Annotated in this window: 39 protein-coding genes; 20 read left to right on the top strand and 19 right to left on the bottom strand. The window is 73.8% G+C overall.

Going from position 1 to position 41,219, the window contains the following annotated elements; translation table 11 throughout:
* Nucleotides 1-39 precede the first annotated feature (39 nt).
* Together Asi03nite_RS04555 and Asi03nite_RS38765 are read right to left on the bottom strand one after the other, a co-directional pair.
* A complete protein-coding gene (locus tag Asi03nite_RS04555) occupies nucleotides 40-405 on the bottom strand; it encodes a DUF2203 domain-containing protein (RefSeq protein WP_203677135.1) in 366 nt (121 codons plus the stop codon).
* 276 nt (nucleotides 406-681) lie between these two features.
* Entirely contained in the window at nucleotides 682-966 is a 285-nt protein-coding gene (locus Asi03nite_RS38765) for a helix-turn-helix transcriptional regulator (RefSeq protein ID WP_307833988.1), read from the bottom strand.
* A gap of 643 nt (nucleotides 967-1,609) precedes the next feature.
* Between Asi03nite_RS38765 and Asi03nite_RS04565 the strand changes: the two genes are divergently transcribed.
* The 4 genes from Asi03nite_RS04565 to Asi03nite_RS04580 all read left to right on the top strand — a co-directional run bounded on the left by Asi03nite_RS04565 (nucleotide 1,610) and on the right by Asi03nite_RS04580 (nucleotide 5,846).
* The gene (locus Asi03nite_RS04565) at nucleotides 1,610-2,410 is read left to right on the top strand and encodes a nucleotidyltransferase domain-containing protein (protein ID WP_203677136.1); all 801 of its coding nucleotides are present in this window, start codon (nucleotides 1,610-1,612) and stop codon (nucleotides 2,408-2,410) included.
* A 23-nt stretch (nucleotides 2,411-2,433) separates the two neighbouring features.
* A complete protein-coding gene (locus Asi03nite_RS04570; protein WP_203677137.1) occupies nucleotides 2,434-3,030 on the top strand; it encodes a hypothetical protein in 597 nt (198 codons plus the stop codon).
* A 59-nt stretch (nucleotides 3,031-3,089) separates the two neighbouring features.
* The gene (locus Asi03nite_RS04575) at nucleotides 3,090-4,073 is read left to right on the top strand and encodes a hypothetical protein (RefSeq protein WP_203677138.1); all 984 of its coding nucleotides are present in this window, start codon (nucleotides 3,090-3,092) and stop codon (nucleotides 4,071-4,073) included.
* Nucleotides 4,074-4,490: 417 nt separating this feature from the next.
* Nucleotides 4,491-5,846 (top strand): FAD/NAD(P)-binding protein, encoded by a 1,356-nt coding sequence (locus Asi03nite_RS04580; protein ID WP_203677139.1) that lies wholly within the window; start codon nucleotides 4,491-4,493, stop codon nucleotides 5,844-5,846.
* A 202-nt stretch (nucleotides 5,847-6,048) separates the two neighbouring features.
* Here Asi03nite_RS04580 and murJ read toward each other — a convergent pair whose 3' ends face one another.
* On the bottom strand, nucleotides 6,049-7,554 hold the full coding sequence (gene murJ / locus Asi03nite_RS04585) for a murein biosynthesis integral membrane protein MurJ (RefSeq protein ID WP_203677166.1): 1,506 nt from the start codon (nucleotides 7,552-7,554) through the stop codon (nucleotides 6,049-6,051).
* Between the two features lie 8 nt (nucleotides 7,555-7,562).
* Nucleotides 7,563-8,117, bottom strand: a complete 555-nt coding sequence (locus tag Asi03nite_RS04590) for a CGNR zinc finger domain-containing protein (protein WP_203677140.1) — start codon at nucleotides 8,115-8,117, stop codon at nucleotides 7,563-7,565.
* Nucleotides 8,118-8,160: 43 nt separating this feature from the next.
* Between Asi03nite_RS04590 and Asi03nite_RS04595 the strand changes: the two genes are divergently transcribed.
* Together Asi03nite_RS04595 and Asi03nite_RS04600 are read left to right on the top strand one after the other, a co-directional pair.
* Nucleotides 8,161-8,682: a hypothetical protein gene (locus tag Asi03nite_RS04595; RefSeq protein ID WP_203677141.1), complete on the top strand. Its 522-nt coding sequence runs from the start codon at nucleotides 8,161-8,163 to the stop codon at nucleotides 8,680-8,682.
* Nucleotides 8,683-8,691: 9 nt separating this feature from the next.
* The gene (locus tag Asi03nite_RS04600; RefSeq protein ID WP_203677142.1) at nucleotides 8,692-9,564 is read left to right on the top strand and encodes an SIMPL domain-containing protein; all 873 of its coding nucleotides are present in this window, start codon (nucleotides 8,692-8,694) and stop codon (nucleotides 9,562-9,564) included.
* 9 nt (nucleotides 9,565-9,573) lie between these two features.
* On the opposite strand, the gene Asi03nite_RS04605 is transcribed toward Asi03nite_RS04600, so the two are convergent.
* Entirely contained in the window at nucleotides 9,574-10,809 is a 1,236-nt protein-coding gene (locus Asi03nite_RS04605; protein WP_203677143.1) for a beta-ketoacyl-[acyl-carrier-protein] synthase family protein, read from the bottom strand.
* A gap of 171 nt (nucleotides 10,810-10,980) precedes the next feature.
* Here Asi03nite_RS04605 and Asi03nite_RS04610 point away from each other — a divergent pair, with 171 nt between their 5' ends.
* The gene (locus Asi03nite_RS04610; RefSeq protein ID WP_275409322.1) at nucleotides 10,981-12,510 is read left to right on the top strand and encodes a D-alanyl-D-alanine carboxypeptidase family protein; all 1,530 of its coding nucleotides are present in this window, start codon (nucleotides 10,981-10,983) and stop codon (nucleotides 12,508-12,510) included.
* Here Asi03nite_RS04610 and Asi03nite_RS04615 read toward each other — a convergent pair.
* Nucleotides 12,423-13,400, bottom strand: a complete 978-nt coding sequence (locus Asi03nite_RS04615; protein ID WP_203677144.1) for a DMT family transporter — start codon at nucleotides 13,398-13,400, stop codon at nucleotides 12,423-12,425. The two genes, Asi03nite_RS04610 and Asi03nite_RS04615, sit on opposite strands and share 88 nt — an antisense overlap.
* Here Asi03nite_RS04615 and Asi03nite_RS04620 point away from each other — a divergent pair.
* Nucleotides 13,399-14,799: an aminotransferase-like domain-containing protein gene (locus Asi03nite_RS04620; RefSeq protein WP_203677145.1), complete on the top strand. Its 1,401-nt coding sequence runs from the start codon at nucleotides 13,399-13,401 to the stop codon at nucleotides 14,797-14,799. The two genes, Asi03nite_RS04615 and Asi03nite_RS04620, sit on opposite strands and share 2 nt — an antisense overlap.
* 66 nt (nucleotides 14,800-14,865) lie before the next feature.
* On the opposite strand, the gene Asi03nite_RS04625 is transcribed toward Asi03nite_RS04620, so the two are convergent.
* Nucleotides 14,866-15,591 carry a Crp/Fnr family transcriptional regulator gene (locus tag Asi03nite_RS04625; protein WP_239102380.1) on the bottom strand — a complete coding sequence of 242 codons (726 nt, stop codon included), beginning with the start codon at nucleotides 15,589-15,591 and terminating at the stop codon, nucleotides 14,866-14,868.
* Nucleotides 15,592-15,635: 44 nt separating this feature from the next.
* Here Asi03nite_RS04625 and Asi03nite_RS04630 point away from each other — a divergent pair, with 44 nt between their 5' ends.
* Entirely contained in the window at nucleotides 15,636-16,169 is a 534-nt protein-coding gene (locus Asi03nite_RS04630; RefSeq protein ID WP_203677146.1) for a Pycsar system effector family protein, read from the top strand.
* 27 nt (nucleotides 16,170-16,196) lie between these two features.
* Here the strand turns inward: Asi03nite_RS04630 and Asi03nite_RS04635 are convergent, their stop codons facing one another.
* The 3 genes from Asi03nite_RS04635 to Asi03nite_RS04645 form a co-directional block, all read right to left on the bottom strand.
* Entirely contained in the window at nucleotides 16,197-16,820 is a 624-nt protein-coding gene (locus tag Asi03nite_RS04635; protein ID WP_239102381.1) for a hypothetical protein, read from the bottom strand.
* 66 nt (nucleotides 16,821-16,886) lie between these two features.
* Nucleotides 16,887-18,425 (bottom strand): FAD-dependent monooxygenase, encoded by a 1,539-nt coding sequence (locus Asi03nite_RS04640; RefSeq protein WP_203677147.1) that lies wholly within the window; start codon nucleotides 18,423-18,425, stop codon nucleotides 16,887-16,889.
* Nucleotides 18,426-18,502: 77 nt separating this feature from the next.
* A complete protein-coding gene (locus tag Asi03nite_RS04645; protein ID WP_203677148.1) occupies nucleotides 18,503-21,190 on the bottom strand; it encodes an ATP-binding protein in 2,688 nt (895 codons plus the stop codon).
* Nucleotides 21,191-21,394: 204 nt separating this feature from the next.
* On the opposite strand from Asi03nite_RS04645, the gene Asi03nite_RS04650 reads away from it, so the two are divergent.
* The 4 genes from Asi03nite_RS04650 to Asi03nite_RS04665 are packed head-to-tail and all read left to right on the top strand — an operon-like array spanning nucleotide 21,395 to nucleotide 25,631.
* Nucleotides 21,395-22,186, top strand: coding sequence for a 2-amino-3,7-dideoxy-D-threo-hept-6-ulosonate synthase (locus Asi03nite_RS04650; RefSeq protein WP_203677149.1), 792 nt, complete (start codon nucleotides 21,395-21,397; stop codon nucleotides 22,184-22,186).
* Entirely contained in the window at nucleotides 22,183-23,304 is a 1,122-nt protein-coding gene (locus Asi03nite_RS04655) for a 3-dehydroquinate synthase II family protein (RefSeq protein ID WP_239102382.1), read from the top strand. Before Asi03nite_RS04650 ends, Asi03nite_RS04655 begins: the two co-directional genes overlap by 4 nt.
* Complete coding sequence (locus tag Asi03nite_RS04660; protein ID WP_239102383.1) at nucleotides 23,289-24,575, top strand: AMP-binding protein; 1,287 nt, start codon at nucleotides 23,289-23,291, stop codon at nucleotides 24,573-24,575. The genes Asi03nite_RS04655 and Asi03nite_RS04660 overlap by 16 nt, the downstream gene beginning before the upstream one ends.
* Nucleotides 24,576-24,587: 12 nt before the next feature.
* Nucleotides 24,588-25,631 carry an FAD-dependent monooxygenase gene (locus Asi03nite_RS04665; RefSeq protein ID WP_203677150.1) on the top strand — a complete coding sequence of 348 codons (1,044 nt, stop codon included), beginning with the start codon at nucleotides 24,588-24,590 and terminating at the stop codon, nucleotides 25,629-25,631.
* Here the strand turns inward: Asi03nite_RS04665 and Asi03nite_RS04670 are convergent.
* The 3 genes from Asi03nite_RS04670 to Asi03nite_RS04680 form a co-directional block, all read right to left on the bottom strand.
* Nucleotides 25,602-26,672: a helix-turn-helix transcriptional regulator gene (locus tag Asi03nite_RS04670; RefSeq protein WP_203677151.1), complete on the bottom strand. Its 1,071-nt coding sequence runs from the start codon at nucleotides 26,670-26,672 to the stop codon at nucleotides 25,602-25,604. The two genes, Asi03nite_RS04665 and Asi03nite_RS04670, sit on opposite strands and share 30 nt — an antisense overlap.
* Nucleotides 26,673-26,837: 165 nt before the next feature.
* Nucleotides 26,838-28,055, bottom strand: a complete 1,218-nt coding sequence (locus Asi03nite_RS04675; protein WP_203677152.1) for a cytochrome P450 — start codon at nucleotides 28,053-28,055, stop codon at nucleotides 26,838-26,840.
* A gap of 231 nt (nucleotides 28,056-28,286) precedes the next feature.
* Nucleotides 28,287-29,246 carry a pectate lyase family protein gene (locus Asi03nite_RS04680; protein ID WP_203677153.1) on the bottom strand — a complete coding sequence of 320 codons (960 nt, stop codon included), beginning with the start codon at nucleotides 29,244-29,246 and terminating at the stop codon, nucleotides 28,287-28,289.
* Nucleotides 29,247-29,434: 188 nt separating this feature from the next.
* On the opposite strand from Asi03nite_RS04680, the gene Asi03nite_RS04685 reads away from it, so the two are divergent.
* Both Asi03nite_RS04685 and Asi03nite_RS04690 read left to right on the top strand, forming a co-directional pair.
* Nucleotides 29,435-30,334 carry a nucleoside hydrolase gene (locus Asi03nite_RS04685; RefSeq protein ID WP_239102384.1) on the top strand — a complete coding sequence of 300 codons (900 nt, stop codon included), beginning with the start codon at nucleotides 29,435-29,437 and terminating at the stop codon, nucleotides 30,332-30,334.
* A gap of 107 nt (nucleotides 30,335-30,441) precedes the next feature.
* Entirely contained in the window at nucleotides 30,442-30,894 is a 453-nt protein-coding gene (locus Asi03nite_RS04690; RefSeq protein ID WP_203677154.1) for a lamin tail domain-containing protein, read from the top strand.
* Between the two features lie 58 nt (nucleotides 30,895-30,952).
* Here Asi03nite_RS04690 and Asi03nite_RS04695 read toward each other — a convergent pair whose 3' ends face one another.
* Entirely contained in the window at nucleotides 30,953-32,086 is a 1,134-nt protein-coding gene (locus tag Asi03nite_RS04695; protein WP_203677155.1) for a PEP/pyruvate-binding domain-containing protein, read from the bottom strand.
* 106 nt (nucleotides 32,087-32,192) lie between these two features.
* Between Asi03nite_RS04695 and Asi03nite_RS04700 the strand changes: the two genes are divergently transcribed.
* Nucleotides 32,193-32,837 carry a helix-turn-helix domain-containing protein gene (locus Asi03nite_RS04700; protein WP_203677156.1) on the top strand — a complete coding sequence of 215 codons (645 nt, stop codon included), beginning with the start codon at nucleotides 32,193-32,195 and terminating at the stop codon, nucleotides 32,835-32,837.
* Nucleotides 32,838-32,845: 8 nt separating this feature from the next.
* Complete coding sequence (locus Asi03nite_RS04705) at nucleotides 32,846-33,448, top strand: histidine phosphatase family protein (RefSeq protein ID WP_203677157.1); 603 nt, start codon at nucleotides 32,846-32,848, stop codon at nucleotides 33,446-33,448.
* Here the strand turns inward: Asi03nite_RS04705 and Asi03nite_RS38855 are convergent.
* The 4 genes from Asi03nite_RS38855 to Asi03nite_RS04725 form a co-directional block, all read right to left on the bottom strand.
* A complete protein-coding gene (locus tag Asi03nite_RS38855; protein ID WP_203677158.1) occupies nucleotides 33,381-33,758 on the bottom strand; it encodes a diguanylate cyclase domain-containing protein in 378 nt (125 codons plus the stop codon). The genes Asi03nite_RS04705 and Asi03nite_RS38855 overlap by 68 nt on opposite strands.
* A 45-nt stretch (nucleotides 33,759-33,803) precedes the next feature.
* Nucleotides 33,804-34,793 carry an NADPH:quinone reductase gene (locus tag Asi03nite_RS04715; protein WP_203677159.1) on the bottom strand — a complete coding sequence of 330 codons (990 nt, stop codon included), beginning with the start codon at nucleotides 34,791-34,793 and terminating at the stop codon, nucleotides 33,804-33,806.
* 14 nt (nucleotides 34,794-34,807) lie between these two features.
* Nucleotides 34,808-36,580: a flavin-containing monooxygenase gene (locus Asi03nite_RS04720; protein ID WP_203677160.1), complete on the bottom strand. Its 1,773-nt coding sequence runs from the start codon at nucleotides 36,578-36,580 to the stop codon at nucleotides 34,808-34,810.
* Between the two features lie 91 nt (nucleotides 36,581-36,671).
* Nucleotides 36,672-37,337 (bottom strand): TetR/AcrR family transcriptional regulator, encoded by a 666-nt coding sequence (locus Asi03nite_RS04725; protein WP_203677161.1) that lies wholly within the window; start codon nucleotides 37,335-37,337, stop codon nucleotides 36,672-36,674.
* 46 nt (nucleotides 37,338-37,383) lie between these two features.
* Here Asi03nite_RS04725 and Asi03nite_RS04730 point away from each other — a divergent pair, with 46 nt between their 5' ends.
* The 3 genes from Asi03nite_RS04730 (at nucleotide 37,384) to Asi03nite_RS04740 (ending at nucleotide 40,382) form a co-directional block, all read left to right on the top strand.
* Nucleotides 37,384-38,292, top strand: a complete 909-nt coding sequence (locus Asi03nite_RS04730; RefSeq protein ID WP_239102386.1) for a hypothetical protein — start codon at nucleotides 37,384-37,386, stop codon at nucleotides 38,290-38,292.
* A 212-nt stretch (nucleotides 38,293-38,504) separates the two neighbouring features.
* A complete protein-coding gene (locus tag Asi03nite_RS04735; protein WP_203677163.1) occupies nucleotides 38,505-38,891 on the top strand; it encodes a DMP19 family protein in 387 nt (128 codons plus the stop codon).
* 69 nt (nucleotides 38,892-38,960) lie between these two features.
* Nucleotides 38,961-40,382 carry a WGR domain-containing protein gene (locus Asi03nite_RS04740; RefSeq protein WP_203677164.1) on the top strand — a complete coding sequence of 474 codons (1,422 nt, stop codon included), beginning with the start codon at nucleotides 38,961-38,963 and terminating at the stop codon, nucleotides 40,380-40,382.
* A 107-nt stretch (nucleotides 40,383-40,489) separates the two neighbouring features.
* Here Asi03nite_RS04740 and Asi03nite_RS04745 read toward each other — a convergent pair whose 3' ends face one another.
* Nucleotides 40,490-41,110, bottom strand: a complete 621-nt coding sequence (locus Asi03nite_RS04745) for an AbfB domain-containing protein (RefSeq protein WP_203677165.1) — start codon at nucleotides 41,108-41,110, stop codon at nucleotides 40,490-40,492.
* Between the last annotated feature and the right edge of the window lie 109 nt (nucleotides 41,111-41,219).

Raw genomic sequence — 41,219 nt, forward strand, 5'->3', positions numbered from 1 at the left:
CGCTTCCGGGCGTGGCCTTGCCCCGGGGCGCCGGCGGCGTCAGCTCGGGAGTCGGCGGCGCCCGGCGATGCCCAGGTCCGGGCGGTGATACCAGCCCAGCTCGGGTTCGCCCTCCAGCCAGCACAGCAGCACCGGGACGTCGCCGAGGTCGGCGGGGAAGTCGACCAGCAGCGGTGCGACGCCCTTCAGCTCGGCGCCGGACTCCTGCACGACCGTCATCAGCTCGTTGAGGCGCGCCTCGGCTGCCTTCCGCTCCGGCAGCCCGCCCAGCGCGGTCGGCTCACCACCCGGGACCAGCGCCGCGGACAGTTCCACCATGTCCGCCCGCACCGCGACGATCTCGTTCAGCACGGGTCGCAGCCGCTCCAGCTCCGCCCGGGCCTCTTCCAGCGTGAACAGCCCCATGGCGACAGTTAACCACCGTTGATCTTCCCCGCCGAGCACTGGCTGCGAACCAGCCCGCCCGCGCGTCGGGCCTGACGCCCACGCGGCCTCGCGCCCGGAGACACCTCTGACCGCCGGCCGGCGTTGGCGGACTGGCCGCCAGAGGTGCCGCAAAGGCCCGGAGGGACCTCTGGCGGCCAGCCGGGACTGCCCGCCTGGTGGCCAGGGTGTCTCAAGGGCTCGGCGGGGCCTCCGGCTACGGGGTGCCGGGAGGGTGACGACCGGCCCGGTTGCGGTTCAGGTGGAGCCGGCCGGTGGCGGGTTGGCGGTGCTCGGCGGATGCGGTGGGGGTTCGGTGGTGAGTGCGGGGCCGGCGGTGGGTGGGGGCTCGGCGGGGCGTACGCGGTCGGCGCGTTGGTGGCGGATCCAGGTCTCGATGTCGCTGATCAGCCAGACGCGGCCCATGGAGAGTTCGTCGAAGGGCTCGGGCCAGTCGTCTCTTTCGGCCAGTTGTTGCACGCGCTGGCGGCTGAGACCGAGTCGTTTGGCGATCTCGCCCGCTGCCATGAGATGTCTCGGCACGCCCTGACTATAGTCGCGCGTCATCTTGTCGCGTGATAGTTGGTCAGCCGTTCGATACCGCATCGTCATTTTCCGCCATCGGGCCTCTGAACTGGTCAATTGCCCAGTGGAGGAGGGCTGCGGAACGGTCGGAGTGGGCGATGGGGCATGGGACCCGGGACGGATACGGCGGGTCTCAGGCGGTGGATGCGGGGCAGGGCGGGCCGGGCTCCTTGAGGTACCGGCGCCCTGGCCGACGCCGACCCGCGGTCGCGCTGCGGGAAACCGCGACGGGACGGTGACGACGGCGCTGGTAGTACGGAAAAGGGGAGAGCGGGGACGCGCATCGCTTCGCCGCGACCGTGTCCACGCGAAGTGGGTGCCGATGCGCTCCCCTGTGGACGCCGGCCCCGTCTGCTCGCCCGGCGGCGTGTGCGCGAGTTCGCCGTGCCGTCCGCGACGGGAGCCAGGATCCGGGCATCGACGCCGCCTGGCGCCGACTGTCCGCCTCGGTCCCGGCCGGCGGATCCGGAAAACCACGATGGGGTACGACGATCAGCCGCCCCGCTGATCTCATTTGTCCTTGAGATGAGCGACCGGAGGTCCGCGCCGGCCGGCGAGGCATAATTGGCGGCGTGACCATGACTTCCGGAGGGCGGCTGCGGTGGTCCGGCCGCTGCTGACGCCTCGGCTCGCGGCTGTCGCGCCGCCCGACGCGTTCCTGCTGTCGTGGGCCGAGGGTGTGCTGCGCGACGCCCTGCACCGATCGCCCCGGCTCGATTCCCGGCGATATGAGATCTTCGGCCAGGGTTCGCGGGTGAACGGCACCTATCTGGAGCCGACCAGCGACATCGACCTGGTTCTCATGCTGAGGGCGCCGTTCGGCGCCGGCTACGGCTGGGAGGATTTCCGCGACGACGTTCTCGCCGTGCTGGGGGAGTCCTACACGGTGCGCATGGGCCGCCGGTGCCTGAATGTCGACGACCCGGATTCGCTCTTCGGTGAGATGGTCGACGTTCTGGTTGCGACGGAGCACCGCTTCCAGCTGGCCCCGGGCCGTTACGAGCAGGGCGTCTTCTTCCGTGACCGGGAAGGCCGGCCGATAGTCAACTTCCCCAAGCAGCACCGGCGCAACGGCGACGCGAAGGACGGGCGTACCGGCGGCCGTTTCAAAGCGGCCGTCCGCACGGCGAAACGTGTCCGGAAACTGGCCGAGCGGGAGCGGATGATCGCCGAGGGCGCCGCCCCGTCGTACCTTCTCGAATGTCTGTTGTTCAACGTCCCCGACCGGGTGTACCGAGGCGGTCGGCCCTACCGCGCCGCGCTGGACTGGCTGCACCGGCATGCGGACTCGTTAGCCGGCCTGCCCTGCCAGAACGGCATCAACCGCCTGTTCGGGCCGGGGCCGGATCAATGGGAGCCGGGCCAGGCTGTCAGAATCATCGACGTCCTTCACGAGATCTGACGTCCCCGGGCGGTGTCCCCCGCATGACCTGGACGGCCGCGCAGACCACGGCGGTGATCGCCCCGGTCATCGCGATCCTCGGCGCCGCGCTCACCGCGCTGCTGACCTACGCGCTGAACCGGCGGGCCGCGCGCCGCGAACGCCGCGCCCTGGCCTTCGGTGAGGCATTGAGCGTCATCGAGGACTATGCGGAGATGCCATACCGCATCCGGCGCCGGCCGGGCACCCTGGAGGGGCGCCAGCAGCTCACCGAGGAGGTGAGCCGGATCTATTCGCGGCTGGCGTTCCACCAGGCGCTGCTCGACATCGAGGCGCCCACCGTCGCGGTCGCGTACCGGCTACTTGCCGACGAGGCGAAGGCCGAGGTCGGCGACCAGATGAAGGCGGCCTGGCAGAAACCGCTGCGCACCACGGACGCGGAGATGAACCTGGAGAAGCACTACGACCGCAGACGGGTCGACCGCGCCCGGGACCACTGTGTGGCGACCATGCGCGCGGCGCTCGGCCAGGGCCGGTTCCCGGCGGCGCCGAAGCGGCTGCCCGGCCAGCCGCCGGCCTGGGCCGGCGATTCCGGAGGAGCGGCCGGGAAACCGGTGCCCCCGCCGCGCGTCGGCGACTGAGGGCCGGAGCGAACTGCGGGCACACCGGCCCCGGCGGCTGCCGCTTCTATGATCACCGGATGTTCGAGCGCTTCCGCAAGCCGTTCACCCCGGACACCGACTACGCGCAGGCGGACCTGCAGCTTCGCGGCGCCCGTGACCGGGCGACGGCCGGCGACTGGACCGCGGCCCCGCACCTGCTGCACGCGACCGGCCGCGACTGGGAGCTGCGCAGCCGGCGGCTCGCGGTGCTCGGCATCGCCGCCGGGCACGCCCCGCACTGGGTGCACGCCTGGGAGGCCGCGATGCCCGGCGACCCGACCGTCGCCATCCTGCGCGCCGACGGGCTGAACGAGCTGGCCGGCCAGGCCCGGGGCGGCGCGTCGGCGCGCAACACCGGCCCGGAACAGTTCCGCGAGTTCCACCGGTTGTCCGCGCTCGCCGCCGCGGCCGGTCAGCGGGCGGCCGAGCTGAACCCGGAGGACCCGTACCCCTGGGTGATCCGGATGGGCGCGATGCTGGCCCACGGGCACGAGCACCAGGACGATTTCCGGGCCGCGCTGGGCGAGGCGGTCGCCCGCGACCCGTACCACTTCGAGGCGCACCTGACGGCTGTCACGTTCCTCTGCCAGAAGTGGTACGGCTCGCACGAGCAGATGTTCGCCGCGGCCCGCGGTCCGGCGGCCGCCGCACCCGCCGGCGCGTCTGTCGTCATGCTGCCGCTGCTGGCCCATTTCGAGTACGCGCTGCGCGAGTTCGGCTTCGAGACCCGCGCCGAGTCGCTGGCCGCGAAGATGGAGTACTTCCACCGCCCCGAGGTCATCCAGGAGATCTCCTGGTGCGCCGCCAAATGGCGGGCGGCCGGCGAGCCCCGCCTGATCGCCCGCGGGGTGACGCTGCGCCACTGGCTCGCGCTGGCCAACTATCTGGCCGGCCACGACCGTGCCGGGACCAGGACGCTGCTCGCCCACGTCGGGTCGTACCTGGGCAGCACCGCCGCGTACGGCTATTTCTGGATGCGGCAGGCGGAAGGCTTCCAGGCCGTCTCGACATGGGTGCGCTGAGCGGCTGAGGCGGCAACAACCGACCGGATCCGGCGGGCGCCGCCGCGCGCATCGGCCGGCGGCCGTCTCCGGCCGGCCAGGCATCTTGCCGACAAGCTCGGCGTGCCGGATCGAGCGGATCTCCCGCGTCGACGGATGGAGTGCGCGTGGTGCTCGCCCGGCGCGCGGATCCGGGCTGTGGAATCCGGCGGTGCGGGCGCGGTGAGGCTCGTCCGGACGAGCGATTCGCCGCGGGCGGCCCGCGCCGGGTGCCGCCGGTGCTCTCGATCGGCGCCGCATCGCCTCCGAACATGCCGGGGACGGTATCGGGCTGGGGCGAGCCGAGGCCGTAGACTCTGCGGCACGCGTCTCCGTAGCCTACAAAACCTGTGGGCTTTGTGGTTTGCTTGGCCCAGCGTCGACCTGCGGGAGAATGAGATGTCGAGCCTCGTCGAAGTGGTGGTGCCCGCCAGTCGGGACGCCCTGAGCGACCGGACCGTGGCGATCGTCGGAGGGGGCGCGACAGGCGCGTTGCTGGCGCGGGCGCTGATCCGCCGTACCGACCGCGACGTCGTGCTGATCGCGCCGGACCTCTCGCCCGGCCGGGGTGTCGCCTACGGCGCGGCCCAGCCGTGGCACATCCTCAACGCGCGGGCCGGCTCGATGAGCATCTGCCCCGACGACCCGATGCACCTGGTCCGCTGGGCGCGCGCGCACGGGTACGACGTCGAGGGCACCGACTTCCTGCCCCGCGCCGTCTACGGGGACTACCTCGCCGACCAATTCGCCGAGACCGTCGCCACGTCGACCGGCCGGCTGCGGCACCACGTCGCGACGGCCACCGCGCTGCACACCGGACCGGACGGCTACGTCGTGCTCACCGACGCCGGGCCGGTCCACGCCGGGCACGTGGTCCTCGCCGTCGGCAACCCGGAGCAGCAGCGCCTGCCCGGCATCAGCGACGCGGCCTACGCCAGCCCGTACCTGGTCACCGACCCGTGGTCGGAGCACCCGGCGCCGCCGGCCGGCGAGCCGGTGCTGCTGCTCGGCACCGGCCTGACCGCGGTGGACGTCGCGCTGAGCCTGACCGAAGCCGGTCATCGCGGGCCGATCGAGGCGCTCTCCCGCCGTGGGTTGCCGCCGCTGGCCCACCCGCAGCTGCCGCCCTCGTCGGCGCACCCCGACTTGATCCTGGACGGCGGGCTCACGCTGCGCCGGCTGCTGCGCCGGGTACGGGGCGCGATCGCGGCCGGCGCCGACTGGGTCGCGGTCGTCGACACGCTGCGGCACCAGGCCGACCGGCTCTGGGCCGACCTCGGCGACTGCGACCGGCAGCGTTTCCTGCGGCACGTGGTGCGCTTCTGGGACGTGCACCGGCACCGGATGGCGCCGCCGATCGCGGCCCGCATCGAGGCGCTGCGCGCCCAGGGCACGCTGAGCTTCTCCGCGGGGCGGCTGCGGTCGATCGCCCCGGATCCGCGCGGCGGGTTCGAGGTCGGGGTCGAGGGCCGCGAGCCGCGCCACTACGGTGCGGTGATCTGCTGTACCGGGCCGGGCGCGCTGCCCGGCTCCGCCGACCCGTTCCTGGCCGGCCTGTTCCGCGACGGCACGGTCCGGCCCGGGCCGTACGGCTTGGGCGTGGACACCGACGCGGACGGCCGGATCCGGCCCGGCTTGTGGCTGGCCGGGCCGCTGCGCCGCGGGCACTCCTGGGAGACCACAGCGGTCCCGGAGATCCGCGCACAGGTCGACCGTCTGGTGGCCGCGCTGCACGTCCCCGCCGGCGGCCGCTGATCAGACGGTGGTGTGCGCGGCGGACGCGGCGTCCCGGGGGCGCGCCGGCCTCCAGCCCGAGCCGCGCGGCCGGCAGGACCAGGGCGGCGGGGTGCGAGGGTTCGTTGGCAGGCCAGCCCCGGGCGGGCGAAGCGAGCTGGCCGCCCGGGGTTCTCTCGGGGTGACCCGGCCGCGGTGGACGGGCCGGCGGTGCGCGGATGGGTCAGCGGAAGCCGGCCAGGGCCGTCGCCAGCAGCAGGCGCAGCTCACCGATGTGCAGCAGCTTCGCGGCCGCGAGGTAGGCGAGCGCCCCGACACCGGCCGCCGCCGCGACGGTGAGCAACGGCATCGCGGAACCGGTCAGGACGGTCGCGCCGCCCGCGACGACAGCGCCGGCCGAGGCCGCGAGGAAGACCCGGACGTGGGTACGCATCAGCCGCCGCCCGTCGATCCACCCGAACCGGCGCCGCAGTACCAGCACCGTCACCGCCAGGCCGAGCGTGTACGCGACGGCGTACGCGACAGGCACCCCGACCACGATGGACGCCGGCGGCAGCAGGCGACCGGCCACCACGCACCCGACGATCCCGGTCACCGCGACGCCCGCGGTGATCAGCGCGGGCGTGCGGGTGTCCTGCGTCGCGTAGAACCCGCGCTGCAGGATCGAGTAGGCGCTGAACGGCACCAGCGCCAGGCCGAACGCGGCCAGCACCGTGCCCAGCAGGCGGACCGTCGCCGGCGCGCTGCTGCCGTGGTCGAACAGGACCGCCGCGATCGGGCGCCCGAGCAGTAGCAACGCCACCGCGATCGGGGCCATCACGGCCACCGCGACGCGGACCGCCAGCGACAGGTCGCGGACGATCCGGTCGTGGTCGCGGCGCGCGGCGCTGCGGCTCAGGCGGGGCAGCATGGTGGTCATCACGGTCAGCGCGATCACCGCGAACGGCACCTGGAAGACCGCGAGGGCGTTCTGGTACGCCGTGACGCCGCCCGGGCCGCTCAGCGACGCCACCCGGGTCGCGGCCAGCAGGAACGCCTGCGCGCCGAGCACCGACAGCAGCACCCAGCCGGCCAGCCCGGCGATGCGGCGGATCGCGATGCCGCGCGGGTCGAGGTGCAGCCGGATCGGGAAACCGGACCGCGACAGCGCCGCCACGACCAAGGCCATCTGCGCGAACACGCCGGCGGTGGTGCCGATCGCGAGCAGCGTGAAGCTGCGCGACGACACGTACAGCAGCCCGACCGCGATCACCACCAGGCTGTTGCACAGTGGAGCCCACGCCGCCACCGCGAACCGGCCGCGGATGTTGAGCACGGCGCCCGCGGTCGCGCTGACCCCGTAGAACAGGATCTGCGGGAGGAAGTACCGGCTGAAGACCACCGCCAGCTCGTGTTGCCCGGCGGTGAAACCGGGCGCGACCAGGCCCACCAGCAGCGGCGCCAGCGCCATGGCGAGCAGGGTGATCGCGCTCAGCCCGTACACCATCAGGGAGAGCAGTCGCTGGGTGTACAGAACACCATGGTCCGGATCGGTCAGCGCCGCCCGCGCGAGCAGCGGGACCACGACGCTGGCCATGGCCCCGCCGACGAGCAGTTCGTAGACCGCGTTGGGCAGCGTGTTCGCTACGTTGTAGGCGTCCAGCAGGCGGGTGCCGAGCCCGAGCGCGGCGGTCAGCACCAGCACCCGCAGGAACCCGGCGACCCGCGAGGCGAGCGTGGCCAGGGCCATCCGCGCCATCAGCGTCCCCTTCCGCGATAGGCCCGCATCTTCGTCCGGCTGCCGCAGATGCTCATCGTGCACCACCGGCTCCGCCCGCCCGGGCTGCGGTCGTAGTAGACCCAGCGGCAGGAGTGCGCGGCGCAGGCCTTCAGCCTGCTCCAACTGCCGTCCAGCAGGGCGGTGGCGATGGCCGCGGCGACGCTCGCGGTGAGTGCTTCGACGCCACGATCGAGTGGTACGGGCGCGAGCCGCGCCCCGCCGTCCTCCCCGACCTGGACCAGCAGCGGCCCGCGCCGCAGGAATTTCCGCAAGCTCTCCAGCGACGCGGCGGGCATCGGTTCCCCGGTGTGCGCGTGGCACGCGTCCCGCAGCGCTTCCCGCAGCTCGCGGCAGTCGAGCACGTCGCGGTCGGTCACCTCGCCGGCGGTGATCCCGTGCCGGGCGCAGAACGCCACCAGCTGGGCGGGCGTGCTGAGCTGATCACTTCCGGCCTCGATGTCGACCGTGTTGGCCAGGTCCTGCACCACGGCGAGGTGGGCCGGGGCGGGCGTCCGGTCTCCTGGCTGTCGCATTCGCCAACCCTACCGCAGACTGTTACCACCAAGGAGGTACGTAGTGGTAACGCTGATTCGCCGTGACCGGGACTTCGCGACGTTCTGGGCCGGTCACACCATCTCGGTCTTCGGCTCGCAGGTCACCGCGGTCGCCCTGCCCCTGGTCGCGGTGTTGACCCGGCACGCCGGCCCGGGCGCGGTCGTCGCCATCGGCACCGCGTCCTACCCGCCGAACCTGTTCGTCCCACTGGTCGCCGGCCAGTGGCTGGAGAACCGGCGCCGGCGGCGGGTGATGGTGGTCATGGACGTGATCCGGGCGGTGCTCCTCGCGGTGGTGCCGGTGGCGTGGCTGCTGGATGCTTTCGCGTCGGCGCTCGTCCTCTTCACCGGACTGCCCCTGCTGATCGCGATCCTTCCCGGACGTGGAGTCGCGCTGGCTGTGGAGCTGGCCGCTGTGCGACTGCTGGCCGGTTCCGGTCTCGGCATCGCCAACGTGCTGTCGCTGACGCTGCGCCAGACCGGCGCGCAACGGGGCCACGGTCGGGTACGCGGAATGCCGGACGAGCCGAAGGAGCCGCAATAAAGTGGCGAAATGACTAAAAACGGAATTACTGTACGCACGCTGATTGCCCTGTCCACGCTCGTCGTGCCGTCGCTGGTGGGGCCGGCCTCGCCCGCCTCCGCCGACGTCTCCGAGCGGTCTCCGGCCGCCGAGCGGTCGCGGGCCGTGGACCAGTCGCGGGCCTCGGAGCGGACGCGTGCCGTCGAGCGATCACGGGCCGATCAGCGACCACGGGCCGTGGAGGGGTCGGCGGATGTCGACCAGTCGCGGGACAGCGTTCTGGTGACCGGGACCGGCGAGGTGTCCGGCACGCCCGACACGCTCGTCGCCAATGTCGCGGTGGAGGCTGCCGCGTCCACCGTGGCCGAGGCGTTGAACCAGGCCGGCACGGCGGTCGGCCGGATGCGGGACGCGCTCGTGCGGGGCGGGGTGGCCGGCGCCGATCTGCAGACGTCCGACGTCAGCGTCTCGTCCAGGAAGGACAACGACAACCGGATCACCGGCTACACCGTGACCCAGGGACTGACCGCGAAGATCCGGAACATTCCGCGGGCCGGGGCGGTGCTGTCCGCGGCCGTCGCGGCGGGTGGGGACGCGGCCCGGCTGAACGGTGTGTCGCTCGCCATCGAGGACGACTCCGCGCTGCTCGCCGAGGCGCGCCGCAAGGCGTTCGCCGACGCCCGGGGGAAGGCCGAGCTGTACGCCCGGGCCGCGGGCCGGTCGCTCGGGCCGGTCATCCGGGTGAGCGAGGTGGCTCCGGATGACGCGGAGCCGATCGCGCTCAGGGGCGGCATGGCGGCCGGGGACACCACTGTTCCGATCGAGCCGGGACGCCAGCAGCTGTCGGCGACCGTGACCGTGGAATGGGCTCTGGGCGGGCGAGCGGCTGACCGGCGCGGGTGACCTCGGGTTTCAGGCGGGGGTGAACAGCAGCGAGACGTTCTGGCCGCCGAAGCCGAAGGAATTGCAGATGGCGGCTCGGATGCGCTGCTGGCGGGGCCGGCCGGCGACCACGTCCAGATCGACCTCCGGGGCCTTCTTCTCCAGATTCAGCGTGGGCGGGATGACGCCGTCGCGGAGGGAGAGCAGCGTGACGATGCCCTCGACCGCGCCGGCCGCGCCGACCAGGTGGCCGAAACTGGACTTCGGGGCGGTCAGGACCACGTGCTCGCCGAGCGCCGAGCGGATGGCCGCGGCCTCGCCGACGTCACCCACCACGGTGGACGTGGCGTGGCAGTTGACGTGATCGATGTCGGCGGGGGTGAGGCCGGCGCTGCGCAGGGCGGCCTGGATGGCCCGGATCTGGCCGGCGCCGGTGGGGTCCGGTCCGGTGATGTGGTGGGCGTCGGCGGTGACGCCGTAACCGGCCAGGCGGCCCAGGACGCGGGCGCCCCGGGCGGCGGCGAAGCCGGCCCGTTCCAGGACGACCACGCCGGCGCCCTCGCCCAGGACGAAACCGTCGCGGTCGGCGTCGAACGGGCGGGAGGCCCGGGCCGGGTCGTCGTTGCGCCTGGAGAGCGTGCGGGCCTGGGCGAAACCGGCGATCGGGAGCGGCGCTATGCAGGCCTCGGTGCCGCCGGCCAGGACCACGTCCGCCTCGCCGGCCCGGATCAGGCGCGCGCCCAGGGCCAGCGCCTCGGCTCCGGACGCGCACGCCGAGACCGTGGCGTAGGCGCCGGCCCTGGCGCCGAACTCGATGCTGACCCAACCGGCCGGGCCGTTCGGCATCATCATCGGCACCACCAGCGGGGAGACCTTCGACGGGCCCTTCTCCTCGATGACGTCGTCCTGGCCGAGGATGGTGGTGATGCCGCCGATCCCGCTGCCGATCACCGCGGCCAGGCGAGCGCCGTCGACCTCCGGCTTGCCGGCGTCGGCCCAGGCCTGCTGGGCGGCGACCAGGGCGGCCTGCTCGCAGCGGTCCAGCCGGCGGGCCTGCACCCGGGGGAGCACGGAGTCCGGCTCGACAGCCATCGGCGCGCCGATCAGCGTGGGCAGCTGTTCCCAGTGCGCGTAGTGCTTGACCCGGTCGTCGATCCGGCGCACGCCGGATCGGCCCGCGAGCATGTTCGCCCAGTGCGAGTCCACGTCCCCGCCCAGCGGAGTGGTGGCACCCAGCCCGGTGACGACGACCTCGGTGGCGCTCATCCGGTTCCCCCTGTCGGCTGTGGCCTCCCTGTAGTGGAACGCATGTAAATCCGTCATGTCCATGGCGGTGTGCCGGGAAACCCTGGTCGTGGTGGGGTTGCTGGTGATTTGAGCAGCTCAGGAATACTGGGTCCGGCGTCCGGGCGGTCCGGGCGGGTGGGGAGCGGGCTGATGACGCAGGCGGCGGAGCCGAACGACGGTACCGGGCGGGAGACGCCGGCGCCGCCGGAGAGCGGCAGTCGCCCGGCGACCGGATCGGCGCGGGTGCCCGTGCCCAGGCCGGCGGAGAGCGCGGTCCAGCACAGCCCGCCGCAGCCGCCGGTCCGGCCGGGCCGGGCCACGGTGCCCGTGCCGAACCAACCACCCTTCCCGAACCACCCACCCATCCCGCACCAACCGCCCTTCCCGCAGCAGCCGGCCGTGCCGCACCAGCCGCAGGCGCCGGGCCCGACCACGTATCAGAGCGGCGGCGGCACCGCGCCGCAGACGCCGCGGAAAAGCCGCAGGCTGGCCGCCGTCCTGGTCGCCGTCTTCCTGCTGGTCGCGCTGCTCGGCGGCGGCGCGGCCGTGCAGCTCACCCGCGACCTGCCGGCTGCGACGCTGACCACCGGCGTCGCCGGCACCCTGAAGATCCCCGGCAGCCTGCCCGAGATGCCCTGGCCGGCGCGGGGCTCCGCGGAGCTGATGGTCGAGGGCCTGGGCCGGATCGGTGGCTCCGGGGGCGCGAGGACCGAGCCGATCGGCAGCGTCGCCAAGGTGATGACCGCCTACGTGATCCTCAAGAACCACCCGCTCGAAGGCGACGACGAGGGGCCCGGCCTCACCGTGACCGCCGCGGACGTGGCCGACTACAACTCGCGGATCCCGAGCGGGCAGTCGCTGGTCCGGGTGGAGCAGGGGGAGAAGCTGACCGAGCGGGACGCCCTCGAGGCGCTGATGCTGCCGTCCGCGAACAACATCGCCCACCAGCTCGCCGTCTGGGACGCCGGTGACCTGGACGGCTTCCTGGAGAAGATGAACGCGGCCGCCGACGAGCTGCAGATGACCGACACCGAGTACACCGACCCGAGCGGCTTCCTGCCCAGCACCACCAGCACCGCCGCGGACCAGGTCAAGCTGGCGCGGGCGGTGCTGGAGTTCGAGGTGTTCGCGGACATCGTGGAGCTGCGCACGGCGCAGATCCCGGTGGTCGGCACGATCCAGAACTACAACGCGCTGCTCGGCGTGGACGGCGTCTTCGGGATCAAGACCGGTTCGACCGACCAGGCCGGTGGCAACCTGGTTTTCGCGTCCCGGCTCAAGGTGGGCTCGCGCGAGCTGGTGATCGTCGGCGCGGTCTTCAACCAGCCCGGCGCGAACACCCCGGAGCAGCTGGCCGCGGTCAACAAGGAGGTCCGCAAGCTGCTCGCCGCGGTCCGCAGGACCGTCAAGGAGTACCAGCTGCTCGCCGCGAAGCCGGTGGGCCGGGTGGAGACCGCCTGGGGCGCGTCGACCACTGTCACCCCGGCGAGCCCGCTCAAGGTGGTCGGCTGGCCCGGCCTGTCGGTCAAGGTCGAGACCACCACCGCCGGCCCGGGCGCGCGGGTCGGCGCCGGGCAGGTGGTGGGCGAGGTTCAGGCTTCGGGGGTACGGGTTCCGCTGCGCACCGACGGGGCGACCGGCGAACCGTCGTTGTGGTGGAGGCTGACCCGCACGTCCTGACGGGTGCGCTGGGTCAGCACCACGCAGGCCAGTACGACGACGGCCGCCCCGATCGACGCGGGCGTCACCGGCTCGCCCAGCAGCAGCGCCGACCAGAGCAGGGTCAGCACGGGCTGGGCGAGCTGGATCTGCCCGACCTTGGCGATGCCGCCCCTGGCCAGGCCGGCGTACCAGGCGAAGAACCCGAGGAACATCGACACCAGGGTCAGGTAGCCGAACGCGGCCCAGCCGCCCGCGTCGCCGGCCTGCGGGTGCCGGACGGCCGCGACCAGCGTGACCGGCAGCGTCACGGGCAGCGCCGCCAGCAGCGCCCAGCAGATCGTCCGGGCTCCGCCGAGCTCCCGCGCGAGCATGCCGCCCTCGGCGTAGCCCAGGCCGCACAGCACCACCGCGGCCAGCAGATACAGGTCGGCCGCGGCCAGCGCGCCGCGCACCGCGCCCGTGGTGCTCAGGAAGAGCAGCACGGCGATCAGTCCGCCGCCACCGGCCAGCCAGAACGCCAGGGGCGGCCGCTCGTGCGCGCGGAGCGCGGCGAAGACCGCTGTCATCGCCGGCAGGACGGTGATCACCACGGCGCCGTGGGCGGAGGTCTGGCTGGTCAGGGCCAGCGACGTGAACAGCGGGAAGCCGACGACCACGCCGAGCGCGACCACCGGCAGCCGGCGCCACTGCTGCCGGGTGGGGCGGGGCGCGCGCACCACCCGCAGGTAGACGACGGCGAGCACGGCCGCCCCGACAGCCCGGCCGAAGGCCACGAACCACGGGTCGAGGTCGTGCACGGCGACCCGGGTGGCCGGCAACGACATGCTGAACGCGAGCACGCCGAGCGCGCCGAGGGCCAGGCCGGCCGTTACCGTGCCGCGCTCGGTAACGTTACTCTTGTCTCTCATGAACGACGGTAACGCAGCCGCCCGTGTTATCCAAGATCTTCGGAGCCGGGCGGTGGCCGGCCCGGCCGGGACACGGCTGCCGTCGGTGCGCCAGCTGACCGCCCGGCACAGCGCGTCCCCGGTCACCGTCGCCGCGGCGATCCGGGCGCTGGCCGCGGAGGGACTGGTGGAGGCGCGGCCGGGGCGCGGGACGTTCGTGGCGCGGCAACCCGCGGCGCCGCCGCCGGGTGACCTCTCCTGGCAGACCGTGGCGCTCGGGCCGGGCCGCTTCGGCGAGACCGAGATGCAGGCGTTGCTGGCGTTGCCGCCGGCCGGGGCGATCCCGCTATCCGGTGGCTATCTCGACGCCGACCTGCAGCCGACCGGGGCGCTCGGTGCCGCGCTGGCCCGGGTGGCCCGGCAGCCGGCCGCGTGGCGGCGTGGTCCCGCCGAGGGTCGGGAGGACCTGCGCGACTGGTTCGCCCGCGAGTTGCGGACCGGGTTGCGCGCGCGGGACCTGGTGATCTGCCCGGGTGGGCAGGCCGCGCTGTCGTCCGCGTTCCGCGCGCTCGCCACGCCCGGGGACACGCTGCTCGTCGAGTCGCCCACCTATCTGGGCGCGCTGGCCGCCGCGCACGCCGGTGGGCTGCGCGTCGTCCCGGTGCCCGCCGACCGCGACGGCGTGCTGCCGGACCAGTTGGCGGCGGCGTTCGCGCGGACCGGCGCGCGGCTCTTCTACTGCCAGCCGCTGCACGCCAACCCGAGCGGCGCGAGCCTGGCGGCGCACCGGCGGGACGCGGTGATGGCCGCGGTCCGCGAACACGGCGCGTTCCTGATCGAGGACGACTACGCCCGTGACCTGGTGATCGACGGCGACGCGCCGCCGCCGCTGGCCGCCGGGGACCCCGAGGGGCACGTCGTGTACCTGCGCTCGCTGACCAAGTCGGCGGCGCCCGAGCTGCGGATCGCCGCGATCGGGGCGCGTGGGCCGGCCGGGGCGCGGCTGCGGTCGGCGCGGCTGCTCGACGACTTCTTCGTGGCCGGGCCGTTGCAGCAGGCCGCGCTGGAGTTCGTGACCGGGCCGGGATGGGGGCGGCACCTGCGTACGCTCCGATCGTCTCTGCGGGTCCGGCGGGAAGCGCTCCTCTGCGCACTACGGCGGCACCTGCCCGGCTTGGTCCCGGCGCGGATCCCCCGGGGCGGGCTGCACCTCTGGGTGCGCCTGCCGGACGGCGCCGACGACACGCGGGTGGCGGCCAGGGCTGCCGCCGAGGGCGTCATCGTGTTCCCGGGGCGCCCCTGGTTCGCCGCCGAGCCGCCCGCGCCGCACCTGCGGCTCACCTACGCGGCCGCCGCGCCGGACCAGATGGACGAGGCCGTGCGCCGCCTGGCGCGGGCCTTGCGGGACGACACGCCGTGACGCCGGCGACGTGACACACCGGGATACACCGCGCGAGCGCGCGACCTGACCCGGCCCGAGGCCGGATCAGCCGACGCCGTCCGCCACGCGGGCGAGGCCCTCCGGGTGGAGGATCACGATGCGGCGGTACGCCGTACCGATCAGGCCCCGGGAGCGCAGCTCGTGCAGCGCCTTCCCCACGGTGGCGCGGGCGATGGCGATCATCGCGGCCAGCTCCGGCTGGCTCAGCGGGACGGCGATCTCGATCCGGCCGTCCGGGTGGTGACGGCCGCACACCTCGGCGATCTCCACCAGCAGCCGGGCCAGGCGGATGTGGGCCGGGAAGGCGGCGAAGTCGCTGCGCCGGCGGTTGGCCCAGGTGAGTTTGCGGGCGATGGTCGCCATCACCAGTGTGGAGGTGTCGGGATAGCGACGCAGGAAGTCCTCGAAGAGCGGCCGGGGGATCAGGCCGACCTGGACGACACCACAGGCGGTGACGGTCGCGTTGCGCGGCGTCCGGGTCAGGGCGCCGATCTCGCCGATCAGCTCGCCGGGCATCCGGATGCCGAGCAGGGTTGCCAGGCCGTCGACCGCCGTGGTCACCTTGACGAAGCCGCTCTCCAGGAGGACCACGTGCGACCCTATGGAGCCCTCACGGAGGATCGCGCCGCCGGCCGGATAACGCCGCCGCGCGCACAGGCCGAGCAACTCGCCGGCGGCTGACGGCGTGAGACCACCCAGGAAGGTTCCGGACGCCCAGCCGGTGATGGTTCTCGGGATCCGCTCCGCCATGACACCCCCTACGGTCGCCATCCTGCACGATGATCAGGCGGCCGTCTGCCCGTAAGAGGAGGCCGATGACGACGCGGAAGAGCCCACCGGCCCCGGCGCCGGCCGGCGTCGAGGACGCCTGGCGGGCCCTGACCCTCCAGTTCGACCAGGTCAAGCACGCCGAGACGAAGGCCGCCGCGACGCTGGCGTCGAGCGGCGTCCTGGGCGGGTTGCTGTACACCCTGGTCTCCCAGCACCGGGCCGGAGGGGCGCTGTTCGCGGTGGCCGCGATCGCCACTGCGGCCGCCGTCGTCACGGCGGCGGGCGCGGCCGGCGTGGCGCTGCGCCCGCGGACGTTCCTCCGCGACGGGCACCAGAACCTGCTCTTCTACCGCACCATCGCCGGGCGGTTCGGGCACGACGCCGAGGCGTTCCACCGGGAGCTGTCGGGTCTGCTCGGTGACCGGGCCGCGCTGCTCTCCGCGCTGTCCGGGCAGATCCTGACAAACGCCAACGTGGCCGCGCGCAAGTATCACGCGGTCACCATCGCGGTGCTCACGCTCCTGGTGGGCCTCGGGCTGCTGGCGGTCACCGCCACGATCGGCGTGCTGGCCCGGTGAGACCCGCGGTGGCGGGACGGGGCCGGGTCACCCGGTGGGCAGGCCCCGCCCCGCGTGCCGGAGCACCTCGGTGAGACGGCTCTCCGCCCGGGTGGCGGCGAGGCGTCCCCGGTGCAGCAGGGACAGGTCCTCGACCGCGCAGGCCGGCGGGCGGTACGCGTTCGCCGCCGCCAGCGCCGGGTTCAGCCGGGCCCAGGCGATCAGCGCGTCGGACAGCGCCGCGGGAACCGGGTCGAGCGCCGCGCCGGGGCCGGCGACCCGCTCGGCGAAGTGCTGCCGGTGCGGCCAGAAGGACCACACCTTGGCCTCGTCGATGAGCTGCTCGACCGGGCTTGGCCGGCCGTAGCGCAGGATGATCTCGTACGAGCGGAGGCTGCCGTCGGCGATCAGCTCGCCCAGCATCCCGTGCCGGGCGTGCTGGCCGGCCACCTCGTAGAAGGTGCTGCGGCTGCCGCGCGGCCGGGCCGCGCCGACGATCACCTTCCAGGTGAGCGGGCGATCGGGGCGGGCGGCGAGCAGCTCGGCGACCGCCCGGTAGTACATGGTCCGGGTCTGCCAGTGGTTGCGCTGGGCGCACGGGTTGCCGGAGAGCCGGAGGTACCAGCCGGCGATCGTGGCCCGCGCCAGATCCTCGTTCATCGTGTGCGACATCGTCCCTCGGTTCGTCCGGATCGGCTGGGAGACGTCGAGTGTCCCCAGTGGATCTTCCGGCCGGCATCACGTGTTCTCGTATAACGCCTGTCGTGTGCCGGTCACCTGATCCAGCACCGCCCCGCAGTCGGCGGGCACGTCGTTCGCGCACCACGCGACCTGCTGATCGGGGCGGATCAACACCAGCCGGCCGGGCCAGGCCGCGGGCATCGGCACGCCGGTCACCGGCAGGTGCCGGACCGGGATCCCCCGCGCCCGGGCCGCCGAGAGCAGCGGCCACCCGTGCTGTCCGGCGGTCAGGTCGACGAGCGTGAACTGCGGGCCGAGCCGGTCGAAGAGGTGGTCGCCGCCGGCCAGCCGGAAAGCCGGCGGACGGAAACCGGGCCGTCCCGCGGTCCGCGGCGCGCCGGTCCGCGCCGGGTCCAGCTGCGGCGCCTCCTGGCCCAGCGCCTCCGCCATCACCTGCTCGTTCGCACCCGACTCGACAAGCCGCTGGAAGCGCCGCCGGGTCTGCAGCGCGCGCCGGGCCAGTTCCCGGTCCAGCAGCGCCTGCTGCCGGCGTTCGCCCTGATAGCCGGCGAGCAGCGGCTCACCGGCCCAGGCGTGCACCGCGGCGGCCAGCCGCCAGCCGAGCCCGACCGCGTCGCCGATGCAGGTGTCCACCTCGTCGACAGGCGCCTCCAGCTGGTGCGCGGCCTGCCCGGCCAGGAAGACCCGGCCCCGGCGGTAGGCGCGGGCGATCGACGGCACGCCGGTCCGCTGCGCCACGGCGACGATCTCCGGCGGGTCGCCGGGCAGACCCAGCCGGTCCCGCAGCAGTTCGGCCGGGTCGCCGACGCCGGCCTGCTCGTCCGCGGTGACCGGCAGGTGCGCGACGCACAGGTCGCCGCTGTGGCCGGTCACCAGGGTCACCTCGGTGGCGATCAGGGCGGCCGGGTTCGGCCACCGGCCGGCCAGCGCCGCGCTGCGGAAGTGGACGGTGACGTACGGGGCGGGCGGGCCGAGCTCCTCCAGGGACAGTCCGGCGCAGCGGCGTACCGTGCTGTCCGCGCCGTCGCAGCCGGCCAGGTACGCCGTCTCGATGACCACCCGTGTCCCGGCCTCGGCGTCGATCACGGTGGCCGCCACGCCGTCCCGGTCCTCCCGCACGTCGGTGAGCGTCCACCGGGTCCGCAGGTCGATCAGCGGGTGCCGGCGCAGGGCCCGGCGCAGCCGGACGGCCAGGTCCGCCCCGGAGATCAGCAGGTACGGCTCGATCGGGGCGGTGCCGTCGGCGGTGGCGGCGTACGTCCGCCGCAGCTCCTCGGCGGACGGCAGCCGCCAGGTGAGGGCCGGTGCCCGCCCGGCCGCCCGGCTCCACAGGATGTCGATCGGGCAGCTCGGGTCCACGCCGTCCGGGCGCAGCTCCCGGGCCAGGCCCAGCCTGCGCAGCAGCTCCATGCTGCGCCCGCTGATCAGCACCGGGTCGGCCGCGCGCGGCGGACCGCTCGCCCGTTCCACCACGATGCTGGCCACGCCGTGGTGGGCGAGCTCCAGCGCGGTCAGCGAGCCGGCGACACCGGCCCCGGCCAGCAGCACCGGCGTACGCAAGGCGGGTGTCGGCATGGGCGGTGTCCCCTCGGGCCGGGCGGCTGGTTACATCGCCATGCTCGGTGCCGGAGCGGGGTTCGTGTATCCCGTGTTCACGTGATTGGGCCGCTCTCCCGGGCGACCCGGGCGGCCAGCTCGGCCCGGCGGCGCAGGCCGAGCTTCGCGAAGATGTTGCGCAGATGAGCGTCCACGGTGTGCCGGGAGATGTACAGCGTCTCGGCCACCTCGATGTTGGTCTTGCCGGCGGCGACCTCGAGGGCCACCCGCCGCTCGGCCGGGGACAGCTCGGGCAGCGAGGCCGGCGCCGGCGCGGGCGGCGCCGGCCGGGCCTCGCTGTGCCCGAGCAGCGCCGCGTCCTCCAGCGCCGCGGCCAGGGCGAGCGGCCGCCCGGCGTCCCGGAACCCCGCCACGGCGCGCAGCACCTGCCCCAGATCGCCCCGGTGCACCCCGTCGGCGTGCGCGGCGGCCCCGGCCGCCGAGCGGGAGCCGGGGTTGCGCCCGGCCAGCCGCCGGGCGGCCGCGACGACAGCCGCCGCCTCGTCGGGGTGGCCGGTGTCCCGGGCGATCCGGACCAGCGCGGCCGCCGCCGCCGGATCCGAGACCAGCAGCGCCGGTCGTCCGGGCAGCCCCGCGTAGATGCCGCGGAGCAGGGTGAACGCGGCCTGGGCGGAGCCTGTCGCGTCGAGCAGCACGGCCTCCGGCCAGAGCACGTCCTCGGGCACCGCGGTCACCCCGTCGGCGTCGAGCCGGCGGATCCGGTCCAGGTGCCGCTGCGCCGCCGGGATGTCGCCGCGCACCACCGCGAGGCGCACCAGCATGCCGAGCAGCGGCATGGCGAGCGCGTGCGCGGCGTGCTGCTCGGCGACCAGCAGACCGGACTCGGCCTCCACGGCGGCCTCCTCGAGCCGGCCGGTGGCGAACAGCAGGGCGGTCCGGAAGTGGTGCCAGAGCGGCTCGGTCCAGGTGGCGCCGGTCCGGTCGGACTCGCGGCGCCCGGTCCGGATCACCTGCTCCGCCTCCTCGAACCGGTCGAGGGCGATCAGCGCGGCGCTCAGCCAGATCCGGGGATGCCGGTGTGCCGCCTCCCCGCCGAACTCGTCGACCAGCGCGGTGGCCGTCCTGGCGAAGTCCAGCGACTCGTGCAGCCGGCCGGTGGTGAAGGCGACCAGGCTGCGACCGCTGAGGCCGAACACGGCGGCGCCGTACTCACCGCCGGCCCGGCCCAGGGTGTCGGCCCGGGCGCCGGACTCGTCGGCGGCCGGCAGGTCGCCGAGGTAGCAGAGGGCGTGCGCGCGGACCGCGTGCAGGCGTGCCTGCAGCCCCGCGGGCAGCCCGGCGTACCCCAGCGCCTCGTCGGCGTAGCGGACGCACATCTCGTTCCGGCCGCCGTGCTTGCACGCCTCGGCCAGGCCGAGCAGCAGCCGGGCCTCGGTCTCCGGGGCCAGGCCCGCGCCCAGCGCCTCGCCGCCCAGCTTGCGGGCCTCCTCCAGGCGGGCCGCCGAGGCGAGCAGGCCGACCGTGTCGGCGACCAGGGCCGGCCGCTCCGGGTCGTCCGGGCCGATCGCCGCCAGCGCGCGCACCATGACGTCGGCCGCGGCGCCCGGCGCCACCCGCGCCACCATGCCGGCCATCGAGCGGACCAGGCGCACCGCGTCGGCCGCACCGGACCGGCCGCTGCGCAGCTGGTGATCGGCGACCTCCAGGGCCGGACGGCCGACGTCCTGGGTGATCGCCGCGGCCTCCCGGTGCAGCTGCTCGCGCATCGTCCGCGGCAGCAGGCTGTAGACGGCCTGCCGGACCGCGTCGTGCGCGAACGCCAGCCCGCCCGCGCCGTCCTCCACCAGGAAGTCCGTCATCGCCTCACGGACCAGCGGATACAGCTCGGCGACCGGGCGGCCGGCGAGCCGGGCGGCCTCCTCGACGCCGAACGGACGGCCGAACACCGATGCCGCCTGCAGCATCCACGCGGCCGGCTCGGACAGCGTGTCGACGACCTCCCGGACCGAGTCGACGAAGCTCGACGGCAGGTCGCCGCCGACCACCGAGCCGACCCCGTCGGTGACCACCAGCTGCCCGGTCGCCACCAGCGCCCTGAGCAGCTGCCCGGTCCGCAGCGGGTTGCCGCCGCAGGAGGCGGCCAGCGCCACCACGGTGTTGTCCACCTCGGCGCCCACCACGTCCGCGCTGAGCCGCGCGATGGTCGTCTCGTCCAGCACACCGAGCCGGATCGGCGCGGCGCCGTCCCGCGTCAGCCGCCGGATCAGCTGGTGCCCCGGCTTCTCCCGGTCCTGCGCGGAGGGCGGGCGATGGGCCAGCAGCCAGCGCACCGGGGACGACTCCAGGGCCGGGATCAGCTCCCGGACGGCCAGCGCGCTCAGCTCGTCCATCCACTGCGCGTCGTCGATGACGATCAGCAGCGGGCGTTCCCGGGCCGCCTGCTCCAGCGAGGCGCGCAGCCGCTGCAGGGTGCCGAACGGGTCAAAGCGCTCCGGCTCCCGGTGCGCGAGCCAGCCGAACGCCGCGGTCGCCGGGGTGCAGTCGCGCAGCGCGCCGGCCAGGGTCACCAGGGGCGCCGCCTGGTCCAGATGGAACGCCTCGCGGGCGGCGACGGTGAGGTCGCGCCGCGCGGCCAGCCGCACCACGTCGCGCAGCAGCCGCGACTTGCCGATTCCCGGTGGCCCGGTCAGCGTGTGCCAGCCGCCGGCGCCGGCCGCGGTGTCGTCCAGGATCCGGGTGAGCAGCTCGACCTCGGTCTCCCGGCCGAGCAGACGCCAGCTCATGCCGCCCCCGTCAGATGAATCCCCGTGACGGCCTTGTCGCAGTACGTCTGCATATCTATCACAGGCGATCGGTACCCGCAGCTACCCGTTCCAGTGGGTACGGCGTGACCAGGCTCTTCCGCCCGGCTACCCACTCGTGCGGTGGGCCGGCCACCGTGGACGCCCCTAACGTCGCCGGGGAACGACGAACAAGGAGGTGTGGCGATGTACCGGAACGACTCCTTCGGACGGCGGCTGCGCCTGGGGCACCTCGGCCGCCGCGGCGGTTCCGGGCTGCTCCTGGTGCCGCTCGACCACGCGGTGGGCGCCGGCCCGCTGGGCGCCGCGGCCGATCTGGACGCCCTGGTCGCCCAGCTGGCCGAGCACGGCGCCGACGGTGTGGTGCTGCACAAGGGAGCGGCCCGCCGGATCCGCCCGGCCCGCTTCCGTGACCTGTCGCTGATCGTCCAGCTCACCGGGAGCACCGCGCTGGCCGCCGACCCGGACGCGAAGTATCCGGTGGCGAGCGTCGAGGAGGCGCTGCGCCTGGGCGCCCACGCGGTCAGCGTGCACGTGAACGCCGCCTCGCGGACCGAGGCGGCCCAGATCGAGCATCTGGCCGAGGTGGCCGAGCAGTGCGACAGGTGGTCGCTGCCGCTGCTGGCGATGATGTACGTGCGCGGCCCCGCGATCCGGGACGGCCGGGCGCCGCAGCTGGTGGCGCACGCCGTCGCGGTCGCCGCGGAGATCGGCGCCGACCTGGTGAAGACGGCCCTGCCGGACGACCCGGCGGCGGCCGCCCGGGTGATCGCGGGCGCCGGGGTGCCGGTGCTCGCCGCCGGCGGCGCCCCGGACCCGGGCCCGGACGCGGTGCTGAGCCGGATGGCGGATGCGATGCGGGCCGGCGCGGCCGGGGTCGCGGCCGGCCGCCTGGTGTTCACGGCCGGCGACCCGGCCGCCGTGGTGCGCCGCCTCGCCGCCGTGGTGCACGACCGCGCTCCGGTGGCCGTCCGATGAGCGCCGCGATGCGCGAGCGGGCCTGCTGGCTGGACCTGCGCCAGGCCGGCCGGTGGCGGCGGGAGGTCGTCGAGGAGGCCGTGCACCTGCGGTTCGAGGCGATCGTGGCGGACGACCCGGCGGACCTGGCCGGGTTGCCCCCGACCGTGTCGCGGGTGCTCGCCGTGACCGGCGGCGAACTGCCCGGCGATGTCGGCGACGCCGACCTGGTGCTGGTCGACCCGATCCGGCACGGGGATCCGCAGCGCCTGGCCGCGGCCCGTCCGGGCGTACGGTTCGCCAGCCGGGTCGAGGTGACCGACGCGGACACCCTGGACCTGGCGTGCCAGCGGGTCCGCCGGGACGAGCTGACGGTGCTGCGGTTCCGCGATCCGACGCACATCCCACTGGAGATCGTGCTGGCCGCCGCGGACGGCGCCCCGGGCCGCATCGTCACCGAGGTGGACACGGTGGTGGAGGCCTCGGTGCACCTGACCGTGCTGGAACGCGGGCCGGACGGGATCCTGCTGCGTCCGGGCGGGCCGGGGGACGCCACCAAGCTCGCCGAGGTGACCCGGCCCGGCTCGCCGGACCTGGACCTGGTCACGCTCACCGTCACCGGGATCCGGCACTGCGGCTCCGGGGAACGGGCCTGCGTGGACACCTGCTCCTACCTGGGGCAGGACGAGGGGATCCTGGTCGGGTCGCGTTCGCGGGGGCTGGTGCTCTGCGTGAGCGAGACGCATCCGCTGCCCTACATGCCGATGCGGCCGTTCCGGGTCAACGCCGGGGCGATCATGTCGTACACGCTGGCCGGGCACGAGCGCACGCGTTACCTGTGCGAGCTGCGGGCGGGCGCCACCGTGCTGGCGGTGCGGGCGGACGGGCGCACCCGACCGGTGACGGTGGGGCGCGTCAAGATCGAGACCAGGCCGCTGCTCGCCGTCGACGCCGTCGCGCCCGGCGGCGAGCGGGTCAACCTGATCGTGCAGGACGACTGGCACGTACGGGTGCTCGGGCCGGGCGCGGTGGTGCACAACTCCACGGAGCTCAAGCCGGGCGACGAGATCCTCGGCCACCTGCCCGGCCGGGAGCGCCACGTCGGCTATCCCATCGACGAACTGTGTCACGAGCTGTGACCGGGCTGGGGGACTGGACGGACTTCGCCGGGTTGGCGAAGGTGCAGGACGCGCTGTTGCCGGACACCCTGGCGGCGGCCGCCGCGTCACCGTTCTACCGGGAGCGCCGGGACGGGGTGCCGGCCGGCCGGGCCGAACTCGAGGACTATCCACTGACCAGCAAGGAGGATCTGCGCGACGCGTATCCGTTCGGGATGCTCGCGGTGGACCGGTCGCGGCTGGCCACCTATCACGAGTCCAGCGGCAGCACCGGGACGCCGACCGCGTCGTACTACACCGCCGACGATTGGGCGGATCTGATCGACCGGTACGCCCGGACCCACGTCGGGATCCGGCCGTCCGACACGTTCCTGGTGCGTACGCCGTACGCGCTGATGCTCACCGGACACGTCGCGCACGCGGCCGCCCGGGCCTGTGGCGCGACAGTGGTCCCGGCCGACAACCGGTCGCTGGCCACGCCGTACGCCAAGGTCGTGCGCCTGCTGCATGATCTCGGCGTCACGCTGACCTGGTCGCTGCCGACCGACGCCCTGCTCTGGGCCGCCGCGGCGGAGCGGCTGGGCCTACGGCCCGGTCACGACTTCCCGGCGCTGCGCGCGCTGCTGGTCGCGGGCGAGCCGCTGAGTCCGGCCCGGCGCGACCGGCTCGCCCGGCTGTGGCAGGCGCCGGTGGTCCAGGAGTACGGATCCAGCGAGACCGGCGGCCTGGCCGGCGAGTGCCCGCAGGGAAACCTGCACCTGTGGGCCGACCGGGCGATCTTCGAGGTGTACGACCCGGCCACCGGGCGCCTCAGCGCGCAGGGCGCCGGCGAGCTGGTGGTCACCCCGCTCTGCCGGCAGGCCATGCCGCTGCTGCGCTACCACATCGGCGACCGGGTGGAGGTGACCCGGCCGGACTGCCCGTGCGGCTGGGTGCTGCCGGTCGTCCGGGTGCTGGGCCGCTTCCAGGACGGCGCGGGCCTGACCCAGGTGGGCCTGGAGGAGGTGGTGTTCCGCCTGCCGGCCGAGTACGGGGTGCTGTTCTGGCGCGCCCGGCACACCCGGCACGGGCTGGCCGTGCAGATCGAGGTGCCGCCCCGCCACCGCCACGCCGCGACCGCCGAGCTCACCGCCGCCATCGGCGCGGCCTTCGGCGTCGACGTCCACGTCGAGCCGTTGCCGCCCGGCGCGCTGGTGCCGGTCCGGGTGCTCACCGCGATGCCGGAGGTGATGAAGCCGCGGGGGCTGTTCGCCGCGGACGAGGACTGGGACCGCGCGCTGCGCTACTACTGAGAGGAGGCGCCCGTGCGGATCGCCATCGTCGGCGCGGGAATCGGCGGCCTGACCGCCGCCGCGGCGCTCACCCGCCGCGGCATCGACTGTGTGGTCTTCGAGGGGCGCCGGTCCCCCGAGGCCGAGGAGACCGGGATCCAGGTCCCGCCCAACGCGGCCGGCGAGCTGATCGGTCTCGGGGTGCCGCTGCGTCACCGGGTGTCCCACCGGGAGCTGCGCCGCTGGGCGGACGGCGCGGTGCTCGGCCGCACCGATCTGACCCGGTACGCGACCGGATACTTCACCCTGCCGAGGAGCGCGCTGACCGCAGCGCTGCGGCGGACGGTCCCGGTGCGCTTCGGCCGCCGCTGCGTGGCCGTCCGCGACGAGCCGGCCGGCGTGGTCCTCGCCTTCGGCGACGGCTCGGCGGACCGCTTCGACGCCGTGGTCGGCGCGGACGGCCTGCACTCGGTGCTCCGGGACGCGGTGGCCCCGGCGGCCCCGCGCCACAGCGGCCTGGTGGCGCGCCGGGCCGTGCTGCCGCGGTCCGCCCCGGACCGGGTGACCGTGTGGCTCGGGCCGGGCCGGCACTGCGTCACCTACCCGATCGCTCCCGGCCGGCTGAACCTGGTGGTGGTCACCCCGGAGGGCCCGATGCCGTCCTTCGACGGCTGGGACCCGGCCGTCCGGGAGCTGATCCGGGCGGCCGGGCCGATGCGGCAGTGGCCCCTGCGCGACCTGCCGCCGTTGCCGTCCTGGCACCGCGGCCGGATGGTGCTGCTCGGTGACGCGGCCCATCCGATCCTGCCGTTCCTCGCCCAGGGCGCGGCCCAGGCGGTCGAGGACGCCGTGACGCTGGCCCGGTGCGCCGACCACCCGGATCCGTTCGCCCGTTTCGAGGCGCTGCGCCGGCACCGGGTCGGGCGGGTCTACCGGATGTCCCGGGCCGGTCTGCGGGTGCACCACCTGCCCGACGGCCCGGAGCAGCGGATCCGGGACCACGCGCTGGCGGCGGCCCCGGCGGGCGGGCACGACTGGCTCTACGGCTCACCGCGCGCTCGCCTCCCGGCGCCGTAGTAGCGACACCAGCTCCACCCGGGACGTCAGGTCCAGCTTCCGGAAGATCTGCCGCAGGTGGTAGTTGACGGTGTGCGGCGACCGGCCGACCCGCTCGGCGATCTGCCGGTTGGTCAGCGCCAGCCCGACCAGCTCGGCGATCTGCAGTTCCCGCTCGCTGAGCAGGCTCCAGTCGGCGTCCCGGGCGACCTCCCGCCGAGGGGGCCGCCGGGTCGCCGGCCGCGGCCGCTCCCCGCGCAGGGCGGCCACCACCGCGCACGGCATGGAGGCCTCGACCACCGGGCGCACCAGGTCGTGGCTGAACCGCAGCGCGCCCCCGGAGGCGACCAGCAGGCCCGCGTCGAACGCCTCCTCGATCGCCGGCAGCAGGCCGGCCACGGTGCTGCCGAGCAGGCTGCCCAGCCGCGCGGGCGGGAACGGCGAGGGCAGCGCGATGGCGGCCTGCACCAGGTGGCGCCCGGCCGGGCTGAGCCCGGCGAGCCGCCCGGCCAGCCGGGCCCGGGTCCGTTCCGGCAGCCGGAACGGCATCGGCGTGGCGACCCCGTCCTCGATTCGGAGCAGGCCCTCCGCGCGCAGGGCGGCGATCAGCCGTACGACCGCCCCGGGGCGGCCCGTCGCCACCCGGCTCAGGTCGAGCAGCCGCGGCCCCGGCCGTACCCCCGGAATCATGGTCGTGATCAGCCCGCGGACCTCGCCCGGCGCGAGCGGCCCGAGCCGGATCCGGTGCGCCTCGGCCGCGATGCCGGCCTCACCCGTCGTGACGACCAGCACCCCCGCCTGCGCGACCAGCTCTCCGGGCGCGTGCGGATCGACCGGCCCCGGCCGTCCGCGGACCAGCACCACCCGATCCGGGCGGGCGCCCACGCCCACGCCCAGGTCGCGGCCCACGGCGGCGAACTCCCGCAGCAGCCGCGCGCGCCCGCTGTCCGGCGGCCCGCCGACCAGGAGCACGGCCGGCCGGTCCGGCGTCACGCGGTCCAGCAGCGCGCGGAAACCGCGCATCTCGCGATCGCGCCCGGTCAAGGGAAGTGACTGTTCCATCGGTCCTCCTCCGCAGGTGGATCCGATGGTGCGGGCGGCGCCCCGGCCGGACCCGCCAGAAGTAGCGCATCCGCGGGCCCGGAGAGTCGGGGATCCAACAGCGGATCCCCCGTCGAAGGCCGGTTCCAGCTGTTCGACGGCCGGCGCCGGTGGCGTCCGCGTTCCTCAGAAGGTGACCGGCAGCGAGGCCAGCCGGTGGCCGATCGGCATGGTCGGCAGCCGGTCCGGTGTCCGGTAGGCGGGCCGGAGCCCGGGGCAGCGCCGCAGCAGGATCCGCAGGCACTCGTCGGTCTCCATCCGGGCGAGCGCCGCGCCCAGGCAGTAATAGGTGCCCATGCCGAAGCTCAGATGCCGGTTCCGCTCCCGGGTGATGTCGAACCGGTCCGGATCGGGGAAGACCTCCGGGTCCCGGTTGGCGGCCATCAGCGCCAGATAGACGTGCTGTCCCGCGGGCACGGTGTGCCCGGCCAGCTCCACGGGCCCGGTGGTGACGCGCCCGATGACGCCTGCCGGTCCGTCGCAGCGCAGCATCTCCTCCACCGCCGACGGGGTCAGCTCCGGGTCGGCCCGCAGCCGCTCCAGCTGATCGGGGTGCTCGAAGAGCAGGACCAGCCCGTTGGCGATCAGGTTCGCGGTGGTCTCGTGGCCGGCGAAGAGCAGCAGCACACAGTTGGCGACCGCCTCGTCCTCGGTCACGATCCCCTCGGCCTCGGCCGCCATGAACGTGCTCAGCACGTCCTCGCGCGGATCGCGGCGCCGGTCGGCCGCGATGACCCGCAGGTAGTCGTGCATCTCCAGCATGCTGCGCTGGGCCTGGCGCAGTCCCTGCAGGTCGCCGTTGCCGAAGATCGGCAGGATGTCGCGCGACCAGGCCTGCAGCTGTTCACGGTCGCTGACCGGCATGCCGAGCAGCTCCGCTATGACGTTCGCGGGCAGGGGGTACGCCAGGTCGCGTACCACGTCCATCTCGCCCTTCGGCGCCACGGCGTCGAGCAACTCGTTGGTGAACTCGCGCACCCGGGGTCGCAGCCGGTCCACCATGGCCGGGGTGAAGTACCGCTTGAGCAGCTGCTGGAACCGGACGTGATGGGCCGGGACGGTGTGTCCCATCCACATCTCGATGGACCGGCGGACCGGGGCCAGTTCCTCCTGCTCCGCGGGGGTCAGGCGCTGCAGGACCCGGGCCATGTTGGCGCTGTCCATCCGCTTGTCCCGCAGCGCGGCGTTGACATCCGCATACCGGGTGAGCAGGTAGGCGTCGAGCTGAGGCAGCCAGGCGAGCGGGCTTTCCGCGCGCACCCGGTGCAGGAACCCGTTGGGATCCGACGTCGCCTCGGGCGTGAAGAGATCGTATTCCGGTACGGTCGCGGCGTGATTGCTCATGACCGCGATTCTCGCCGTTCCGGATGATCGTTATCTATGCCTGACCGCGCCGGGCGTGCGGTCGGTGGTCAGCCGCCGGCCTTGCGCCGCCCGTGCCGCGGCGGCAACGTGCGGCATCACCGGCTATGCGGGGCCGGGGCTGGTGATCGTGGTGCGGAGCACGATCCGGGAACGGCGCGGGGACGGCGCCCGCCTGGGGATGGGGGCGGGCGCCGTCAGGTGCGCGCTAGGTCAGATCTTGCCGGTGCCGGCCCCGGCCGTGACGGTGGCCTTGACCGTGTTGTTCGACTCGGGGGTGTAGGAGTACGGGATCGCCGCGACGCCGGCGCCGTTGCGAACCTCCTCGGTCCCCGAGTTGACCTTGTAGTTGTTCAGCACCTTGAGGTTGCCGGAGTCCGAGTCGCCGGTCTGGGTGACCGTCGGGTGTGCGACGTTCTCGAAGTAGTTCCGCTCGACGAAGACGCCCGCGTTCTCGGTGGACGCCACGCCGTACGAGCCGATGTTGCTGTAGTAGTTGTTCAGCACGTGGACCGGGTTGGCGAACCGGACCCGGGGGTGCCGCTGGTTGGTGCCGTCGAACCAGTTGTGGACGTAGGTGACGCGCAGGTGCCCGAGGTCCTGCGAGCTGTTGTCGTCACTGTGCCCGAGCAGCATGGACTTGTCGTGGTTGTGCAGGTGGTTCCAGGAGACCGTGATGAAGTCCGAACCGCGCTTGATGTCGATCAGGCCGTCGTACCCGTTGGACAGGTCGTTGTGGTCGATCCAGACGTTGGTGGTGCCCTCCTGCACGTTGATCGAGTCGTCGCCGGCGTTCTTGAAGACCAGATTCCGGATGATCACGTTGCGGACGCCGGACAGGTTCAGCCCGCCGCCGGTGATCCCCGAGTTCGAGCCGACGCCGACGATCGTCTTGTTGGAGGCGACGTTGTACATGCCGGAGATCGAGATCAGGCCGGAGACCCGGACGGTCTGCGACGTGCTGGAGCTGAGCGCCGACTTGAGGGCGGACGCCGAGGTCACGGTGACCGAGGTGCTGGACGAGCCGCCGGAGGTGCCGCCGTTGAGGCTGGCGAAACCGACCGGGCTGGACTCGGCCGCGGACGCGCTGAGCTGGGTCGCGGTCAGCGTGCCGCCGACGGCGAGGACGCCGGCGGCGGCCGCGGCGAGGACGGTGCGACGTGACGGGGACATGGGGGATTCCTCCGCTGGGGACGGGTGAAGGGGAATGAGGTGGGGCCCCAACGTGCAGGTAAGCGCTTTCCTCGGCCGAAACTAGGGCTCGTGTCCAGCTATGTCAATGAGTGATTTCCGGGAGGTTTCCGGAAGGCCCTTAACCGGTTCACGCTGACCTGCGGGTTCGCCGCGCGTCATCACTCGACGTGCTCGTGCAGCATCTGTACAACTGGAGCATGCTGATCTATCTCGACTGCGACACCGGGATCGACGACGCGATCGCCATCGCCTACCTGCTCGCCCGTCCGGACGTCACGATCGCCGGGATCGGCACGGTCCACGGCAACACCACCGCGTCCCAGGCCGCGGCCAACACGCTGGGGGTGCTGGCCCTGGCGGGCCGCGACGACATCCCGGTCGCCGTCGGCGCCGGAGAACATCCGCGATCGGTCTCGGTGCACGGCGGCAACGGCGTCGGCGGGGTCCGCCTCCCGTCCGGACCGGACCCGATCGCGGGTACGGCCGAAGCGCTCCTGCTCCGGCTCGCCCGCCGGCACCCCGGGGAGCTGCACGTGCTCGCCACCGGGCCGTGCGGCAACCTGGCCGCGGCGTTGCGGGCCGAACCCCGGCTGCCCGCGCTGCTCGCGTCGGTCACCGTCATGGGCGGGGCGGTCCGGGTTCCCGGCAACCGGATGGCGCACGCCGAGGCGAACATCGCGCACGACCCGGCCGCGGCCGCGACGGTGCTGGGCGCGCCGTGGCCGTCGGTGACCCTGGTGCCGCTCGACGTCACCATGCGGCACCGCTGGGGGACCGCCGACGTGGCCCGGCTGACCGGGTCGCCGCTGCGGGAGGCCCTGTCCGCGATGGTGCCCGTCTACTTCGACAGCTACCAGGACAGGTTCGGCGCCCGCGAGATTCCGCTGCACGACCCGCTGGCCGCCGCGATCCTGGTGGGCGACGCGACGCCGGACGACGCCCCGCTGTTGTCGATAGTGGTGGGCGCCGATGGCCGTACCACCGAAAACGGTCCGGGAAATGTCCGGGTGGTCTTCTCGCTCACTCGGCCGGTCGCGCCGATCCTGCTGGACAGGATCGCCGGCTGAAAGGCGCGCGGGAACCACCCGGACACGCGAGCTGTTCCGGCCCGCGAGCGCGGGGAGGGCCGCGAGAATCGGTGACTTCCGTTCCACTGCATTGAGGGGATTGCTTGATGCGCAAGTCGCTGGCCACCCTGGGCGCGCTCGCCGTCGCCGCCGGTGGCGTCCTGGCCACCACCGGTCCGGCTCAGGCCGCGCCGGCCCTGCGGTTCTACGCCGTCCAGTACGACTCGCCGGGTAAGGACACCCGCTCCAACGCGTCGCTGAACGCGGAGTGGATCCAACTGGTGAACACCGGCAGCAAGGCGGTCAGCCTGAAGGGCTGGAAGATCGTCGACAAGTCCCGGACGTACACGTTCGGCAGCGTGACCATCGCCGCGAAGGGCGGCAAGGTCACCCTGCACACCGGGAAGGGGACCAACACCAGGACGACGTTGTACTGGGGCTCCGGCAACTACGTCTGGAACAACACCGGGGACACCGCGACGTTGCGGACGAGCGCGGGCAAGACGCACGACACCTGCACATGGGGACAGAAGGCCGGCCGCACCAAGGTCTACTGCTGACGGCCGGCCGGGCCCGGCCGCTCGCTCCGGCGGCCGCCCGGGCCCGGCCGTCCTCCGATCAGGAATCGAGGACGGCCACCCTGCCGGTGCTCCCGTCCACCTCCACCGGCGCGCCGTCGGGCAGGGCCGTCGTCGCGTCCGGCACGGCGAGGACGGCCGGGAGGCCCTGCTCGCGGGCCACGATCGCGGCGTGCGAGAGCAGGCCGCCGACCTCCGTGACCACCGCGCTGACCACGCCGAACAACGGGGTCCACGCCGGATCCGTGGTCCGGCACACGAGGACGTCACCGGACCGGACCCGGACGAAGTCGGCAGGCCCGCGCACCACGCGCGCCGGTCCGGTGGCGAGTCCTGGGCTGCCGGGCGTGCCGGTCAGGGCGCTGCCGCCGCCGTCCCGGCCGGGCGCGGGCGCGGCGGGGACGGCGCTGGTCACCGGGCGCGACTGGAGAATCCAGACCTGGGCGCCGGCGATCGCCCACTCGACGTCCTGCGGGCCGCCCAGCAGGCCGGCGATCCGCCGGCCGAGCCGCGCGAGCCGGACGACCTCGTCGTCGGTGAGGCAGAAGCGCTCGCGGTCGGCCTGTTCCACCTCGCGGGTCACCGTGCGGTCGATCCGGGTCCGCTTCGTGCCGAGCGACCGGCGGATGACGGCGTCGCCGGACACCGTCCAGGAATCCGGGGTGACGCGGCCGCCGACCACGCTCTCACCCAGCCCCCAGGACGCCTCGAGCCGGACCTCGCCGCCGGTGAACATCACCCCGGCGACCTCCGCGTCCACCAGGCGCTGCACCAGCACGGCGATCGCGGGCGACCGGGTGTCGCCCTGCCGGCGCCGGTACGCCACGGCGCGCTCGGACCACAGCGACGCCCAGCACCCGCGCACGGCCTCGGCCACCTGATCGGGGCCGCGGACCCCCAGGAAGGTGTCGTGCTGTCCGGCGGCGGTGGCGTGGGCGGTGTCCTCACCGGTCGCCGACGAGCGCACGGCGAGGTGACCGTCGCCGAGCCGCGGCAACGCCTGGGCGATCTCGTCGAGCAGCGCGGCGGAGAGGCCGCCGTCCGCCCGCTCGTAGGCGGCGATCGGCACCACGAAACCAGGGGGGACCGGCAGGCCCGCTCGGAGAAGCCGGGCGAGCGCCGCTGCTTTTCCCCCGGAGGTCGCGGTTTCGGCGTCGGCCAGATCGATCAGCAACAGGCCTCCTTGGGCGTCCGTGGAGGATATCTGGACCATTACCCTACTTCCGGGAGGCGGGTGCGCCGCGTTGACGCCCGGTGCGGGAGGCTGAATGCTGACTGCCATGACGCATGCCTCAGCACCGGAACTGTCGGTCCTGCACGCCGTGCGGGTGAGCGGGGTGGCCGCCGACACGGTGGTCGCCCGCCGCGCCGGCATCGACCCCGGGACGGCATCCGAGCTTCTGCGGGACTTCGAGGCGTACGGGTGGGTGACATACGTCGAGTTCGGCGGCACCAGCGGGTGGACGCTCACCGAGGCCGGGCGCGACCGGGACTCCCGGAACCTCGCCGAGGAGCTCGACCGGGCCGGCGCCCGGAACGCCGTCGAGCAGGCGCACAAGGAGTTCGAGATCCTCAACGGACGGCTGGTGCGGGCCTGCACGGACTGGCAGCTGCGGCCCGCCGGGGACGACCGCCTGGCCGCCAACGACCACAGCGACCCACGGTGGGACGGCCGGGTGCTGGACGAGCTCACGGTGATCGGCGCGGAACTGACCCGGCTCACCGGCGCTCTCGCCGGGGTGCTGGCCCGGTTCGGCGGCTACGCCGAACGGTTCGGCGCCGCGTTGACGCGGGCCCGTGCCGGGGACGGGCAGTGGGTGGCCGGGATCGGTGTCGCGTCGTGCCACGCGGTGTGGATGGAACTCCACGAGGATCTGTTGTCGACACTCGGCATCGTCCGTGGCGCCGAGCCGGGAAGCCGGTAGGTTCTCTCGTGGCCACCCGATATCTCTATCTGGCGCGACACGGCGCGGCGGACGCTTTCGGCGAGCTCACCGACGCGGGATACCAGCAGGCCGACCTTCTCGGACGGCGGCTCGCCGGGCTGCCGATCGACGCGGTGTGGCACTCGATGCTGCCGCGGGCCGCCGCGAGCGCGCGCGAGATCGCCGTACACCTGCCGGACGTGCCGGTCGCCGAGGCGGCCGAGCTCGTCGACCACGTGCCGTACGTGCCGGACGCGGACGAGATGCCCCGCGCCTGGGCCGGCTTCTTCGACGGTTACGACGAGGGCGAGGCGGCCGCCGGCAAGCGGACCGCGGAGGCTCTGGTCGCCCGGTTCGCCAGGGCCCCGGAGCGCACCGAGCCCGACTCGCACGAGGTGCTGGTCACGCACGCGTACCCGATCGCGTGGCTGGTGCGGCACGCGCTGCAGGCCCCGCCCACCCGGTGGCTCGGCCTGGACAGCGCGAACACCGGTCTCACCGTGATCGAGTATCGGACCGGCCTGGCACCCACCCTGGTGATGTTCAACGACCAGAGCCACCTGTCGGGTGACCTGCGCTGGACCGGATTCCGCGCGGCGGCCCGCCCGTGACGGCGCATCGGCAGTCCTGATCTTTCCCCGGCGCCACTGCTCGGCGCGCGTGCACCCGGTTGCGGCCGCCCTGCTTCGCCTCGTAGGGCCGCTTGTCGGCGGCGTCCATCGCGGCGGCGATGCCGGCCGGCTCGGTGATCCTTGCGAGACCGAAACTGATCGTCATGCGCAGTCGGCCCGCGATCGGCTCCCAGGGGTACGCGCGACCTGCGCGCGCAGCAGGTCGCACGCGGCGCGCGTCCTCCGGGCCGGCCCCGCTCAGCGCGACCAGCAACTCGCCCGGGCGGGCCACCGGGTCGCTGTCGCGCACGCCGTCCAGGAAGATCGCCGCTGACCCGGGACCCGCAGCCCGGCGTCACTCGACGGTGATCAGCACCTTGCCGACGGCGCCCCGCTCGACCGCGTCGTGCGCCTCGGCGGCGCGCTCCAGCGGGAAGTAGTGCAGCGGCAGCCCGTGCTCCTCGCCGACCGGCAGCGCCCCGTCCCGCAGCGCCGCGCCGACGTCCTCGGCCGCCGCCTGCAGCGCCGCCTCCCCGACCGTGTAGAGGATCAGGAACTGCACCCGCGCGTTGATCATCATGTGCGGGCGGATGTCGAAGGCCGCCGTGTCCCCGCCGTTGTTGGCGTAGATCGCGATGGTCGCGTGGTTCGCCGCCACCGCCTGGTTGAGCTCTGCGTTGCGGGCGGGCGACACCTCCACGACGATGTCCACCCCGTTCGGGGCGACCGCGCGGATCTCCCCGGCCGCGTCGTTGCGCCGGTAGTCGACGACGTGGTGCGCGCCGGCGGCGGTGGCCAGCGCCGCCTTCTCCGGGCTGCTGACCGTGGTCACCACCGTGGCGCCGGACCAGCGGGCGAGCTGGATCGCGGCGTGGCCGACAGCGCCCGCCCCACCGGCGACGAGCACGGTGCGGCCTTCCAGGGCGCCGGGGGAGAGGCGGCGCGGGCCGACCTCGGAGACGGTCAGGGCGCGGTGCGCGGTGACTGCCGGCACGCCGAGGGCGGCGCCCGCGTCGTACGACATCGGCTCGGGAAGTGGAAAAGCGTGCCCCGCCGGAACGATGGAGAAGTCGGCGGCGGTGCCGAACGGCCCGGTGTGGGCCGCGAGCATGACCCAGACCCGGTCGCCGACGTGGTGCGACAGCACGCCGGGACCGACCGCGTCGACGATCCCGGCGCCGTCCATGTTCGGGACCGAACCGGCCGAGCCGGCCGAGCGGCGCTTCCAGTCCGTCGGATTCACGCCCGAGCGCACCACCCGGACCCGGATCTCGCCGTCACCCGGCTCCGGGACGTCGCGCTCGATGAGCCGCAGGCCGGAGTCGCTGAGAATGATCGCCCTCATGCCGAAACCCTACGTCAGGTCGTGCGCAGCACCTCGTCAATGCCGCCCTCGGCGCGCCAGCGGCGCAGCAGATCGTGGAAGACGACAGGGCCCGGGCCGAACGAGTTGTTCACCGGCCGCGGCTTGCCCTCGCCGTTGTAGTACCCCGGCGTGCACTCGGCCTGGAAGTCGAAGGTGACGGGGGCCGTCTCCCGGATCACGTCGACCCACGCCTGCTCGGCCTCCGCGGTCGGCTCGATCCGCCGCGCGCCGCGCTTGCGGGCCTCGCCGATCAGCGCGCCGATGTGGATGGCCTGCTCCTGCAGCACGTGCGTGAAGTTGACCGAGGCGGCGTTCTGCAGCGAGCCGAGGTGGAACAGGTTGGGGAAGCCGTGGCTGTAGAAGCCGTGCAGCGTGCGGGGTCCCTTCGACCAGTGCCGCAGCAGCGGCAGGCCGCCGCGGCCGTACACCGGGAGGGTGCCGGAGACGACGCCGGAGATGCCGACCTCGAAGCCGGTGGCGAAGATGACGCAGTCGACCTCGTACTCCCGGTCGCCGACGACGACAGCGGTGGGGGTCATCGCGGTGATGCCGCCGAAGTCGGCGGTGTCCACCAGTGTGACGTTCGGCCGGTTGAAGGTCTGCAGGTAGAAGTCGCTGAACGTGGGCCGCTTGCACATGTAGCGGTACCACGGCTTGAGGATCTCGGCGGTGGCCGGGTCCTCGACGATCTCGTCGACCCGGCCGCGGATCTCGTCCATCTTGCGGACGTCGGCGAGCTCGTCGAGGTGCTCCCGCTCCTCGGCGGAGATGGTCTCGTCGAGCGTGCCGGTGAGCAGTTGGCGCTGCAGGCGGGCGGTGGCGGTCCAGCCGTCGCCGATCAGGTCCTGCTCGACGTGGCCGCCGGTGACCAGCGTCAGGAAGTTGTCCATCCGCTCCTGCTGCCAGCCCGGCCGCAGCGACGCGGCCCAGGCCGGGTCGGTCGGCCGGTTGCCGCGCACGTCCACCGACGACGGGGTGCGCTGGAAGACGTAGAGGTGCTCGACGTCGGCGGCGATCGACGGGACGATCTGGATCCCGCTGGCGCCGGTGCCGACCACGGCCACCCGCTTGCCGGTGAGGTCGTAGTCGTGCGCCCAGCGGCTGCTGTGGAACGTGCGGCCCCGGAACTCGTCGATGCCGGGGATGCCGGGCAGCTTCGGCTGGGTCAGCGCGCCGGAGGAGATCACCACGTACCGGCTCCGGAACTCGTCGCCGCGGTCGGTCGTGACGGTCCACTCGGCGGCGTCGTCGTCCCAGCGCAGCTCGGTCACCCGGGTGTGGAACATGGTGTCCGCGTACAGGTCGAACTGCTTGGCGATGGCGACCGCGTGCTGGCGGATCTCCTCGCCCGGGGCGTACCGCCACTTCGGGACGTAGCCGACCTCCTCCAGCAGCGGCAGGTAGACAGTGGCCTCGATGTCGCAGTGGACGCCGGGGTAGCGGTTCCAGTACCAGGTGCCGCCGAAGTCGCCGGCCTCGTCGATCGTCCGCAGGCTCTCGACGCCGGCCTGCCGCAGCCGCGCGCCGCTGACCAGGCCACCGAAGCCGCCGCCGATCACGACCGCCTCGACCCGGTCGTGCACGGTGTCCCGTTCGGCCCACCCGGTGTAGGGGTCCTTGGCGTACGAGCTGAACTCGCCGGCTGCCCGCCGGTACTGGGCGTTGCCCTCGGGCCGGATGCGGCGGTCACGTTCCGCCTGGTACTTCGCGCGCAGCGCGCCGAGCTGCTCGGCGGAGTAGCGGCGCGGCTGGAAGGTGCGGGACATGAGCGTCCTTCTGGGGAAACCGAAGGGGATGGCCGGATCAGCTAAGCCGTGGCGGGTTTTTAAGTCAAGTGATTGTTCGATGGAATGTCGATCACTGTGGACTCATCGGCGCCCGGTAGAGCCCCTCGATCGCGTCGATCAGGCCGGTGGCGGTGCGGGCCCAGACCCGCGCCGCGCCGGCCGCGTCGTCCGGCAACAGGCGCTCACGCCGGGCACACAGGTGCACGATCAGGGTGTGCGCCATGTCGTCGCGCTCGGTCCACACCGCCGGCCGCAGGCCGGGCAGGCAGACGTGCAGCGCCGCGGTGATCGCCCGCAGCCCGGACGCCCCGGCGAACTCGGGCGCGGCGAGCTCCCGCAACCCCGGCTCGGTGATCACCTGGGCGGCGAACCGGGCGTACCGGCTCGGCGTGCCCAGCGACGTGAGGTGGTCGGTGTACGGCCGCACCGTGCAGGTCACCCAGTCGCGCGGCTCGGTGCTGCCCCGGTACCTCGCCAGCAGCCGGGCCCGGATCGCCTCCATCGGCTCGGCGTGCCGCCGGATGATCGCCCGGACCAGATCCGCCTTGGTGCCGAAATGGTAGTTCACCGCGGCGTTGTTGCCCTGCCCGGCGGCCTCGCTGACCTGCCGGTTCGAGACGGAGAACACGCCGTGCTCGGCGAAGAGCCGCTCGGCGGCCAGGATGATCCGCAGCCGGGTGCCCTCCACCTGCTCCTGGCGCGGCCGCCGGCTGCCCGCCCGCTCGGTGACTCCCATGCCCCGGCACGTTATCGGATTGCGGCGGCCCGTCGCGCGGACCACGATGGGCGGCGTGCGCACGCCGCTGCAGGGCGGGCTGCCGCCGAGCGGGGCGGTGGCCGGCGCCGTGGTGGAGATCGCCTGTGACGAGTCCGGGTTCTCCGGGACCAACCTGCTGCGCTCCGGCGCGCCGGTGATCACCCACGCCAGTGTGGACCTGACCGGGGACGAGGCGCGGGAGCTGATCACCGGGCTGAGCTCCTCGCGGCACGAGGTCAAGGCCGGGCAGCTGCTCCGCGGGCCGGGCGCGGCGATCGACTGGTTCCTGGCCGCGCTGGCCGGTCGCGCCCACGTGTGCCTGATCGACAAGGAGCTCTTCCTGATCACCAGCATCGCGGGACTGCTGCTGGGCGACGCGCAGCGTGCCGCCGGGCTCGCCCGCCATCCGGCCGGCCCGGAGCGGGACGCGTTCCTGGCCGCCTTCATCGACCTGGTCCGCAGCAAACGGCGGCGTCCCCTCCCGCCCCGGGTCGAGCGCTTCTTCCGGGCCCGGGACGCGCTGCGCCCGGGAACACCCGCCGACGAGCTCGACCCGGTGCACGTCCGCGCCGTGGTGACCCGGCTGGACCAGGAGGACCGGTCGATCCCGCCGCCGCTGGAGCCGCTACTGCCGGCGCTGGCCTCGACGGTGCTGCACTGGAGCGGGCCGCGGCGGCGCCGGGTGCTGGTCACCCACGACGAGCAGAGCGCCCTCACCGCCGACCGCCTGACCCGGCTGCAGCTGGCGCTGGCCGGCCCGGACGGGGTCTCGCCGCTGGCCGGGCTGGTGATGGCAGACTCCCGGGACGATCCGCGGGTCCAGGTCGCCGACCTGCTCGCCGGGGTGGCCCGGCGTTCGGCGCCCGGCGCCCTGGAGGCGGCGGGACTGGTGACGTCGCGTTCGGTGCCCGGCGTCCCTGTCACCAGGGGGTGACAGCGGCCTTGACCACCAGGGGGCGGCCAGTTGACCGGTTCTGCCCAGGTCAGCGGCCGACCGGAGCTCCGCCCGGTCCGGCCAGGCCGCGGTGCGCCCCGGCGCCGAGCCCCATGGTCACCCTGAACCGGATGGTCGCCGGCGCGCCCCGGATCCAGGGCGCTTCCGGGAAATCGGGACCGGCCGGACCCGGGTCCGGTGATGATCTGTCCATGAACGTGATCGACGAGGTGTGGAAGCGGGCGTGCGCCCACCGGGGCGGCGGGGTCGGCGACCGGCATCTCAGCGCGTTGTTGCTGGTCCACGGCGCGATGCTGAACGGCGGCGCGGCGACCGTGGCTGTGGGTTTCGATCCGGAGGACCTGCGGGCCGCGGTGGAGGCGTGCGAGTACTTCGGCCTCAACGGCCTGGCGAATCTGTTCCGCGAGATCCCGGCGGCGGCCGATTCGGAGGACGACGAGCGCCGCCTCGACACGTTGTTCCGGGACATGGACCCGGAGGGCATCATGCTGCCGGCCGCGTTCGAGGACCGTTACCACACCACGCCCGAGGACTTCGCGCCGGTGGCCGGACCGAGAGGGCTGTTCCGCACGCTCTGATTTTTTGTCGTACCCGGCCGCTACGGTTCCCGCATCCGATGACGGACCGCATGGCGAAGGGTGGCTGTGATGCCTGCCGACACGACGTACCTCGAACTCTCCGAAGACAGCGGGAGCGCGCACAAGTTCTACGAGGTGACCGTCGACGGCACTGATCTGACCATCCGATATGGCCGGATCGGCGACCGGGGCCAGCTGAAGCGGTCGTCGTTCACCAGCCCGGAGAAGGCGAAGGCAGAGGCGTCCAAGAAGATCGGGGAGAAGGTGCGGAAGGGGTACGCCCCGGCGGTGCCCGGCGGCCGGCGGAAACGGTCGGTGTCCCGGCGGCAGATCGTCAGCACCCGCTCCACGGCGACCCGCGCGCCGATCCTGTGGCGCTACGCGTCCGGCAGCCCGGCGTTCGGCATCTTCGTCGACGACGAGGTGTGCATGGTCGGCAACGAGAGCGGCCTGATCACCACGCTGGGCCACGACGCCACGGTGCGCCAGCAGTTCCGGCTGCCCGACGGGGTGAAATGCATCGTCGCCGACGACGGCTGGATCTACGCGGGCTGCGACGACGGCAACGTCTACGACCTGTCCGGCAAGGTGCCCCGCCTGGCCTACCGGATCGCCCCGGAGATCGACATCTACTGGCTGGACATCCACGACGGTGTGCTCGGGGTCTCCGACGCCAACGGCGGGATCTCCGCCATCGACCACGAGGACGAGTTCCTCTGGCAGCGACCCGGCCGGGGCAACTCGGCGTGGATGGTCCGGTGTGACGAGACCGCCGTGCACCACGGCCACTCGGGCGGCGTGACCAGCTACGACTGGCGCACCGGGCGGGAGAGGTGGCACACGCGGACCGGGCCGGTGCTGTTCGGCTGGCAGGAGCGGGACACGGTGTTCGCGGGCACCTCCACCCGCCAGGTCGTCGAGCTCGGCAAGGACGGCTCGCACCGCCAGGTGTACAAGTGCGACGCCGCGGTGTATTCGTGCGCCGCCGCCGCGGACGGGCGTTACGTGTTCGCCGGGGACAGCGCATCGTCGATCTACTGCTTCGACACCAACGGCACCCGCCTGTGGAAACTGGCGACCGGCTGCGGTTCGGCCTTCTCGATGCAGTACCGGGACGAGCGGCTCTACATCGTGACCACCGACGGCTCGCTGGCCTGCATCGACGCCAGTGAGGCGGCGATCCGGGCGGCGGTCGGCGGCACCGTGCCGCAGGCCGTCGACGTCAAGGCGCCGCCGCGGATGCCGGCGGTCGTCCCGTCCACGACGGTCGAGGTGGTGCACGACGCCACCGACGGCGTCCTGGTCGAGTGCGTCGACGTCGGTGGCCGGCTGCGGATCCGGGTCCTGTCGTCCGGCTACCACGCCGACTGGCAGGTGCAGTTCCCCAAGGGCATCCGCGAGGCGGGCAGCAGGTTCGTCGTCAGCGGGGTGCGCGAGGCCGCGCGGGGCGGCTTCTACCGGGCGTACGGGGAGATCCGGCGCCTGGTCTGACGAACCTGGCAACGCCGTGCCGCCGCGCGCCGGGACGGCGGCCGGGTGATCGTGGCCGCGACGGAGCGCCGGTTACCGGGAGAAGGCCGAGCTGCCGGTGGTCCGTCTCACGCGGTGGGTCGGAGGGTGAAGGTGCTCTCGGCGGTGAACGAGTCCCCGCCGGAGGGTTTGTCGATGTAAAGATCCGTGCCACGGCGGTGCAGGAAGTAGTCCGGGAAGTTGATCGACCGGACCCGGAACGAGCCGGCCGGCTGGTCGTCCTCGGCGCAGAACGTGGCGTCCTTGCGGAACAGTTCGGAGTCGTCCTCGGCGTCGAAGCGCAGCCGGTAGTCGAAGTGCCGCAGGTACTTGCCATCCTCGTCGCGGAACGTGAAGCAGCTGTCGTCGGCCAGGCCCCGCACCACGGTCAGGGCCGCCGGGACCTGGGACATCGTGGCGTATTCGCCCTTGACGGCCAGGTACGAGTCCGGGTCGTCGGCGGGGGAGACCTGCCAGGTTCCGGTGGTGAGACCGGCCGGAGCGGTGGGGCTCGGCTCGGCGGCGGGCGCGGAGGACACCGCCGCCGACGACGCGGCGACCGGCGTGACCGGCTCGGCGGGGGAGCGCAGCACCAGGTAGGCGAGCGCCGCGACGACGATGACGCCGGCGGTGATGACGAGGGCGAGGACGCCGGGGTGCAGGCGGCGACTTTGGCGGACGTCCATGCCGCCGCGGCCGTAGATGGTCATCGGGTTCCTCCTGGTGCGGGCGCGACCGACAACGGTACCGTTCGCGGCGCAACGGGCGCGCGGAAGCACGGAGGAGCGGCGGCGGATCACCCAGCAACCGCCGGAGCGG

The sequence above is a fragment of the Actinoplanes siamensis genome (genome assembly GCF_016862395.1).
Taxonomy (GTDB): Bacteria; Actinomycetota; Actinomycetes; order Mycobacteriales; family Micromonosporaceae; genus Actinoplanes; species Actinoplanes siamensis.

Coding starts and splice junctions, on each gene's coding strand:
- Asi03nite_RS04575 (WP_203677138.1), top strand. CDS start 3,090: ATGTTCGAGCGCTTCCGCAAGCCGTTCACCCCGGACACCGACTACGCG.
- Asi03nite_RS04720 (WP_203677160.1), bottom strand. CDS start 36,580: ATGTCCCGCACCTTCCAGCCGCGCCGCTACTCCGCCGAGCAGCTCGGC.
- Asi03nite_RS04600 (WP_203677142.1), top strand. CDS start 8,692: ATGACTAAAAACGGAATTACTGTACGCACGCTGATTGCCCTGTCCACG.
- murJ (WP_203677166.1), bottom strand. CDS start 7,554: ATGGCCCTGGCCACGCTCGCCTCGCGGGTCGCCGGGTTCCTGCGGGTG.
- Asi03nite_RS04700 (WP_203677156.1), top strand. CDS start 32,193: ATGACGCATGCCTCAGCACCGGAACTGTCGGTCCTGCACGCCGTGCGG.
- Asi03nite_RS04725 (WP_203677161.1), bottom strand. CDS start 37,337: ATGGGAGTCACCGAGCGGGCGGGCAGCCGGCGGCCGCGCCAGGAGCAG.
- Asi03nite_RS04645 (WP_203677148.1), bottom strand. CDS start 21,190: ATGAGCTGGCGTCTGCTCGGCCGGGAGACCGAGGTCGAGCTGCTCACC.
- Asi03nite_RS04730 (WP_239102386.1), top strand. CDS start 37,384: ATGGGCGGCGTGCGCACGCCGCTGCAGGGCGGGCTGCCGCCGAGCGGG.
- Asi03nite_RS04630 (WP_203677146.1), top strand. CDS start 15,636: ATGACGACGCGGAAGAGCCCACCGGCCCCGGCGCCGGCCGGCGTCGAG.
- Asi03nite_RS04745 (WP_203677165.1), bottom strand. CDS start 41,110: ATGACCATCTACGGCCGCGGCGGCATGGACGTCCGCCAAAGTCGCCGC.
- Asi03nite_RS04620 (WP_203677145.1), top strand. CDS start 13,399: ATGAACGACGGTAACGCAGCCGCCCGTGTTATCCAAGATCTTCGGAGC.
- Asi03nite_RS04555 (WP_203677135.1), bottom strand. CDS start 405: ATGGGGCTGTTCACGCTGGAAGAGGCCCGGGCGGAGCTGGAGCGGCTG.
- Asi03nite_RS04650 (WP_203677149.1), top strand. CDS start 21,395: ATGTACCGGAACGACTCCTTCGGACGGCGGCTGCGCCTGGGGCACCTC.
- Asi03nite_RS04675 (WP_203677152.1), bottom strand. CDS start 28,055: ATGAGCAATCACGCCGCGACCGTACCGGAATACGATCTCTTCACGCCC.
- Asi03nite_RS04635 (WP_239102381.1), bottom strand. CDS start 16,820: ATGTCGCACACGATGAACGAGGATCTGGCGCGGGCCACGATCGCCGGC.
- Asi03nite_RS04735 (WP_203677163.1), top strand. CDS start 38,505: ATGAACGTGATCGACGAGGTGTGGAAGCGGGCGTGCGCCCACCGGGGC.
- Asi03nite_RS04715 (WP_203677159.1), bottom strand. CDS start 34,793: ATGAGGGCGATCATTCTCAGCGACTCCGGCCTGCGGCTCATCGAGCGC.
- Asi03nite_RS04570 (WP_203677137.1), top strand. CDS start 2,434: ATGACCTGGACGGCCGCGCAGACCACGGCGGTGATCGCCCCGGTCATC.
- Asi03nite_RS04615 (WP_203677144.1), bottom strand. CDS start 13,400: ATGAGAGACAAGAGTAACGTTACCGAGCGCGGCACGGTAACGGCCGGC.
- Asi03nite_RS04610 (WP_275409322.1), top strand. CDS start 10,981: ATGACGCAGGCGGCGGAGCCGAACGACGGTACCGGGCGGGAGACGCCG.
- Asi03nite_RS04625 (WP_239102380.1), bottom strand. CDS start 15,591: ATGGCGACCGTAGGGGGTGTCATGGCGGAGCGGATCCCGAGAACCATC.
- Asi03nite_RS04655 (WP_239102382.1), top strand. CDS start 22,183: ATGAGCGCCGCGATGCGCGAGCGGGCCTGCTGGCTGGACCTGCGCCAG.
- Asi03nite_RS04580 (WP_203677139.1), top strand. CDS start 4,491: ATGTCGAGCCTCGTCGAAGTGGTGGTGCCCGCCAGTCGGGACGCCCTG.
- Asi03nite_RS04605 (WP_203677143.1), bottom strand. CDS start 10,809: ATGAGCGCCACCGAGGTCGTCGTCACCGGGCTGGGTGCCACCACTCCG.
- Asi03nite_RS04680 (WP_203677153.1), bottom strand. CDS start 29,246: ATGTCCCCGTCACGTCGCACCGTCCTCGCCGCGGCCGCCGCCGGCGTC.
- Asi03nite_RS04740 (WP_203677164.1), top strand. CDS start 38,961: ATGCCTGCCGACACGACGTACCTCGAACTCTCCGAAGACAGCGGGAGC.
- Asi03nite_RS04640 (WP_203677147.1), bottom strand. CDS start 18,425: ATGCCGACACCCGCCTTGCGTACGCCGGTGCTGCTGGCCGGGGCCGGT.
- Asi03nite_RS04690 (WP_203677154.1), top strand. CDS start 30,442: ATGCGCAAGTCGCTGGCCACCCTGGGCGCGCTCGCCGTCGCCGCCGGT.
- Asi03nite_RS04590 (WP_203677140.1), bottom strand. CDS start 8,117: ATGCGACAGCCAGGAGACCGGACGCCCGCCCCGGCCCACCTCGCCGTG.
- Asi03nite_RS04670 (WP_203677151.1), bottom strand. CDS start 26,672: ATGGAACAGTCACTTCCCTTGACCGGGCGCGATCGCGAGATGCGCGGT.